43 protein-coding genes and 1 tRNA gene (1 of these 44 cut by a window edge) are annotated in these 41,993 nt (G+C 64.9%); 26 read left to right on the top strand and 18 right to left on the bottom strand.

Annotated elements, in window-relative coordinates; genetic code table 11:
- Positions 1-98: 98 nt before the first annotated feature.
- Genes arsH through ILT46_RS10060 form a run of 5 tightly spaced genes read right to left on the bottom strand, consistent with a single transcriptional unit; the run spans position 99 to position 3,276 of the window.
- The gene (arsH, locus tag ILT46_RS10080) at positions 99-839 is read right to left on the bottom strand and encodes an arsenical resistance protein ArsH (protein ID WP_199504507.1); all 741 of its coding nucleotides are present in this window, start codon (positions 837-839) and stop codon (positions 99-101) included.
- A gap of 15 nt (positions 840-854) precedes the next feature.
- A complete protein-coding gene (gene arsB / locus ILT46_RS10075; protein WP_199504506.1) occupies positions 855-1,925 on the bottom strand; it encodes an ACR3 family arsenite efflux transporter in 1,071 nt (356 codons plus the stop codon).
- Between the two features lie 20 nt (positions 1,926-1,945).
- Complete coding sequence (gene arsC, locus ILT46_RS10070) at positions 1,946-2,374, bottom strand: arsenate reductase (glutaredoxin) (protein WP_199504505.1); 429 nt, start codon at positions 2,372-2,374, stop codon at positions 1,946-1,948.
- Entirely contained in the window at positions 2,371-2,904 is a 534-nt protein-coding gene (locus ILT46_RS10065) for an arsenate reductase ArsC (protein ID WP_199504504.1), read from the bottom strand. Before ILT46_RS10065 ends, arsC begins: the two co-directional genes overlap by 4 nt.
- Before the next feature lie 30 nt (positions 2,905-2,934).
- Positions 2,935-3,276 carry an ArsR/SmtB family transcription factor gene (locus ILT46_RS10060; RefSeq protein WP_370592411.1) on the bottom strand — a complete coding sequence of 114 codons (342 nt, stop codon included), beginning with the start codon at positions 3,274-3,276 and terminating at the stop codon, positions 2,935-2,937.
- A 174-nt stretch (positions 3,277-3,450) separates the two neighbouring features.
- Here ILT46_RS10060 and ILT46_RS10055 point away from each other — a divergent pair, with 174 nt between their 5' ends.
- The 5 genes from ILT46_RS10055 (at position 3,451) to ILT46_RS12430 (ending at position 10,078) form a co-directional block, all read left to right on the top strand.
- Positions 3,451-6,894 (top strand): response regulator, encoded by a 3,444-nt coding sequence (locus tag ILT46_RS10055; RefSeq protein ID WP_370592414.1) that lies wholly within the window; start codon positions 3,451-3,453, stop codon positions 6,892-6,894.
- Positions 6,894-7,718 carry a CheR family methyltransferase gene (locus ILT46_RS10050; RefSeq protein ID WP_370592410.1) on the top strand — a complete coding sequence of 275 codons (825 nt, stop codon included), beginning with the start codon at positions 6,894-6,896 and terminating at the stop codon, positions 7,716-7,718. The genes ILT46_RS10055 and ILT46_RS10050 overlap by 1 nt, the downstream gene beginning before the upstream one ends.
- Complete coding sequence (locus tag ILT46_RS10045; RefSeq protein WP_199504502.1) at positions 7,715-8,281, top strand: chemotaxis protein CheB; 567 nt, start codon at positions 7,715-7,717, stop codon at positions 8,279-8,281. Before ILT46_RS10050 ends, ILT46_RS10045 begins: the two co-directional genes overlap by 4 nt.
- Positions 8,278-9,414, top strand: coding sequence for a hybrid sensor histidine kinase/response regulator (locus ILT46_RS10040; RefSeq protein ID WP_199504501.1), 1,137 nt, complete (start codon positions 8,278-8,280; stop codon positions 9,412-9,414). The genes ILT46_RS10045 and ILT46_RS10040 overlap by 4 nt, the downstream gene beginning before the upstream one ends.
- Positions 9,415-9,937: 523 nt before the next feature.
- Positions 9,938-10,078, top strand: coding sequence for an excalibur calcium-binding domain-containing protein (locus tag ILT46_RS12430; protein ID WP_370592413.1), 141 nt, complete (start codon positions 9,938-9,940; stop codon positions 10,076-10,078).
- A 117-nt stretch (positions 10,079-10,195) separates the two neighbouring features.
- Here ILT46_RS12430 and ILT46_RS10035 read toward each other — a convergent pair whose 3' ends face one another.
- Positions 10,196-11,428 (bottom strand): hypothetical protein, encoded by a 1,233-nt coding sequence (locus ILT46_RS10035; RefSeq protein ID WP_199504500.1) that lies wholly within the window; start codon positions 11,426-11,428, stop codon positions 10,196-10,198.
- Between the two features lie 843 nt (positions 11,429-12,271).
- On the opposite strand from ILT46_RS10035, the gene ILT46_RS10030 reads away from it, so the two are divergent.
- The 3 genes from ILT46_RS10030 (at position 12,272) to ILT46_RS10020 (ending at position 17,178) form a co-directional block, all read left to right on the top strand.
- Positions 12,272-13,390 (top strand): metallophosphoesterase family protein, encoded by a 1,119-nt coding sequence (locus ILT46_RS10030; protein WP_199504499.1) that lies wholly within the window; start codon positions 12,272-12,274, stop codon positions 13,388-13,390.
- The gene (locus ILT46_RS10025; RefSeq protein WP_199504498.1) at positions 13,390-16,029 is read left to right on the top strand and encodes an AAA family ATPase; all 2,640 of its coding nucleotides are present in this window, start codon (positions 13,390-13,392) and stop codon (positions 16,027-16,029) included. Before ILT46_RS10030 ends, ILT46_RS10025 begins: the two co-directional genes overlap by 1 nt.
- Positions 16,030-16,128: 99 nt before the next feature.
- A complete protein-coding gene (locus ILT46_RS10020; protein WP_199504497.1) occupies positions 16,129-17,178 on the top strand; it encodes an SIR2 family protein in 1,050 nt (349 codons plus the stop codon).
- Here the strand turns inward: ILT46_RS10020 and ILT46_RS10015 are convergent.
- Positions 17,154-17,414, bottom strand: coding sequence for a hypothetical protein (locus tag ILT46_RS10015; protein ID WP_199504496.1), 261 nt, complete (start codon positions 17,412-17,414; stop codon positions 17,154-17,156). The two genes, ILT46_RS10020 and ILT46_RS10015, sit on opposite strands and share 25 nt — an antisense overlap.
- Positions 17,415-17,507: 93 nt before the next feature.
- Here ILT46_RS10015 and ILT46_RS10010 point away from each other — a divergent pair, with 93 nt between their 5' ends.
- Together ILT46_RS10010 and ILT46_RS10005 are read left to right on the top strand one after the other, a co-directional pair.
- Positions 17,508-18,911 carry an ATP-binding protein gene (locus tag ILT46_RS10010; protein ID WP_199504495.1) on the top strand — a complete coding sequence of 468 codons (1,404 nt, stop codon included), beginning with the start codon at positions 17,508-17,510 and terminating at the stop codon, positions 18,909-18,911.
- 290 nt (positions 18,912-19,201) lie between these two features.
- The gene (locus ILT46_RS10005) at positions 19,202-19,966 is read left to right on the top strand and encodes a helix-turn-helix transcriptional regulator (protein ID WP_199504494.1); all 765 of its coding nucleotides are present in this window, start codon (positions 19,202-19,204) and stop codon (positions 19,964-19,966) included.
- On the opposite strand, the gene ILT46_RS10000 is transcribed toward ILT46_RS10005, so the two are convergent.
- Complete coding sequence (locus ILT46_RS10000) at positions 19,963-21,279, bottom strand: tyrosine-type recombinase/integrase (RefSeq protein ID WP_199504493.1); 1,317 nt, start codon at positions 21,277-21,279, stop codon at positions 19,963-19,965. The two genes, ILT46_RS10005 and ILT46_RS10000, sit on opposite strands and share 4 nt — an antisense overlap.
- A gap of 160 nt (positions 21,280-21,439) precedes the next feature.
- Positions 21,440-21,530: transfer RNA gene (locus ILT46_RS09995), tRNA-Ser, on the bottom strand.
- Between the two features lie 162 nt (positions 21,531-21,692).
- On the opposite strand from ILT46_RS09995, the gene ILT46_RS09990 reads away from it, so the two are divergent.
- The 3 genes from ILT46_RS09990 to ILT46_RS09980 are packed head-to-tail and all read left to right on the top strand — an operon-like array spanning position 21,693 to position 24,230.
- Positions 21,693-22,463 carry a DUF1134 domain-containing protein gene (locus tag ILT46_RS09990; RefSeq protein WP_199504492.1) on the top strand — a complete coding sequence of 257 codons (771 nt, stop codon included), beginning with the start codon at positions 21,693-21,695 and terminating at the stop codon, positions 22,461-22,463.
- 43 nt (positions 22,464-22,506) lie between these two features.
- The gene (locus tag ILT46_RS09985; RefSeq protein ID WP_199504491.1) at positions 22,507-23,688 is read left to right on the top strand and encodes an amino acid aminotransferase; all 1,182 of its coding nucleotides are present in this window, start codon (positions 22,507-22,509) and stop codon (positions 23,686-23,688) included.
- Positions 23,688-24,230, top strand: coding sequence for a GNAT family N-acetyltransferase (locus ILT46_RS09980; protein ID WP_199504490.1), 543 nt, complete (start codon positions 23,688-23,690; stop codon positions 24,228-24,230). Before ILT46_RS09985 ends, ILT46_RS09980 begins: the two co-directional genes overlap by 1 nt.
- Here the strand turns inward: ILT46_RS09980 and feoB are convergent.
- The 4 genes from feoB to ILT46_RS09960 all read right to left on the bottom strand — a co-directional run bounded on the left by feoB (position 24,227) and on the right by ILT46_RS09960 (position 27,661).
- On the bottom strand, positions 24,227-26,083 hold the full coding sequence (gene feoB, locus ILT46_RS09975) for a ferrous iron transporter B (RefSeq protein ID WP_199504489.1): 1,857 nt from the start codon (positions 26,081-26,083) through the stop codon (positions 24,227-24,229). The two genes, ILT46_RS09980 and feoB, sit on opposite strands and share 4 nt — an antisense overlap.
- Positions 26,083-26,322, bottom strand: a complete 240-nt coding sequence (locus tag ILT46_RS09970; protein ID WP_199504488.1) for a FeoA family protein — start codon at positions 26,320-26,322, stop codon at positions 26,083-26,085. The genes feoB and ILT46_RS09970 overlap by 1 nt, the downstream gene beginning before the upstream one ends.
- Positions 26,323-26,387: 65 nt before the next feature.
- Positions 26,388-27,059: a COQ9 family protein gene (locus ILT46_RS09965; RefSeq protein ID WP_199504487.1), complete on the bottom strand. Its 672-nt coding sequence runs from the start codon at positions 27,057-27,059 to the stop codon at positions 26,388-26,390.
- Entirely contained in the window at positions 27,059-27,661 is a 603-nt protein-coding gene (locus ILT46_RS09960; RefSeq protein ID WP_199504486.1) for an ankyrin repeat domain-containing protein, read from the bottom strand. The genes ILT46_RS09965 and ILT46_RS09960 overlap by 1 nt, the downstream gene beginning before the upstream one ends.
- 76 nt (positions 27,662-27,737) lie before the next feature.
- Between ILT46_RS09960 and ILT46_RS09955 the strand changes: the two genes are divergently transcribed.
- The 8 genes from ILT46_RS09955 (at position 27,738) to ssb (ending at position 32,830) form a co-directional block, all read left to right on the top strand.
- Positions 27,738-28,367 carry an SCO family protein gene (locus tag ILT46_RS09955; RefSeq protein WP_233397171.1) on the top strand — a complete coding sequence of 210 codons (630 nt, stop codon included), beginning with the start codon at positions 27,738-27,740 and terminating at the stop codon, positions 28,365-28,367.
- The gene (locus ILT46_RS09950; RefSeq protein ID WP_199504485.1) at positions 28,355-28,804 is read left to right on the top strand and encodes a YcgN family cysteine cluster protein; all 450 of its coding nucleotides are present in this window, start codon (positions 28,355-28,357) and stop codon (positions 28,802-28,804) included. Before ILT46_RS09955 ends, ILT46_RS09950 begins: the two co-directional genes overlap by 13 nt.
- A complete protein-coding gene (locus tag ILT46_RS09945; protein ID WP_199504484.1) occupies positions 28,801-29,523 on the top strand; it encodes a M48 family metallopeptidase in 723 nt (240 codons plus the stop codon). The genes ILT46_RS09950 and ILT46_RS09945 overlap by 4 nt, the downstream gene beginning before the upstream one ends.
- A gap of 59 nt (positions 29,524-29,582) precedes the next feature.
- The gene (locus ILT46_RS09940; protein WP_199504483.1) at positions 29,583-30,143 is read left to right on the top strand and encodes a DUF4402 domain-containing protein; all 561 of its coding nucleotides are present in this window, start codon (positions 29,583-29,585) and stop codon (positions 30,141-30,143) included.
- A 58-nt stretch (positions 30,144-30,201) separates the two neighbouring features.
- A complete protein-coding gene (locus ILT46_RS09935) occupies positions 30,202-30,645 on the top strand; it encodes a hypothetical protein (RefSeq protein WP_199504482.1) in 444 nt (147 codons plus the stop codon).
- Positions 30,623-31,627, top strand: a complete 1,005-nt coding sequence (gene ribD / locus ILT46_RS09930; RefSeq protein ID WP_370592409.1) for a bifunctional diaminohydroxyphosphoribosylaminopyrimidine deaminase/5-amino-6-(5-phosphoribosylamino)uracil reductase RibD — start codon at positions 30,623-30,625, stop codon at positions 31,625-31,627. The genes ILT46_RS09935 and ribD overlap by 23 nt, the downstream gene beginning before the upstream one ends.
- Entirely contained in the window at positions 31,609-32,229 is a 621-nt protein-coding gene (locus ILT46_RS09925; protein WP_199504480.1) for a riboflavin synthase, read from the top strand. The genes ribD and ILT46_RS09925 overlap by 19 nt, the downstream gene beginning before the upstream one ends.
- A gap of 82 nt (positions 32,230-32,311) precedes the next feature.
- On the top strand, positions 32,312-32,830 hold the full coding sequence (gene ssb / locus ILT46_RS09920) for a single-stranded DNA-binding protein (RefSeq protein ID WP_199504479.1): 519 nt from the start codon (positions 32,312-32,314) through the stop codon (positions 32,828-32,830).
- 3 nt (positions 32,831-32,833) lie between these two features.
- On the opposite strand, the gene ILT46_RS09915 is transcribed toward ssb, so the two are convergent.
- Positions 32,834-33,355 (bottom strand): YceD family protein, encoded by a 522-nt coding sequence (locus ILT46_RS09915; protein WP_199504478.1) that lies wholly within the window; start codon positions 33,353-33,355, stop codon positions 32,834-32,836.
- Positions 33,352-33,870 carry a ubiquinol-cytochrome C chaperone family protein gene (locus tag ILT46_RS09910; RefSeq protein ID WP_233397170.1) on the bottom strand — a complete coding sequence of 173 codons (519 nt, stop codon included), beginning with the start codon at positions 33,868-33,870 and terminating at the stop codon, positions 33,352-33,354. The genes ILT46_RS09915 and ILT46_RS09910 overlap by 4 nt, the downstream gene beginning before the upstream one ends.
- Positions 33,871-34,060: 190 nt before the next feature.
- Between ILT46_RS09910 and ILT46_RS09905 the strand changes: the two genes are divergently transcribed.
- Genes ILT46_RS09905 through hslU form a run of 3 tightly spaced genes read left to right on the top strand, consistent with a single transcriptional unit; the run spans position 34,061 to position 36,482 of the window.
- Positions 34,061-34,534, top strand: a complete 474-nt coding sequence (locus ILT46_RS09905) for an outer membrane protein assembly factor BamE (protein WP_199504477.1) — start codon at positions 34,061-34,063, stop codon at positions 34,532-34,534.
- 51 nt (positions 34,535-34,585) lie between these two features.
- Positions 34,586-35,161: an ATP-dependent protease subunit HslV gene (gene hslV / locus ILT46_RS09900; RefSeq protein ID WP_305079922.1), complete on the top strand. Its 576-nt coding sequence runs from the start codon at positions 34,586-34,588 to the stop codon at positions 35,159-35,161.
- A 16-nt stretch (positions 35,162-35,177) separates the two neighbouring features.
- Positions 35,178-36,482 (top strand): ATP-dependent protease ATPase subunit HslU, encoded by a 1,305-nt coding sequence (gene hslU, locus ILT46_RS09895; RefSeq protein ID WP_199504476.1) that lies wholly within the window; start codon positions 35,178-35,180, stop codon positions 36,480-36,482.
- Between the two features lie 10 nt (positions 36,483-36,492).
- On the opposite strand, the gene ILT46_RS09890 is transcribed toward hslU, so the two are convergent.
- Together ILT46_RS09890 and ILT46_RS09885 are read right to left on the bottom strand one after the other, a co-directional pair.
- The gene (locus tag ILT46_RS09890) at positions 36,493-38,310 is read right to left on the bottom strand and encodes an ABCB family ABC transporter ATP-binding protein/permease (RefSeq protein WP_199504475.1); all 1,818 of its coding nucleotides are present in this window, start codon (positions 38,308-38,310) and stop codon (positions 36,493-36,495) included.
- Positions 38,311-38,365: 55 nt separating this feature from the next.
- Positions 38,366-39,286, bottom strand: a complete 921-nt coding sequence (locus ILT46_RS09885; RefSeq protein ID WP_199504474.1) for an aspartyl protease family protein — start codon at positions 39,284-39,286, stop codon at positions 38,366-38,368.
- A gap of 138 nt (positions 39,287-39,424) precedes the next feature.
- Between ILT46_RS09885 and ILT46_RS09880 the strand changes: the two genes are divergently transcribed.
- Entirely contained in the window at positions 39,425-39,979 is a 555-nt protein-coding gene (locus tag ILT46_RS09880) for a class I SAM-dependent methyltransferase (RefSeq protein ID WP_370592412.1), read from the top strand.
- A complete protein-coding gene (locus tag ILT46_RS12425) occupies positions 39,976-40,314 on the top strand; it encodes a glycosyltransferase (protein WP_370592408.1) in 339 nt (112 codons plus the stop codon). Before ILT46_RS09880 ends, ILT46_RS12425 begins: the two co-directional genes overlap by 4 nt.
- Before the next feature lie 508 nt (positions 40,315-40,822).
- Here ILT46_RS12425 and ILT46_RS12180 read toward each other — a convergent pair.
- A protein-coding gene (locus ILT46_RS12180; RefSeq protein WP_233397169.1) for an oligosaccharide flippase family protein crosses the window boundary here: on the bottom strand, positions 40,823-41,993 show its 3' portion. The gene runs 296 nt beyond the window's last position; only the last 1,171 of its 1,467 coding nucleotides appear in the window; its start codon lies beyond the right edge, outside the window; the stop codon is at positions 40,823-40,825.

Raw genomic sequence — 41,993 nt, 5'->3', positions numbered from 1 at the left:
CTCGCGGCGTCCGAAACTCTAAACGCTAGCGGAATGTCTGTTTTGAAGCGTGGATCCCTACGAAGCAGACTTTCTGCACAAGCCGCCTCCGACATTTATCAGTCTGCTGCTAGTCCGGCTTTCTCGACGTGCGTTTCTACTGGCAAACCCTTGTCCACGCGTTCGGAATACCGATCGACCAGTTGATCTGCATGCGGCCGCAGGAGGACGGTGAAGCGGACCAGTTCCTCCATCACGTCGACGATGCGGTCATAATAGGCAGACGGCTTCATCCGCCCGGCTTCGTCGAACTCATCATACGCCTTGGCGATCGAGGACTGGTTAGGGATGGTGAACATGCGCATCCAGCGACCAAGCACGCGCAATGTATTGATCGTGTTGAAGCTTTGCGAGCCGGCGCAGACCTGCATCACGGCCAGCGTGCGTCCCTGTGTTGGGCGCAGGCCTTTGTAGGCCAGTGGCAGGTGGTCGATCTGCGCCTTCATGATCCCGGTCATCTGGCCGTGCCGCTCGGGACTGCACCACACCTGCGCTTCCGACCACAGCGAATGCTCGCGCAGCTCATGAACGGCGGGATGATCGTCGTCTTTCACCTGATCCGGTAGCGGCAGGTCGGATGGGTCGAAGATCCGCGTTTCGCAACCGAAGAACTGCAACAGGCGGGCAGCGTCCTCCACCGCCAGCCGCGAGTAGGATCGCTCCCGCAGCGAGCCGTAAAGCAGCAGGATGCGCGGCGGTGGGTCCATGGCGCCGAGCCCCATTGTTGGGTTGCGATGGAGATACTCGGCACGCAGCGAGGGCAGGTGATCGGGATCGGAGAGGGTGCGAAGGCGGGACATAAGGCTCGCTTTGTCTCAGGACTGGGGGAAGCGATCGCGCGTGCGGTTGGCGAAGGCCACTAGCGACAGCATCACCGGGACTTCCACCAGCACTCCGACGACGGTCGCCAGTGCTGCGCCACTGGTCAGGCCGAACAATCCGATGGCAACGGCCACCGCCAGCTCGAAGAAGTTGGATGTGCCGATTAGCGCGCAGGGCGCGGCTATGTCGTGAGGCACTTTCCACGCCTTGGCCGCAGCATAGGCGATGGCGAAAATCCCGTAGGACTGGATGATGATCGGAATGGCGATCAGCACGATCAGCAGCGGATTAGCGATGATGGTTCCGGCCTGAAAGGCGAACAGCAGAACCACGGTCGCCAGCAGGCCGATGATCGACCAGGGCTTGAGCCGCGCAGTGAAGGCATCGACCGCCGCCTCGTCCCCATCGTGCGAGCGAATGACCTGCCGTCTGGCGATCGCCCCTGCCACCAGCGGAATGACGACATAGAGCACGACCGAGAGGAGCAGCGTCTCCCACGGCACAACGATATCGGTCACGCCCAGCAGCAGCGCCACGATGGGCGCAAAGGCGAAGATCATGACGAGGTCGTTCACCGACACTTGCACCAGCGTGTAGGCCGGATCGCCCCGCGTCAGCTGCGACCAGACGAACACCATGGCGGTGCAAGGTGCTGCGCCCAGGATGATGAGCCCGGCGATATACTGGTCCGCGTCACCTTCCGACATCAGCCCGGCGTAGAGATAATCAAAGAACAGCACCGCCAGCGCCGCCATTGTGAATGGCTTGACCAGCCAGTTGACGACCAGCGTGATGACCAGCCCCTTGGGCTTGCGACCTACGTCCTTGATGCTCGAAAAGTCGACGCCCACCATCATCGGGAAGATCATCGCCCAGATCAGCACCGCGACCACCAGATTGACCGAGGCGTATTCCAGCCCTGCCATGACGCCGACTACGCCCGGTGCGACCATGCCAAGCGCCAGGCCGACGAGGATGGCTCCCAGCACCCAAAGTGAAAGGAAGCGCTCGAACGTGCCGAGTGGCGAGACCGCCGGAGCGGGTTCTGCAATGGTCCGGGTCATTTGCGTTTCCTGTCATTCGCTCAGCGCACGCGCATGCCTGCTGCGCCCACCACCTGTTCGCCATCTTCCTTGGTGAATGCAGTTTGTTGGTCAGCCGGAACGAGATCGAGCACCTCTTCCGACGGGCGGCAAAGCTTCACGCCGAGCGGCGAGACCACCAGCGGGCGATTGATAAGCACGGGATGCTCCGTCATCGCGTCGATAAGCTGCACGTCCGGCAGGGTAGGGTTGTCGAGCCCGAGTTCGGCGAACGGCGTGCCCTTTTCACGCAATAGCTCGCGAGGGGTGATACCGGCCCGCTCGATCAGGCTTTCGAGCATTGCGCGCGAAGGTGGCGTCTTGAGATATTCGACCACGTGCGGTTCGATCCCGGCATTGCGTATCATGGCGAGCGCGTTGCGCGAGGTCCCGCATTCGGGATTGTGATAGATGACGATGTCGCAAGTCACTGGGCGTTCCCGTCTTTGACCTGTGCCTTGGCGCTAGCGCCATCCTCTCGCCCGATCTCGGCAAGCTTGCTGCGCATTGACATCTCGTCGATGGTCTTGATCGGCAGCATCAGGAACAGTTCGATCCGGCGCTTGAGATAGCTCAAGGCGTCGAGGAAGGCCTCACGCTGTTCCTCTCCTTCGACGGCGGCAGGGTCCTCGACGCCCCAGTGGGCGGTGATCGGTTTGCCGGGGAAGACGGGGCAGCTCTCGCCAGCGGCATTGTCACACACCGTGAAGATGAAATCGAACTGGGGCGCGCCGGGCTTCGTGAATTCGTCCCAGCTTTTCGAATGCAGGCCTTCGGTCGGATAGCCAAAGTCGCCCAGCACTTCGATCGCCATCGGGTGCACATCACCTTTCGGCTGGCTGCCAGCGCTGTAAGCAGCGAACCGGCCTTCGCCCATCTTGTTCATCAGCGCTTCGCCTAGGATCGAGCGCGCCGAATTCCCGGTGCAAAGAAACAGGGCGTTGTAGACCCTGTCAGACATTGAAACCTCGAAATGAGCGGTGGTTGATGATCAGGGCTTGCAGGCCGCGATCTCGGAAAAATCGGCGCAAAGCAGCGGATCCCCCTGGCAGCAATCTTCCATCAGGAAGGCGAGCAGCTGCCGCATGCCGGCGTAATCCGCACGATAGCGGATCACTCGGCTCTCGCGCTGCGATGTCGCGAGGCCTGCCCGCTCGAGATCGGCAAGGTGATGCGACATCGTGGAGGCGGGAACGCCGCAACCCTGCGCTATCTCGCCCGCCATCAGCCCGTCGGGCCCAGCCTTTACGAGCATGCGGAAAACTGACAGCCGCGTTTCGTGCCCGAGCGCCTGCAGGGCATCGACGGCCCAGATCTGATCGCCCTGCATCATACGAATCCGTTTGCTTTGGACATATTATAAAGCGGTTCCGCACCAGCTCAAACCATAATTCGAGAAGAATCGAAATTACGGATTTAGGCTCGATATGCTGCCCGGCAGAAAACCAGTTGCTTGCCAGAATTTGCGTGCAATTAGGGCGGCAGGCTCTTCCCTTGAGGTTTGTAGATTTTGCAGGAACTGAAAACGAAGCAGGGCATCCGTCTCTCCTCCACGGGGTGGTCGATCATCGGCCTGCTGGTGGGCGTCGGATTTTTCCTCGTCACGGCATATGCCGCCTACGGCAACGTGGCCGGAATGCGGGACAACGAGGCGCGGATCCGCAACACGCACGAAGTGCTCACGGCGCTCGACGAGCTGATGATCGCGACCCTGGATGTGGAAAGCGGCCAGCGTGGTTTCGTCATTACCGGTGAAGACAAGTATCTCGAGCCCTATCGAATGGGGGTTGAGGATGCCCGTCGAAGCCTGTCCTCGCTTGAAACGCTGATGCAAGCCAATCCGGTCGGGGGCGAGAGCCTCGATGTGCTTCGGTCCAAAGTCGAAACCAGGCTCAGACTTTCCGAAGATGCGATCCAAACGCGGCAGGAGGAGGGGTTTGCAGCAGCTGTAGAAGTGATCGACAGCGATCAGGGCAAGGTCGCCATGGACGCAATCCGGCAGCAAATCGCGCAGATGAATGTCGAAGAGGCCCGGCAGCGCCAGCAGCGTATCGCTGAGCTGGCGGCGGCTTCGCGTGCTGCGATCATCGGCGCTGTGATTACGAGCCTGATCGGTATTGGCCTGACCATCGCCATCTTCATCCTCATGGCAAGAAGCAGTCGCAACCGCGAGCGGCAGAGCTGGCTACAGGCTGCACAGGTGGAATTGAGCGAAACCATGCGGGGCGAGAAGACGGTGCCCCAGGTGGCTGGCGCCGTGCTGTCGTTTCTTGCCGAAAGAACCGGCGCGAATGCCGGGGCACTCTTCAAGGGCGAGAGCGGCACGTTCAATCGTGTAGCCATGCTCGGCGTTGCGGACAGCGCGTCTGTGCCGGAGACGTTCGGCCTGAACGAAGGCCTTCTAGGCAAGGTGGCAGCGGATGCGCGCGCAACCACGCTGTCGGACCTACCCGCCGGCTATCTGAAGATCGGATCGGCGCTGGGGAGTGACACGCCGAGACATCTCATCGTGGCCCCTATCTTCAACGAAGGATCGGTTAACGCGGTCGTCGAGCTCGGATATTTCGATGCCGTGGATGATCGCGTGCTCGAACTGCTCGACAACGTCTCGGGCTCGATTGGCGTCGCGCTCCGCTCGGCGCGCTTCCGCGAGCGATTGCAGGAAGCACTGGAGGAAACCCAGCGGCAGGCAGCCGAATTGCAGGCCCAGAGCGAAGAACTGCGGGTCTCCAACGAGGAGCTGGAGGAGCAGGGCAATGCGCTGAAGGAATCCCAGGCGCGCCTTGAACTCCAACAAGTGGAGCTGGAACAGACCAACAGCCAGCTCGAAGAGCAGGCGCAGACCCTTGAAGGACAGCGCGACGAACTCAAGCGCTCTACGGCCGCCCTGCAGCTCAAGGCGCGTGAGCTGAAACAGGCGAGCCAATACAAGTCGGATTTCCTCGCCAACATGAGCCACGAGTTGCGCACACCGCTCAATTCGTTGCTGATCCTGTCCAAGCTGCTCGGAGACAACAGCGACGGCAATCTCACCGCCGACCAGGTCAAGTTCGCCCGCACGATAGAATCGTCCGGCAACGATCTGCTGAACCTCATCAACGACATCCTCGACCTGTCGAAGATCGAGGCCGGCCATGTCGAAATCGAGGCTGGCACGGTTTCGACCGACCGGCTGACCTCCGATCTGCGCAAGGTTTTCGAGCCGCTTGCACAGCAGCGCGGCCTGGAGCTCAGCATCGCACTGGAATCCGGTGCGCCGCGTTCGATCGAGACCGACCGGATGCGGCTGGAGCAGGTGCTGAAAAACCTGCTGTCCAACGCGATCAAGTTTACCGAGGACGGAAGCGTCACCCTGACCATATCGCCAGGGGAGAACGATATGGTCGACTTCGCCGTGGCCGACACCGGCATTGGCATCGACGAAGCACAGCGCGAGGCGATCTTCGAAGCCTTCCGCCAGGCGGACGGCACGATCAGCCGCAAGTTCGGCGGAACGGGACTGGGGCTGTCCATTTCGCGCGAGCTGGTCCGCCTGCTTGGCGGCAGCATCCGTCTCGAAAGCGAAAAGGGCAAGGGCAGCACCTTTATCGTCAGTGTGCCCGCCACATATGACCCCGCAATGGTTGCACCGAGGCAGCTTCCCTCTGCTGGCGAGGTAGCGACGGAGACGGCGCTCGCCCCCTCGCCCGCACCCGCCAGGCCAAAATCCTCAAAAGCGAGTGCGCCCGTGCTGGACGACGACCGCAAGGACCTTTCGGAAGACAAGCGGCTCCTGCTGGTGATCGAGGACGACACGACCTTTGCCGGTATCGTGTGCGACCTGTCGCGCGAGCTGGGCTTCCAGTGCATCATTGCCGGAACGGCGACCGAAGCCATCGAGCTTGCCCGCGAATATCGCCCGAGCGCGATCGTGCTCGATATCGGATTGCCCGATCAGTCCGGCCTGACCGTGCTCGACCGGCTCAAGCACGAGGAAGAAACGCGCCATATCCCGATCCACGTGATATCCGGGACGGAACAGAGCCAGACCGCGCTGGCGCTCGGCGCGATCGGCTTTCTCGAAAAGCCAGCCCCGCGCGAACGTTTGGCCGAAGTGCTCTCGGGCTTGCAGGAGAAACTGGCTTCGCGCGTGCGGCGCGTGCTGATCGTGGAGGATGACAAGGTCCAGCGCGAAGCGGTGGCCAGCCTGCTCGGTTCGCAGGATGTCGAGACCGTGGGTGTCGGCACCGCAGCCGAATGCCTCGAGGAATTGCGCGAGGGGCAATACGACTGCATGGTTCTCGACCTCGCACTGCCCGATGCGTCGGGGTTCTCGCTGCTCGAAACCTTGAGTGAGGAACAGGACGGGCCCCTTCCGCCGGTCATCGTCTATACCGGCCGCGACCTGTCGGCCGACGAGGAGCAGCGCCTGCGCCGCTATTCCAGTTCGATCATCATCAAGGGTGCCAAGTCGCCCGAGCGGCTGCTGGACGAGGTATCGCTGTTCCTCCATCGGGTCGTATCGGACCTTCCACCCGAACAGCGCCAGATGATCGAGAAGGCGCGCCATCGCGACGCCGCGCTGGAAGGACGGCGCATACTGATTGTCGAGGACGACGTGCGCAATGTCTACTCTCTCACCAGCATCCTCGAGCCGCGCGGTGCGCTGACGCAGATCGCGCGCAACGGGCAGGAGGCGCTCGACGCGCTCGGCGAGGCTGCGGACGATCCCGATAAGGCCATCGACCTTGTGCTGATGGACGTGATGATGCCGGTGATGGACGGCCTTACCGCCGCCCGCGCGATCCGCGCCGATGCGCGCTGGAAGAAGCTGCCGATCGTTATGCTTACTGCCAAGGCGATGCCCGACGATCAGCAAAAATGCATTGATGCCGGCGCCAATGATTACATGGCCAAGCCGATCGATGTGGACAGACTGCTGTCGCTGGTGCGCGTATGGATGCCCCGGTAATGGGCGAGAGTATCGAGGATATCGAAATCCAGTTGCTGCTGGATGCCGTCTATCGCCATTATCACTACGATTTCCGGCACTATGCCCGAGCGTCGATCAAACGGCGGCTGCTGCAGGCCCGCAGCCAGTGGGGATACGACAGCATCTCCGCTATCCAGTCGGCCGTTCTCCACGACGAGAGCATCCTCCCGCAGCTGCTGAATTTCCTCACCGTGCAGGTGAGCGAGATGTTCCGCGATCCATCCTATTTTCGCGCTCTGCGCGAAAAGGTCGTGCCCCATCTGCGCACCTATCCCTCGCTCAAGGTATGGGTTGCAGGTTGCAGTCACGGCGAGGAGCTGTATTCCTTGGCCATTCTCTTCGCAGAAGAGGGGCTGTTCGAACGAACGATCTTCTATGCTACCGATATCAATCCGGCTGCCCTCCGTGCGGCACAGGCAGGCGTGTTTCCGCTCGAACGCATGCGCCTGTTCACCGAGAATCACCGCCTGTCCGGCGGCCATACCTCGCTCTCCGACCATTACACCGCAGACTACGACCGGGCGGCGTTCAGCAAATCGCTGCGAGAGCGCACTGTCTTTTCGGACCACAGCCTGGTGACCGACGCAGCCTTTGGCGAGATGCACCTGATCTCCTGCCGCAACGTCCTCATCTACTTTGATCGCGAGTTGCAGGACCGGGTTGTGGGCTTGTTCGGGGAGTCGCTCGTGAGAGGCGGTTTTCTCGGCATTGGATCGAAGGAAAGCCTGCGCTTCTCGGAACACGCGGACTTGTTTGCGGAATTCGTGCGAGAGGAAAGAATCTATCGGAGGAGTTCGCAATGACCCTCCAGGCCGTCGTGATCGGCACTTCGGCTGGCGGCGTCCAGGCGCTGTCGCAGGTGCTCCCCAGGCTGCCGGCGGATTTTCCCGCCCCGGTTCTCGTGGTCGTCCATGTCCCGCCGAGGCAAAGCAATTCGCTCGTCGACCTGTTCGCCGCGAAGTGTCGACTCCCGGTCAAAGAAGCGGAGGACAAGGAACCTCTAGCGCCCGGCACGATCTATTTCGCTCCGCCGGATTATCACCTGCTCGTCGAAGCCTGTGGAACCATCGCCCTGTCCTCGGACGAGCCTGTCAATCATTCGCGTCCGGCGATCGATGTGCTGTTCGAAAGCGCAGCCGATGCCTTTGGTCCGGATTTGGCCGGCATCGTAATGACCGGGGCAAACAGCGATGGGGCGCAGGGCCTGCGGGCCGTATACGCCGCCGATGGACAGGCCATCGTGCAAATCCCCGCCACGGCAGAAGTCGCGACCATGCCTGAGGCCGCACTGACCGCCTGTCCCGACGCGCGGACGATGGCACTGGAAAGAATTGTACCCGCTCTGGAGGCGATGATCGCGCGATGACCGATACTGTCAAATTCCTGCTGGTAGACGATCTGGAGGAGAACCTCCTTGCGCTGGAGGCGCTGCTGGCGTGTGAAGATCTTGAACTGCACAAGGCTCACAGCGGGGAGGAAGCTCTCGAACTGATGCTGGGCAACGAATATGCGCTTGCCCTGCTCGACGTGCAGATGCCTGGCATGGATGGCTTCGAATTGGCCGAAATCATGCGCGCAAACGAGCGTTCGCGGCATATTCCAATCATTTTCCTCACCGCAGGCAGCGGGGACGCGGCGCGCAAGTTCCGCGGATACGAGGCAGGCGCGGTCGACTTCATCCAGAAGCCGATCGAAGCCGACATCCTGCGATCCAAGTCGAGCGTCTTCTTCGATATGTTCATCCAGCGTCAGCAGATTATTTTGCAGCGGGACGAGTTGGCAAACTTGACCAAAGCGCTGCAAGCCGCCGACCAGCAAAAGAACCGTTTCCTGGGGGTGCTCGCCCACGAACTGCGCAACCCGCTGGCGGTGCTGGCGGCCGGGCTCAATTTCCTAGAACGTCCGAGAGAGGGTCTGGACCGCGAGACCGTCCACAAATCGATCAGGCAACACCTCGGTCACATGACCCGGCTTGTCGACGATCTGCTCGATATCAACCGTATCGAGCACGGCAAGATATCGCTGCGCAAGGAGACCCTCTTGCTCGGCGACCTCATGCCGCAAGCACTGGAAATCGCAGGGCCGTCAATCGAGGCGGGAGGTCATGAACTTCTGGTGGATCTTCCCGAAGACCCGATCATGCTCGATGTAGATCCAGCTCGCTTTATCCAGATTGTTGGCAACATCGTCGGCAACGCGGCTCGGTATACACCCAATGGTGGCCGGATCGCTGTCACTGCTGCGAAGTTGAATGATCGCGCGACCCTGACAGTGTCGGATAACGGCGTAGGCATCCCGACCGAACGGCAAACGCTGATTTTCGAAATGTTCGAACAATCGGATAATGGTCTCGGGATCGTCAGTGATGGACTGGGGATCGGTCTCGCACTGGTGAAACAACTCGTCGAACTGCACGGCGGGGAAATACGCCTTGTCAAGAGCGTTCCGGGAGAAGGCAGCACGTTTGAGGTATGGCTGCCACTAGCTCAGCTAGAGTGAACTCGAATGCAGCCGCTTGCGAGCGATTGAGCTCCTTTCTCCGATCATCCAGGACGAAATGCTCCCGGAATAAGAGACGCCCGCGGCAGGTAGTCTAATGCATCCGGACGAAGCTCTTTGAGCGCTCGGCGCTAAGGGCGCGAACTCAAAGGATCCGGGTTGAGAACGGCAGCTTTCAGGACAAAAACCCAAACACTCGAATGACTGGGATTGGGGCGCGTTGCTGCCCGGCAGCTTTCGCCAAGAGCAGCCTGACGGCTATTGGGCCGTTTGCAGAACGTCCGCTCATGGCAAGCAAACGTGGTAAGCGGCCCTTTACGCTCTTATGGCAGCTATCGCGGATGTCTTGGCATGGTCGCACCCGGCACGCCAGGCTACAGCGGCAACGGCGCCTAATAAGGACAGAGACGACTTTGGAGACCGCTAATCGATACGGTTTTGTTGCCGTCGCTTCAGGCCTCGGCATAACGTTCGGCGTGAATGCCTCGGATAACGCGCAGAAGCGCGAGGCCATCCTCGCGGCATTACCGCAAGGCTAGCCTATTCTGGTTGCGACGAAGTCCGTGCCGCTGGTGGCGCGCCGATCTACAGCTTCGAGATCGGCTTTTCCAATCGCTTGGAGGGCGAGGGCGATGGCGATGGAATTGGCTCCTATGGAGGCTAGTAACTGGGCCGATTGCTGGCCTTCCAGATGCCCGTGGGCGAACAGAGGAAGTCGACTCTTGGTGAGTCGTCGACCACCATGCCTACTGAGGTTCGCAGTTTGTGCGACCCCCGCTCCTCAAGGCGAGGTTAGCAAGGTCAGTCCCATGCCGCGATCCTGTAGCGTGGCCAATTCGGAATAAAGCATGTTGGTCGGACCCCACTGCGCGTGGACGATGCCAACACCGTCGGTATAGGTAAAGCCCGACCAAACCGGCCCGCCGCTGTCGCCCTTGTCAACCATCAAGCTTACGCCCGCATCCGCTTTGATCCAGCTCATATATCCGTAGCCATTACTCCAGATCAGGTCGTCTTGCAGAACGCCACACGTCTGGCGAGTCACCTGTCCGAATTTGCATAAGTAGGAACCAGTGACCGGAGTGTATTGATACCTCACCGGCCGATACGACGATCCATCCCAGATGTAAGGCTCATAGGTGTCCGAAGAATTTCGGTGATAGGAGATGTCGACGCCATAGCGCGCGACGGTGCTGCTATCAACGCGACCTCTGTACTCCTTCACATACGACTGCAGCGTGCCGGACCGACAATCGGTTATGTTGGTTGCTGTGGTGAACACCAAGGGCTGGAGGTTGTTTTCGATGGACGTGTGTGCAGCGGTTAGTACCCCCCTTCGTGAAGGAGCGGCCGTCTCGTAGACGACATATCCCCATGTCCCTCCCGCGCACGACGATCCTTTCACGTAAGGGGCTGGTCTACCTCCGCGCACCGCAGCAGTGAGGACGATCGGGTCGCTCTGCTCAACGGAAATGAAGTCAGGCAAATCATTAAGCGCAGCGTCCAGCGCCTGACGCGTCGCTGCTACGTCGGTAGTCAAGACTGTCGCGAGGCCCTCTTTTCGCTTGAGCCGAAAACCTTGGAAGCCGGGAAGTGACTGCAGAACAGGCTCTATAAGCGCGACGGCGTCTTTGAGTTGTCGGGGGGTTCGAGCCAGCTCCCTCTCAGACACTTCCGATCGCAGATCGCTCTCTATCTCCGTGGCGATAACGTTGGCCATCGATGCGTCACCACCGCGATAGACCACAATCTTGTCGCCCTCCAAGGCCACTACCACCTCATCGGCCTTGCCCTGCTGCCTCACTTTAGCCGCCAGCCTCGCGGCGTTCCGCTCCAGGCGCAGCCTCTTGGTCGCCTGACCGACGGAAATATTCAGACGAGCAGATAGGGCTTTGGCCTCTTGGTTGCCTGGATCGCTGAATGGCCTGCTTTCCGCGTTTCCGCCAGTTTGAGACGCCGCTCCAGTCGGCCATACCGCAACTGCTGCGAGCAACACCAAAGATGAAAGCGACATTCCCTTATGCATTAGGATCGACCTTATTGAGGATGAACGCTGGCCCGGAGCACGTCGTCGGATTGCTGATGTGACGGGCGCTCTCGTTGAGTACGTCGAAGCCACCCTGCCCGCTAAACGGTTCACCAAACCTGATGATTGCGCCACCGTTACGAGCAGGCAGAACAACAGTGTCATCGGTCACACGGGTACCGCGCGGCAACACCAAGACGACATCCCTCCCTGGGGGACTGGTAGTCGCCACTCGAAGGCACGAACCGTCGCGACGAACCGAGCCTTCAATCGGCGCAAGCAGGTCAATGCCTTGATACTCATATGTGGGGAAAGACTCGTGCACGCTCGTCACGCAGCCAGCACCCAATAGAACCAGAAACGGCACGGCGCGGCAGCGAGCAGGAATCATGTCGAGGTTCCTAGTAAGATCAGAAAGAGTAATGGTTTAACAGTGAGATCGTTCCGCCACCGACACGAGTGCTATGTTCAGGCCTACATGCGTGCGTCGCCGCACCCGCGATCTCCTGATGGCATCAATGAGTCCTCAGCTCGTCGCCAGGGAGCGGGCGCGTTCGGGGCTAAACGCCTTTGGCTGGGCCGTTTGCAGACCGTCCGCTACCGGCCGAAAATTCAAGCGAGCGGACGGCGCTTTCACACCCAGGATCGCCCACGTTCGTGACGCCTTGCCTGGCGCCAGCGAACTTTGGTGCCTTATAGTCCTGATGTCCAGCTCCGCCCTAAACCTCTAGACACGAAACAAGAACTATGACGCGGAGAAAGATCAGAACGGCGACATCTCGTGCTTTCCGCTGGACCAGTCATGACTTATGGGTCAGCTAGGGGGAGTTGATGCGCTTCATACACACATCCGATTGGCAGCTCGGCAAGCCGTTCGGGCGCGCGCCGGAACAGGCGCGCGCCGCGCTGCTCGAAGCGCGGCTCGACGCGATCGACGCGCTGGCAGCGGCGGCGCGGCGCGAAGGTGCCGGCTTCGTGCTGGTGGCCGGCGACGTGTTCGACAGCCCCGAGCCCGGCGATCGTATCTATCGCCAGGCGCTTACGCGCATGAAGGCCGCCAGTGACATCCGCTGGGTGCTGTTGCCCGGCAACCACGATCCGGCGCGCGCCGACGGCCTGTGGAGCCGCCTCGCGAGCGAGGCGCCGGACACCGTAATCGTCTGCCTCGAACCGCTGCCGATCGAACTCGCCGAAGGATATTGGCTGCTGCCCGCGCCGCTCCAATATAAGCGGACGCAGGATGATCCCACCGCTTGGTTCGACCATGCCGAGACGCCGGACGGTGCCAAACGGATCGGTCTCGCTCACGGCCCGATCCGCGATTTCGGATCGAGCACGGCCGCGGCGAACCTGATCGCACCCGACCGTGCCCGGCGCGCCGCCCTCGGCTATCTCGCGCTCGGCGACTGGCACGGCCGCCGAGAGATTGATGCTCTGACCCATTATTCCGGCACGCCCGAACCCGACGATTTCGATCGCGAGGTGAGCGGCGTCGCGCTGCGCGTCGACCTTGCGGGTGAAACGCCGGACGTCGTGCAGGTGGGGATCGGCCGCTATCACTGGATGTCGGAAAGCTGGTCGGTGGCCAGCGGCGGCGAACTCGACGGACTCCTTGCCAATCTCGCGCCCGGCATCGAACGGCAGCATCTCGTGCTCCGGCTCAGGCTGTCAGGCCTGCTCACGCTCGCCGAGCGCGTAGCGCTTCGTGACCGTCTCGAAAGCGAGCTGGCCCATGAGGTCCGCTGGCTCGATCTCAATCTCGACGATCTCTACGCACGTCCGACCGACGCCGATCTTGCCGACATCGACGCCAGTGGCGTGCTGCGCGTCGCCGCCGAGCGGTTGCAAGCGCTGTCGGCGACAGAGGATGCCGCCGGCAGGCGCGCGGTGGCCGCGCTCGAACGCCTCTATGTCGAGCAGCGCCGCGCCGACCGGCTGGAGGCGCGTTGATGAGGATCCGCGAGCTTCGCATCGAGAATTTCCGTAAATTCCGGCAACCGCTGCACCTGACCGGCTTCGAGGATGGGTTGAACCTCGTATGTGAGCAGAACGAGGCCGGAAAATCGACGGTCCTCGAAGCACTGCGCGCCGTCCTGTTCGAGCGGCACGGTTCGCGGAGTGACCGCATCCGTTCGTTTAGACCGCATGGCGATGAGGTCGCGCCGACTATAGAGGTCGGCTTTGATCTCGGCGACGCGAACTGGCGGCTGCGCAAGCGCTTCCTCCAGAACCCTTCGGTCGAACTGGAAGGTCCGACCGGGCGGGCGACCGGCGATGAAGCCGAGGAGCGCTTGCAGACCTTGCTCGGCTTTGCGCGCGCCGGGAATCGCGGCGCCGACGACGACAGCCGCGGCGCCTTGGGTCTGCTCTGGGTCGAACAAGGCCAATCCTTCGTGCTCGGCACGCCCGGTCAGGGCGCCCGCCGAACGCTGGAAGAAGTGCTCGCCGGCGAAGTGGGTGCCGTGACCGGCGGCCAGCGCACCACCACCGTTCTTCAGGCCATCGAGCGTAGTCTCGCCGACTATCAGACCCCGACAGGTCGACCCACCCGTCGCCTGCTTGAAGCGCAGGAGGCTGCGGCGTCGGCTGCCGAGGACGCCCGCGCCGCGCAGGCCGAGCTGGAGCAATTCGACAGCGTGCTGGAGCGGCTAGAAGCGAAACGCAACGAACAACGGCGGCTCGTCGCCGAACTGGACGATCGGGAGCAACAACAAAAACTGACTCAGCTCGAGGCCGACCTCGATCGTGCCAGGACTGCGGGCCAGGCGCTGCGCACTGCCGAAGCCTTGCTCCGCGAAGCGACCGGCGAACGCGGCCGACTGGAGTCGCGCGAAAGCAGCCGCCGCGAACTGCGCACCCAAGTCGCGCAGGCAGACCAGGGCGCGACGACGGCGCGCTCCGCCGCCGCGGATCATGACCCGGTTCTGGAAGCCGCGCGCCAGAGCGAAAAGGATGCGACCGCTGCTCTCGAATCGGCGCGCACCGCCCTTCGGACGGCCGAAGAACGGCGCCTGGTAGTGCAGCGCGGCCAAGCCGCCCAAGCGCGGCAGCGCGCGCTTGCGGCCGCCTTTCTCCGGCTCGATGCGGCGGAGAATATTGCCACCACATTGCAGGCGCGCCGCGACGAATTAACTGCCAATCGGATGACGGCTGACGCGCATAGCGAATTGCTAAACCTTGAACAGACCGTCGCCGAGGCTCAGGCCGCCGCTTCCGCCGGCGCGGCGGTCCTTTCGGTGGAGCTATTGCCATCCGCGCCGGCCGCGCGACTCAACGGCGCGGCGGTCGAAGGCGGCCTGCGTGTCCTCGTCAGCGAGCCACAGAGTCTCGAATTGGACGGATTCGGAACCGTGTCGGTCACGCCGCCGGCTTCGGGAGAACCGGCGCAGGCTAGGCTGCGCGCAGCCGAACAGGACCTCGCCGCCTTCCTCGCCGACGTCGGCTGCGCCACGCCGCTCGCCGCCAAGGAAGCGGCGCAGGCGCATCGCGACGCCACGCAGGCTTCTGCGCTGCTTGCAGCCCAGCTAAAGGCCGCCTGTCCCGAGGACGCGGCGCTCGGCATCGGCGCCGGCCTAGAATCCTTGCGCGGGGCGCTCGCGTCCGAAACGCGGCCGGGCGCGAGCGCGACACCTAAGGACGGTGCCGCCGGTGCCGAGGATGTCGACGATGCGTGGCAGATGGCGCGCACGGCCGAACGCGAGGCCGAAGGGCGCCGCCAAGCCGCGCTCGACACGTTGCAGGATGCTCAGATCACCAACGTCAAGCTGACCAACCAAGTCGAGCGCACAGCGGCCGAAGTGTCGCGGCTCGGCGAGCAACTGACCGCCGACCTCGAAGCGATGGACGATGACGCGCTCGCCGCCGCGCTGGACGCGGCCAAGACGGACGAAGCCCGCGCGATCCTGGCCCGCGACGAGGCGAAGCGCGCCGTCGAAGGTCTAGACGAGGCCGCCCTGCTCCAGCGCCGGGACGCCCTTCGCAAGCGCCGCGAGCGGCTGGTCAACGACCGGCTCGGGCTCGTCGGGGAAATCGCCCAACTCGAGGAACGCGCCAAGGCACTCGGCGGCGCCGGCCCCGCCACCCGTGCTGCCGCGGCCGCCGAGCTCGCGGAAGCCGCCGCCGCTACCCATGATCGGCTCAAGGAAGAAGCCGAAGTGCTCTCCCTTCTCGCCGAGACAATCCGCGACGCCCAACGCGAGACCGCCCGCCGGTTCCTCGCACCGATAACCCAGCGCGTGGCGCCCTTCATCGGACGGCTGCTACCCAACGCCAGTATTGTGTTCGGCGAGGATCTGCGGCCCACCCTGCTCACGCGGGGCGGCCGCAAGGAGGCCACGGACGATCTCAGCAAGGGGACACAGGAGCAACTCGCGGTCCTGACGCGCATCGCCTTTGCCGACCTGCTGATCGAAAAGGGCAAGCCCGCGTCGCTCATGCTCGACGACGCGCTCGTGTTCGCGGACGACGACCGCTTCGAGGTCATGCTCGAAATTCTGGCCGAAGCCGCGCAGCGTATGCAGATCATCATTCTGAGTTGCCGCACCAGTGCCTATCGCGGCCTCGAAGCCAAGCGGCTTCTGCTCGCATGAGAGGCGGCGGCGCCTTTCCACCTCCGCGCGGCGCAACGGCCATGTCGCGGACCATACCGACGGCGTGTCGGTTCGCTTAGATCGATCGGGGGGACAGATATGGCGGCCAAGAGCGCGGCCGGAATCGCGCAGGAATTTGCCCAGGGCGCGCTGAGCGCGACCCCGGTGATCATTCTCGGGAGCGGCGCATCGGCCGCCCACGGCGTGCCCGGCATGGACGCGCTCGCGACCCATCTGAAGGGCGCCGCGCCGCCCGCCGCGTGGACGGCCGAGGAGAATAAGGAATGGGACGCCTTCCTCGCTCATCTCACGGCCGGAACCGATCTTGAAAGCGCCTTGCAGGCGGTCCGTCCGACCGAGCGCCAGACCCATTTCATTGCCGGCGCGACGCGGGACTTTCTGCTGCCGTCCGACCTGGCCGTGCTGTCGGCGCTGCTGGCGGACCGGCATCACCTGCCGCTGTCGAGGCTCTATCGGCACCTCTTCGACAGCACCCACACGACCATTCACGTCGTCACGCCCAATTACGATCGCCTCGCCGAATATGCCGCCGACGCCGCGGACGTCAGCACCTTCACCGGGTTCAATTACGGCTATCTTCAGTCGCGCGCGCGCGATCCCAGGACGCGGATCACGATCAGGGGTCGCGAGACGCGCACGGTCGCGGTGTGGAAGGTTCACGGCTCGCTCGACTGGTTCCAGGACGCTGCCAAGCAGATCACCGGGATACGCAGTGCGCTTGCCATCCCGCCCGACTACGCGCCACTCATGATCACGCCCGGAATCGACAAATATCGCCTGACCCACGGCGAGCCTTTCCGGACGATCCTCGCGTGCAGCGACAACGCGCTGGAGAATGCCCGCGCCTATTTTTGCGTGGGCTATGGCTTCAGTGACGAGCATGTCCAGACCAAGCTTATCGAGCGCTGCGACCGCGATTCCACGCCGCTCGTCGTCATCACCAAGGAGCTGACGCCGACGGCCAAAACCTTTCTGACAAGTGGACGGTGTCGGCGCTATCTCGCCATCGAAAATGGCCCGGCCGGCGCGCGGGGCTACATGCACGATGCGCCAGCGGGCTTCGATTTCGACCGGCCGCTGTGGCGGCTCGACCAATTCCTTGATCACATAACAGGGACACCGGCATGAGCATCCTCGATTTCGCCGACGAAGAGGCGCTCGGACGCGTCCAATCGGTTGACACGGCCACGGTTATCGTTCGGATCGCCGACGTAGAGGCGCTGCGCGCGCTCCAAGTCAATCGGCTGGTCGCCCTTCAGAGCAGCCTCGCCGGCCACAAGCTGATCGGCGTCATTCACAAGATCACTCGCACCGCGATCGAGGAGGCGAAAGTGGCCGAGGTAGAACGAGGCGAGGAAGCCCATCCCGAGGTCAATCTGGTTCGCATCACGCTAATCGGCACCTTGCTCGACCGGGACGGAACACGCGCGAACATTTTCCGCCGCACCCTCGAAACCGTGCCGGAGATCGACGCCTGCTGCTTCGCTCTCGAAGGCGAGCGGCTGACCCGCTTCATGGGCGTGATCTCGGAAGTGACTGGGGGCGCGCAGCGTCTTTCGCTCGGCGCTTATACGCTCGATCCCAACGCAGAAGCCTATGTCAACGGCAACAAGCTCTTCCAGCGCCATGCGCTGGTCGTCGGCAGCACGGGTTCTGGCAAATCCTGGACGACTGCCCGGCTGCTCGAACAGGTCGCTGAGTTGGAGAGTGCCAATGCGATCGTCTTCGATATGCACGGTGAATATGCGTCGATGGCGGGCGACGGCTTCGTGCATCTCCGCGTCGCGGGGCCGGGCGACATTGAGGCGGACAAGGGGCTCGCCGACGGCGTGCTTCATCTGCCCTACTGGCTGATGAGCTACGAGGCGCTGGTGTCGATGTTCGTCGATCGCAGCGACCAGAACGCACCCAATCAGGCGATGGTCATGTCCCGCGCCATCGTCGAGGCCAAGACCGGCTTCCTGACGGCTGGCGGGCATACCGATGTTCTCGCCAATTTCACGATCGACAGTCCGGTGCCTTTCGCGATCGCATCCGTGCTCGCCGAGTTGGAGCGGCTGAACACCGAAATGGTGCCCGGCGCTCGAACCGAAAAGCAGGGCGATTTTCACGGGAAGCTCAGCCGCCTGATCCAGCGCCTCGAAGGCAAGCGCACCGATCGCCGGCTCGGTTTCCTGTTTCCGGCACCTGGCGTCGCCGACAGCTACAAGTGGCTGGACGAAGCCGTCACGCTGCTGCTCGGCGGCCGCGCGGCGAAGGGCGGTCAGGGCGGCGTGAAGGTCATTGATTTCTCCGAGGTGCCTTCGGACATTCTGCCGCTGATCGTCGGCATGGTTGCGCGCATGGTGTTCCACGTCCAGCAGTGGAGTGCCCAGGGCGCCCGACATCCGGTCGCGTTGTTTTGCGACGAAGCGCATCTCTACATTCCGCAGGACGCGACATCCGGGGCGGCGGAGAATGCGATTGCGACCTTCGAGCGCATCGCCAAGGAGGGCCGCAAATATGGTGTCGGCCTGGTGGTGATCAGCCAGCGCCCGGCGGAAGTAAACCGCACCGTCGTCAGCCAGTGTAACAATCTGATCGCCATGCGGCTGACCAACGGCGACGATCAGACCGTCGTGCGCCGCTTGCTGCCGGACAGCTTAGGCGGGTTCGGCGACTTGCTGCCGGTGCTCGACACCGGCGAGGCGCTGGTTGTCGGCGACGCCATTCTGCTGCCGACGCGCATCCGCATCGCAAAGCCGGTCAATGAACCGCTCAGCGGGACGATCGAGTTCTGGGATCGCTGGGCCGACGCTGGGGCCGCTTCGGCGCTCGACAAGGCCGTCGAGAGCTGGCGCCGGCAAACGCTTATAAAATGACCGCAGTTGCAGCTATCGCTGTACGCAGATCTATCCCGATCCAAGAGTCCGCCGGTGCACGCCGCCCGCAAAGAGCTTTCCGCGCACCGATCATGCGGCGGATTGGCGACACTGTAGTCGCGGTCCGGCGCGGCTTCACGTCTCAAGTGCCGAGACTTCGGCAGCTTACGGGAAGGGTGACAAGGTCGGCAAATGGCAAGGATTGGGCGCAAAGCTGCCATCCCACTCGGCCCCGTCAGGCAGTCGAGAAACCCGATGGCCAAGCCCGCCGGCTCTGATAATTGTTCGCCATGAGCCATAACCTCCACCCTTGGTCGCCCTACGAGGAGCGCTCGAACGCTCATTCGGTCGGCCGCGTCACGCTCATCTGGGCGTTTGGTCAGCTCGTGGAAGCGATGCTCGGGTTCATGCCCTACGAGCTGCCGACGATCTTCGCGCGACCGGAAGACGAAGGTCAGAACGACGCAGCACGTGATCTAATCAGGCTGCAATCCGAGGACATGACCAGGGCGTTTGTGCATGCTCGATTGGCGAGCTTTATGCGGCCGCTGGGCGGCGGCGAAGTCCAGCCTATCCCGAGCGAATGGTGGGAGATTGACGAACCGCTCCCACGCTTTGCGATCGGCGCGTTCGATCCCGAACGCTGGGCGGAACCTGATGCTGTCCCCACTCATCGCATTCTAGTGGGCGCCGAAAGCTTTGACCGATGGCTGGCTGCGCTGCCCGAATTGGGTCCGCTGACCGCCAGACAGATCGAGATGGTAACCGAACCGAAGCTGCGGGCCGCACGAGCGGTCTCCCGCCAAGCTCAACCGGCGGTGGAACCAGCTGACAAGCAAGCGCCATCGGACAGGAGCGATCTGGCCGGGGTTGGTCCTCCGCTCATCTCGATCGAAGCGGTGTGCGAGATGACCGGAATGGCCAACTCGACCGTCTACAAGCGCATCGATGATGACGGCTTTCCGCAGCAGATCAAGCTCGGCTCGCGCTCGCTGTGGTACAAGGACGAGGTCGCCGCATGGCTTCGTGAAAAGGCAGCTCTGCGCAGCAACTAGGTCCGCCGTTTGCGACGGGGACTATGGACGATCTCGTCAACCGGCAACGCGTCGACCATGATCATCGACGCCCAGTGCTCCGCCAGTTCCCGGCGCCGCGGCATGAAGGCCGCCCGGTTGTAGCGTAGCTCGCTGGCGCTGAGGCCCTTGGGCGAATGCGCCAGCATCAGGTCGATGATCATCCGGTCGGCGAACAACCTGATGTCATCGCCAAGTTCGCGCTCCGTCAGCTCGTTCATGATGGTCGAGAAGCTCGAGCGCCAGCCATGCGGGACGTGCCGGCCCTTGTAGCCCTCGCGGTTGTAGAGGTATCCGATCGCGTTCTCGCTGATCGGTGTCAGCCCCGATAGCGAACTCGGGAACACGTAGGGCGAGCGACCGGTGAGCCAGCGCACACCGCGCAAGGTGGCGACCGCCTCGGGCGCAAGCGGTACGCAGTGCTCGAACGCTTCGTCCTCACGCAGATGCAGTTCCAGCTTCATCTCGTCGGCGGGGATGGTCCACAGCGCTTCGGGTGAGGGAGCCGAGGCGTCCTTCCAGTCGATCCCACTCAACTGCTTCCAGGTCATGCGACGCACCATGCCAGGCCGCTGCGCGGTAAGGGCAAGGAAGCGCGCAGCTAGTCTCGTGACCGGCGAGGCGCCTGCCCGGTCGACATCGTGGATCAACTGGCGGATACTCTTCACCTTGATCAAGGCAGGGTAACGCTTTGCCGGCGGAACCGGCTTGAGCGCAGCGCCGACGGCCACCGCCGGGTTGTCGGCCTTGATCCCCAAGCCCCGCGCGTAGACGAACACCGACCCGACCCGCTGCTTCAAGCGACGGGCGGTCTCGATGGCGCCGCGCGCCTCGACCTTGCGCAGCACGGCAAGCAGCACTGGCTCGTCGATCTCGCCCAGTTCGAGCGCGCCGATGTGCGGAAACACGTCTCGCTCCAAACTTGTGATGACGTCGTTCGCGTGGACCGGCTTCCAGCGAGGCAGCTGCTGCTCATACCAGTCGCGCGCGATGGCTTCGAACGTCTGTCGCTCGTCCCGTCCTCCGATCAGCTTGCGTCGCGCCTTGTCCATTCGAGGATCGCGACCCGAGCGAAGGATCTTGCGCGCATCGTCCCGTGCCTCGCGAGCGGCGGCGAGAGATACATCGGGATAAGTGCCGAGACCGAGCGCCTGCTCCTTGCCGTCGAATCGGTATTTGTAGCGCCAGGTCTTGTGGGCCTTGGGTGAAACATGGAGGAACAGCCCCTGTCGGTCGGCGATCTTGTAGGCCTTTTCTCGCGCCGCAGCCGCTTTGACCGCCTTGTCCGTCAACATGTGCTTTACCCCCAAACCACCTCGAAGCTTACCCCCATTTTACCCCGACTTGATCGGAGCAAGGGGTAAATGAGGAGACATGAAGATGGACGCCAAACGGCGCAAAACGCAAGGTTTCTGGCGCTTTATGGCTGTTCACAGATCTGTGGAAATCGGGTGGTGGCGGAGACGGAGGGATTCGAACCCTCGGTACCCGGATAGGGTACGGTTCCTTAGCAGGGAACTGGTTTCAGCCACTCACCCACGTCTCCGGAAAGAGCGGGCCGTATAACCACGCCGGCATGGGGCGGCAAGGTGCTTGTGCCGCAACGTCCGAACGCGTTTTCGATTCGCTTGGTCGCGCGTTCATTGCCGCTTCACCGCGCCTGCGGTCTGCTACGCGCGGGTGCCATGCGCAGGGACGGGACGGGATAATGACACGCTTTTTTCGCACGATGCTCGCGGCGCTGGCGGGGGCGGGCCTGATTGCCGCCCCGGTTTCGGTGGCCGCACAAACTTTCGAAACAATCGACCCCAATGCCGCGATTGCCGCAAACCCGGTCGAGCAGCCGGGATCGGCGCCCGTCTATGCCGATCCGGCGCCGGCCGCGCAGGCCGATGTTTCCGCCGCGCCGGATTGGGCCGATCCCGCGTCGCCGGCAGCCGAGGTGACCCCGGCGGCCACCGCGGCGGCGCCTGTAGCCAGCCAGGCTGACCCTGCAACCACCTATCGCGAAGACGACCTGATCGGCGCTGCCGAGGGGGTGTTCGGCAAGGGTGCCGAAGGGGTGGCGCGGATGATCCAGCGGATCCTCGCCGAGCAGGGCGAGCCTAACGCGTATATCGTCGGGCGCGAGGCGGGCGGCGCCTTTGTCCTTGGCGTGCGCTATGGTTCGGGGACGCTATTCCACAAGATCGAAGGCCAGCGGCCGGTCTATTGGACAGGGCCGTCGATCGGGTTCGATGCCGGCGCCAATGCCGGGAGCACCTTTGTCCTCGTCTATAACCTGCATGACAGCGAACAATTGTACGAACGCTTCCCCGCTGGCGAAGGGCAGGCCTATCTGGTCGGCGGCCTCACCGCGAGTTATCTGCGCAGGGGCGACATCGTGCTGATCCCGATCCGCGTCGGGGCCGGCCTGCGGCTCGGCGTGAATGCCGGATATATGCGCTTTTCGAAACGGCAGCGCTGGTTGCCGTTCTGATTGCCCGTTGCGGGCGGCGGACGGACACGGCAAGGGGGCGGCCATGCTGAGCCAACTGGAAGCCCAACCCGCCGATGCGCTGCTGGCGCTGATCAAGCTCCATCGCGACGATCCGCGCGAGGACAAGATCGACCTCGGCGTCGGCGTCTATCGCACCGATGACGGCGCGACGCCGGTATTCGGCGCGATCAAGGCGGCCGAGCGGCGCCTGCTCGAACAGCAGGACAGCAAGGCCTATCTCGGGCCCGATGGCGATCTGGGCTTCGTCGCCGCGCTGATGCCCTATGTCTTCGGCGCAAGCGATCCCGATCGCGGCGGGAGGATCGCCGGAGTGCAGACACCGGGCGGCACGGGGGCGGTCCGGCTGGCGCTGGCATTGGCGAAGAAGGCTGGGGTCCGGCGGGTCTTGCTGGGTAAGCCGAGCTGGCCCAATCACGCGCAGATCATCGCGGATCTTGGGCTGGAGACGGTGACCTTCGATCACGCGCAGGCCGATGGAACCGCCAATCTGGCCGCGCTGGAACAGGCGATGGCGGGCGCCGGCGGGGAAACCGCGCTGCTGCTGCATGGCTGCTGTCACAACCCGACCGGAATCGATTACAGCCCCGATCAGTGGCGTTCTATCGCGGCGGCGCTGGTAAGCAGCGGCGCGCTGCCGATCGTCGATGTTGCCTATCAGGGGCTGGGCGAGGGGATGGCAGAGGATGCCGCCGGGCTGGCGATCGTGCTCGACGCCGTGCCCGAGGCACTGGTGGCCTATAGCTGCGACAAGAATTTCGGCCTCTACCGTGACCGGGTCGGCGCGCTGTATGTCATGACGCAGGCTGCGAGCAATCTGCCGGCGATCCTGTCCAATATCGTCGCTTTTGCTCGCGCCAGCTGGTCGATGCCGCCCGATCACGGGGCGGCGGCGGTGCGGCTGGTGCTGGAAGACCCGGCACTGACCCGGCAATGGCAGAACGAATTGACCGCCATGCGCGCAAGGATGCGGGCCATGCGCGAGCGGCTGGCGGCAGGCGATAACGAGGTCGCCGGAATGAACCTGGCGCCGCTGGCCCGGCAACACGGCCTGTTCGCCATGCTGCCACTCAGCCCTGCGCAGGTCGAGCGGCTGCGGGCGGATCACGCGGTCTACATGGCTGGCTCGGGGCGGATCAACGTGGCGGGCCTCACCAGCCACAATATCGACCGCTTCATCGCCGCTCTGGCGGCGGTCGCTGCGTGATGGACCGCCAGCCGCATCTGGCTGGCCCCACTCTGCTGCTGCGCCCCTTGGCCGAGGCAGATCGCGAGCCGCTCTACGCGGTGGCATCCGATCCGCAGCTCTGGGCGCTCCACCCGGCGCATGATCGCTGGCAGCGGCCGGTGTTCGACGCGTTCTTCGACGATGCTCTGGCGCGAGGCGGGGCGCTGGCGATTGTCGAGCCATCGACCGGGGCCATCATCGGTTCTTCGCGTTTCCAGAACTACGATCCGCAGGCGGGCGGCAGCGTGGAGATTGGCTGGACGTTCCTCGCGCGCAGCCATTGGGGCGGGGGCACCAATCGCGAGCTGAAGCGACTGATGCTCGGTCATGCGCTGGCGCAGGTGGAGCGCGCGTTCTTCATGGTCGGCGCGGACAATCTGCGTTCCCGCCGGGCGCTGGAGAAAATCGGCGCGGAACTGACGGACATTGCCGAGGTTCGCCGGATGGGCGGGCGCGATGTGAACCATCTCCGCTATCAGATAACGCGCGACAGCTTCGCCGCGGGGCCGCTGGCCGGCTAGCCCAGCCCCGCCGCCACCGCGATCCAGTAGGTCAGTCCGGCAAAGACATAGGCCAGCGCGAACAGATAGAAGAGCATGAACAGCGGCCATTTCCACCCGTTCGTCTCGCGGCGGGTGACGGCGATGGTTGACAGGCATTGCGGCGCGAAGACGAACCAGGCGAGGAAGGCGAGCGCGGTCGCCAGGCTCCAGCGCGAGGAGAGTTGGCTCGCGAGGCCCGCGGCCTCCGCCTCCTCGTCGGGCGCGTCGACCGCGTAGGTGGTGGCGAGCGAGGAAACCGCCACCTCGCGCGCGGCCATCGCCGGGACCAGCGCCAGCGCGATCTCGCGGTTGAAACCGATCGGCTTCACCAGCACCTCGAGCCCGCCGGCGATCTGCCCGGCGATCGAGGCATCGACCTGGCTTTCGCCCGGCTCGGCCCGCGGAAAGCTCAGCAGCAGCCACAGGATAACGGTCGCGGCAAAGATGATCGTGCCGGCGCGGCGCAGGAACACCCAGGCGCGCTGCCACAAGCCGATCAGGAGATCGCCAAGGAGGGGCAATTGGTAGCGCGGCAATTCCATGATGAAGCCGCCCGCACTCCCTTTGGTCACCGAACGGCGCAGCACCAGCGCGACCGCCATCGCGCCGACAATGCCGGCAACGTAGAGCGCGAACAGGACCAAGCCTTGCAGTCCGATGCCCGCGCCGACGCTTGTATTGGGGATGAAGGCAGCGATAATTACCGCATAGACCGGCAACCGCGCCGAGCAGGTCATCAGTGGGGCCACGAGGATCGTTGTCAGCCGATCCTTGTCATCGGCGATCGAGCGGGTCGCCATGATGCCGGGGATGGCACAGGCGAAGCTCGACAGCAGCGGAATGAAGCTGCGGCCCGACAGCCCCACGCCCTGCATCATCCGGTCCATCAGATAGGCCGCGCGGGCCATATAGCCGCTCGCTTCCATCAAGAGGATAAAGGCGAACAGGATGACGATCTGCGGCAGAAAGACAATCACCGAGCCGACACCGTTGAGCACCGCGTCGGTCAGGAAATCGCGGATCAGACCGGCCGGCAGGGCGCTTTTGACCGCTTCGGCCATCGCCCCGATTGCGCTTTCCAGGGCGTCGGCAAAGGGGGTTGCCCAGGCGAACACAGCCTGGAAAACGACGAACAGCAGCGCGAACAGGATGATCGGCCCGATCCACGGGTGGAGCAGCACCTTGTCGAGTCCAGCATGAAGCCGGTGCGTGCCGCTCTCGGACAGAATCGCGCCCTTGGCCATGTTGGCGGCGTTGAGGCGCCTCTCGGGAAGGGTGATGTGCTGCTGCGGCGCGGGGGCGAGGCCCGCCGCCTCGCCGGCGCCGGCCTCATCCAGCGCGGCGAGCAATTCGTCGAGGCCGCGCCGGCGGACCGCGACGGTGGGAATGACGGGCACGCCCAGCGCGCTCGACAACGCGGCGGGATCGATCACCAAACCGTCGCGCTCCGCAAGATCGACCATGTTGAGCGCAACAACGGTCGGCCGGCCAAGTTCGAGCACCTCCTGCGCGAACACCAGATGCTGTTCGAGATTGGCCGCGTCGAGCACCAGCACGATGAAATCGGGTGTCGCTTCGCCCGGCAATTCCCCATGCACCACCCGGCGGGTGACATCCTCGTCGGGGCTGGTGGCATCGAAGCTGTAGGCGCCCGGCAGGTCGATCAGTTCGACCGGCTCGCCCGAAGGCAGCGTCAGCCGGCCCGCCTTGCGCTCCACCGTGACGCCGGGATAATTGGCGATCTTCTGCCGCGCGCCGGTCAGCGCGTTGAACAGGGCGCTTTTGCCGGCATTGGGATTGCCGACGAGGGCAGCTGTGCGCAGTCGGCTCATCAGATGGGGGTGATCCGCATCGCCAGCGCGTGCGCGCGGCGGACCGCGACCGTCATCCGCCCGACCATCACCGCCAGCGGATCGCGCCCGCCGAACACTCCGCGATGCGCGACGGCCACCCGCGCGCCTTCGTCCATGCCCAGGGCGCGCAACCGCTTGCCTTCGGACGGGTCGAACCGGCTCCAGTCAATCGCGATGATGGTGGCGCGCTTGCCCTGCGGCAATTGATCGAGGGTCATGCACGCGAATTAATCCAGCGCAGGGCTAATTGCAACTGATTTGCAATAAGCCCGCCTGGATCAAATTATGCCGCCGGATAGCGCAGCCGGCCGAGGAAGCGGGTGAGGCTGAAATGCTCGCGCTCGGATTTGAGCAGCTGCGCCTTTGCCTTTTCGAACCGCATCACCCCCTCGATCCGCCGGTCGAGAAAGGCGCGTGTTGCGGCCTTGTCTTCGCTGGTATCGCCGGCATGGACGGAGAGCGTCGCGGCGTAGATCGAGGCGAGCATCGCCCGCTTGGTATAATGGTTGTAATCGGTGGCGGTGTCGCCGGCGAGCCGCCACATCCGGTCGGCACTGAGCCACCCGCGCTTGAGCGCGAAGCCGGCATTCTGCGGCAGCGCCATGATCGACAGCGCCCGCGACAGCGCCTCTTCCTTGCCGGTGGCTTGATCGAGCCGGAACTGCACCAGCCGGCGGATGCGCTCGCGGATCGGTGCGCCGGCCAGGCTTTCGGCCGGCAGCGCGGCCTCCATCGCCTGGTCAATCGCGTCGATCCACGCGCCGATCATCGCCTGCTGCCCGCCCTTGAAAGCATAGCGGACCACGTCGCGGTCAACCCCGTGCTCGTCGGCCGCCATGTCGAGCGCGGCTGTGCTCCACCCGTCGAACACCGCCGCATCGGCAATCGCCGGCGCGATCGCGACGCGCAATTCGTCGAGCGGCAGATCGGCCAGCGATGTCGGGGCGGCCACCATCAGCGCGGCCCGTAGCCGGCGCCATTGGCCGCGCCGGCGCGGGCGGCGGCGTCGAATTCGGCCAGAATCGCGCCGCCCTGTGCCTCGGCAATTTCGCGCGCCGAGCGGCCCGATGCATCGGTTTGCTGCGGATCGGCCCCTTTGGACAACAGCAACCGCACCATCGCCGTATCGCGCCGGTGGGTGGCGATCATCAGCGGGGTTTCCCCCGCGCCACCGCGCTCGTCAGGGCGCGCGCCGGCGTTAAGCAGCGCCTCGGCCCCTTCGACATGGCCCAGACTGACCGCGATGGTCAGCGGCGTCACCCCGTTGCGATCGCGCACATTGGGATTGGCGCCGCGCTGGGCGAGGAAGCGGATCCACACCGCATCGCGCCGCTGGGCCACAATATGCAGCGCGGTTTCGCCGGTCGCCAGATCGCGCGCATTGATTACCGTGGAGCCCGGCTTGTCGAGTGCGTCGGTCACCTCGGTCCCGTCACGGTCCTTGACCGCTTTCAGGAACTGGAACCCTTCGGAGAAATTCTGCGCCGCCGCGGGCGTGCCGGCAGCCATTGCCGCCAGCGCAATTGCCGCCATCGCTGCCTGCCACACCCGTGTCATCTTAACTGCCCCTGCCATTTCGGCTTCACGTTCAAAAGCTGTGCAAGCGACCTTGCGAAACGGGGGTTAGCAGAGCATGAACCGCCGCGCCATGCCTTCGCCCATCACCCGCTTGCCATATCGTGTTGCTACTGTCTGCGCGGCTGCCTTGGCGCTTGCCGCCTGCAATCCGGCGGGCGGGGGCGGCGCGGGTGAGCCGCCGCTGGCAGGCGCAGCGATTGGCGGGCCGTTCACGCTGACCGCCAGCGACGGGCGCACGGTGCAGTGGGAGGATTTCGCCGGAAAATATCGCATGGTCTATTTCGGCTATGCCTATTGCCCCGACATCTGCCCGGTCGATGTCCAGCGGATGATGCAGGGCTATAACGCCTTCGCCAAGGTGCAGCCCGCGCTTGCGGCGCGCATCCAGCCGATCTTCATCACCGTCGATCCCGAACGCGACACGCCCGAGGTGGTCGGCGAGTTCACCCGCGCCTTTTCCCCCCGATTGCTCGGCTTGACGGGCACCAGCGAACAGGTGGCGGCGGCGGCCAAGACCTTCGGCGTCTATGCCGCGCGCGGCACCGAGCAGCCGGGCGGCGGCTATCTGATGGACCATTCGCGCGTGACTTATCTGTTTGGCCCGGAAGGGCAGCCGCTGACCACGCTGCCGGTCGATCAGGGCGGCGATGCGGTGGCCGCCGAGCTGGCCAAATGGGTGCGCTGAGGGCGCGTTTCTGGCGGCTCCCGCTCGATCAGCTGACCCGCGCTGAGTGGGAGGCGCTGTGCGATGGCTGCGGCCGCTGCTGCCTGCACAAGATCGAGGATGCCGATACCGGCGACATTCAGGATACCAATGTCGCCTGCCGGCTGCTCGACCCGGCGACCGCGCGCTGCCGCAATTATCCCAATCGCCGCGCCCATGTGCCCGATTGCCTGCAACTGACGCCCGAGCTGCTGCTCGAGATCGGCTGGCTGCCATCGACCTGCGCCTATCGCCTGCGGGCGGCTGGGCGGCCGCTTTATCCGTGGCATCCGCTGCTGTCGGGCGACCCGGAGGGACCGATTGCCGCCGGCGTGTCGGCTGCCGGGCGCATCATCAGCGAGGACGAGGCGGGCCCGCTCGAACATCATCTGGTTGATTGGGACGAGACCGACGGATGATCGACTGGCTGCGCCATAGCGGCGATCCGGTGGTCGAACTGCCCAGCGGCGAGCTGCTGCCGCTGGCGCTGCGCCGGCACCCCACGGCGCGCCGGATGGTGCTGCGCCTCGCCGCCGATGGCAGCGAGGCGCGGCTAACCATGCCGCGTTGGGGCCGCACAGCGGAGGCGCTGGCATTCGCGCAAGCTCGCAGTGAATGGCTGGGGCAGCAACGCGCGCGCATCCCGCGTCGGCTGACAATCGACCACGGTATCGAATTGCCGTGGCGCGGCAGGCCGCTGATCATCGACTGGCAGGCCGGTGCACCGCGCGCTCCGCAAGTGGCCGACGGCCGGCTGGTGCTGGGCGGCGAGCGGGCGGCCATTGCGCGCCGGGTGCAACGCTGGATGGATCATGAGGCCCGCCTGCTGCTGGCGGCCGATCTGGCGGAGTATGCGCCCCGCGCGGGCTGCGCGGTGCCCCCGCTCGGCCTGTCGCGCGCGACGCGGCGCTGGGGCAGCTGCTCGGCGCGCGGGATGGTACGGATCAACTGGCGGCTGGCGATGGCGCCCGATTTCGTCCGCCGCTCGGTCGCCGCGCACGAGGTCGCGCATCTGGTGCATTTTGACCATTCCGCGGCGTTTCACGCGCTGCTGGCCGACCTTTATGAAGGCGATCTGACAGCCGCCAATCGCTGGCTGCGCGATCATGGGCGGACGCTTTACGCACCTTTCGGTTAACGCGCCACTCCTGGTGGCGCCCTAGGCATTCATTAACCATACTGCGCCATGATGGGCTGATGATCGCCCGTCTGACTGGCCTGCTGGTACTGCTCGGTGTTGTTGCCGGCACGCCGATGTCCGCCCTCGCACAAGGGCAGTGCGTCAATTGCGTGCTTCCGCCAGGCTGCCGCGGGGTCGGTAATGGCAAGAAGAACGATCCCCGCTGCGTGCCCCTCCCGGCGCTCGACCTGACGGTCGAAAGCAATATCGATTTTGGCCGGTTGCTGCTGGTCGGATCGGGCAATGGCTATGCGGTGATTGATCTTACCACCGGCAGCCGCACGCTGTTTGGCGAGCTGGACGATCTGGGCGGGATGCCGGTTGCTGGGCAAGCGACCATCACCGGCGGGCCGCGCGCCTCGGTGCGGGTCGACTTGCCGGCCAGCGTGACGCTGGTCGATGCGACGGGTGCGTCCGCCGAATTGCGCGATTTTCGCACCAGCCTGCCGTTGATCGCGACGCTGGGGGCCGACGGGCGGTTGACCTTCCGCTTTACGGGCACGCTCTACACCACCGCGCGCGCGGCAGGTGCGGGTCGCTTGCGCGGGCGGGTGCCGCTGCGCGTCGCTTACGAATAGCGCCTTTGCGCAGCGCGGGGGCTGGCGCGCAGCGGCTGCGCGCCCTATCTTCGGCGTGATGGGCAAGCTCAGCAAATATAATCCCGGCACCGGCATCGCCGATTTCTGGAGCGAGTTCCGGCGGCCGAACAAATGGCGCTGGCCGATCCTCGGCGCCGCGGCGCTGATGACCTTCGGCCTGCTCTACACATTGATTCCCGGCACGACCTATGGCGACCCGGTGCGCCCGCCGGTGACCTATATCACCACGCTGGCGCCTGATCGGAGCGATGCGGAAATCCGCGCGCGCAACCTCGCGCACCAGCAGGAAAAGGAGCGGCTCGCCGCCGAACAGGCCAAGCGCGACGAAGAGGTGCGCAACCTCTACCGCACGCTCGGCAGGATGTCGGGCATGGATGTCGAGCGGATCGAACGCGAAGCGGCTGCCGAGCGCGCGCGGGCAGAAGCCGCCGCTGCGGCCGCTGCCGCTGCTGCGCAGAGTGGGGGCGCCGATCGCAACTGATCGCGATTGGCTGGATGCGGCGGCGCGGCTGGCTTTGCGCGCGCGCCCGCTGGCCCGGCCGAATCCTGGCGTCGGCGCGCTGGTGGTCGCTGGCGGCAGGGTCGTCGGACGCGGCTGGACAGCGGCGGGCGGGCGGCCCCATGCCGAGGCCGTTGCGCTGGCGCAGGCGGGCAGCGCAGCGCGCGGCGCGACGCTTTATGTCACGCTCGAACCTTGCGCGCATGACAGCGCGCGGGGGCCCGCTTGCGCCGAACTGATTGTCGCCGCCCGGCTCGCGCGGGTGGTGGTCGGCGTTATCGACCCCGATCCGCGAACGGCCGGCGCCGGCATCGCCCGTATGCGCGCTGCGGGCATCGTGGTGGACTTGCTGGCGTCTGATGAAGCGGTTGAGAGCCTTGCTGGCTATCTTGTGCGCGCCGCGCATGGCCGCCCACACGTCACCCTCAAACTGGCTGTCTCGCTCGATGGCGCCATCGCCACTGCGGCCGGGGAAAGCCGCTGGATCACCGGGCCCGAGGCGCGCGCCCATGTCCACGCCCGGCGCGCGCTGGCCGATGCGATTTTGGTGGGCGGCGCGACCTTGCGGGCCGATTCCCCGCGGCTCGATGTGCGCCTGCCCGGCCTCGAGGGCCGCTCGCCCGCGCCCGTGGTGCTGAGCCGCCAGCCGCTCGCCGAGGTGCGGACCATCGCCGCGCCCGCCGATATTGCCGGGCTGGACGGGGTGTCGTGGCTCTATCTCGAGGGTGGAGCGGGCGCCGCCGCAGCGTTTCTCGCGGCCGATCTGGTTGACCGGCTGGACCTTTACCGCGCCCCCATCCTGCTTGGCGCTGGGCGGCGGGCGCTGGGCGATATCGGCCTGGGGGCGCTGGCTGACGCGCATGGCCGCTGGCAAGCGGTCGAACGGCGCGTGCTTGGCAAGGACGACTACGCCGCCTATCGCCGCCTCTCCACCAAGGAGCAGCCATGTTCACCGGCATCGTAAGCGCCATCGGCACCATCCGCGCCAGCGAACAGCGCGGCGATCTGCGGCTGACGATCGCCTGCCCCTACGACCCGCATACGATGGCGCTGGGCGCGTCGATCGCCTGTTCGGGGGTCTGCCTGACGGTGGTGGACAAGGGCGGCACAGAAGGCGACAGCTGGTTTGCCGTCGACGTCTCGAACGAGACGGTATCGCGCACGGCGGCGACCATGTGGGACACCGGGCGCGCGCTCAACCTCGAACAGGCGTTGAGGCTGGGCGACGAGCTCGGCGGCCATCTGGTGACCGGCCATGTCGACGCGGTGGGCGAAGTGGTTGGCCGGCGGGAGGAGGGCGGCTCGATCCGGCTCGACATCGCCGCGCCCGCCGCCATTGCTCCGTTTATCGCCGAAAAGGGTTCCGTGACGGTCGATGGCGTGTCGCTCACGGTCAACGGCGTTGCCGACCGGGCCGATGGCAGCACCATGTTCGCGCTCAACATCATCCCGCATACCGCCGAGGTGACCACGCTGGGCGCCTTGCGCGAAGGGGATGCGGTCAATCTCGAGATCGATACTATCGCCCGCTATCTCCAGCGGATGATGGCGCTGCGCGCGGCCTGAGCGCGGGAAAACTTGCTGGCCGCGCTTGGCTTTGCCGGCCGGGCATGGCTAACCGGCCAGCGAACAGACAAGGAATGATTCCATGGCAGGCAGCCTCAACAAGGTCATGCTGATCGGCAATCTCGGTGCCGATCCCGAGGTCAAGAGCTTCCAGAACGGCGGCCGGATAGCCAATCTGCGTATCGCGACCAGCGAGAACTGGAAGGACAAGCAGACCGGCGAGCGCAAGGAGCGCACCGAGTGGCACACGGTTGTCCTGCAATCGGACGGGCTGGTGGGTGTCGCGGAGCGCTATCTGCGCAAGGGCAGCAAGGTCTACATCGAGGGCCAGCTGCGCACCCGCAAATGGCAGGACCAGTCCGGCAATGACCGCTACACGACCGAAGTGTCGGTCGGCGGGATCGGCGGCGTGATGACCATGCTCGATGGCGCACCCGGTGGTGGCGGCGCCGGTGGTGGGGGCCAGCGCGGCGGCGGTAGCTCCGGCTATGGCGGCGGCAACGATAGCGGCAGCTGGGGCCAAGGTGGCGGCGGTGGCGGTGGCGGCGCGAGTGGCGGCGGGTCGAATTACGACGACCTCGACGACGATATCCCGTTCTGAGGTTTACTCGCGCGGGCGCAGCGCGCGCAGCGCATCGGCCAGCGTGCCGCCCGCCTGATCATCTGCAACGATTCCGGCGGCGCGGCGCACCTCGTCGGCGGCTGGTCCCTCGGCATAAGGGTCGATTGCCAGCCCGAGGCTTTGCGCAATCGCTTCACCCAGATCGAACGCGTCGCCGGTATAGGGGATTTCGTCCAGATCGCCGGCGGCCAGTTCGATTTCCTCGTCGAACCCTGTGCTGGGCGCCGCTGGCACGAACAGCAGTTCGACCCGCTCCTCGATCGATACCTCAAGCGGCTCGCCCGAGACTGCGCAGGGCTGCACCAGCGCCGCCTTGAGCCAGCCCGATGCGCGGGTGGCATCGCCATCATCGGTCAGCGTAACCTGCGCGTTCAACGCATCGAGCCGGACCAGCGCGAACCGTTCCGCCAGCGCCGCGCGCTCGGCTGCGCTGGCGGACAGGTCAATCGGCGCCGCGGACAGCGGGCGGGCCTTGACCAGTCGGGAAAATTCGGGGTCGTTCACAGCGCAATCCTCCCCTGTAGCAGACCGGCCGCGTCGGTCCGCGCGAGCCGCTGTGCCAGATCGGTAAGCCCCGCCACCACGCACGCAGCCGAACCATTTTCGCCCAGGGTCACATTGCGCAGCACGGCCCCTTCGAGCAGCGCCGGATCGCCGCCCGCATCGCGCAGCGCGCCGATCCGCCCGCCCAGCGTCGCCATCAGCCGGCCGACATGCTTGCCCACCACCACGTCGCCGACACCCTGCTCGCGCAATTGCCCGTCCATCTCCTCGACGAACCATTCGGTGAGCAAGGCCGAAGGGATCTTGAGCATGGGCTCGTGTTCCATCCGCAGCAATATCTGCGCCAGCACCAGCGTCACCATATCGAACCGCCCAGCCAGCGTGTCAGCCACACCGCACTGCGCATACCAGCGCACCGCGCGCGCCTCGGCCACAGTGGTACGCCACAAGGGGGCAAGCTCAGCCCGCGGATCGCGGCTAACGCGCATCATCTGCTGGAGGAATTTGACGATCATGCGTTCACCACGGGAGGTCAGGCCTTTCGGCGTCAGGATTGTTCAGCGGCAATTCAATCCCGCGCCGGCAGGGGCCGGCGGAGCGAAGTTGCATGGGCAGGTCGTTCGCCGTAAGGCGGGCCGGATATAGGCATCCGTGCCGCGCTCGGGAAGGGCTGCGCGGGCGCTGCTGGACAAGATTGGACGATTGATGCGGGCAGGCAAGGTTTTGGGCGTGGCGCTGGTACTTGCGGCGGGCGCTTCTACGGGCGGTTGCAGCTCGATCCGCGAGAACCGCGGCTATATCGTTGACGACGCGCTGCTGAGCGCGGTGCAGCCCGGGATCGACAATCGTCAGTCGGTGCAGGCAACGCTTGGCCGCCCGACCTTCACCAGCCAGTTCGGCGAACCCGTGTGGTATTACGTCTCGAGCGTAACCGGCCGCGCACCGTTCTCGCGTCCCCGTACGATTGGCCATCAGGTGCTGGCGGTGCGGTTCGATCAGGCAGGCAATGTCATCGCCGCCGATCGCAGCGGGATAGACCAGGTGGTCCGCCTGTCGCCCGACGGCGCCTCGACCCCCACCGTCGGGCGCGAGCGTGGCTTCTTGGAAGACCTGTTCGGCAATATCGGCCAGGTCGGCGCGCCCGGTGCGCGGCCTCCAGCGGGCGGTCCGGGCGTCTGACCCCTCTTCGCGCAGCTTGAAGCGCGCAGCGGCCATCCCATATCGCCGCGCATGACTGCTTCCGACATGAGCGCCCATGGGCTGATCCCGTGGCACGGCACCACCATCATCGGCGTGCGCCGCGACGGCCGCACAATCATCGCAGGCGACGGGCAGGTGTCGATGGGCAACACGGTGATGAAGCCCAATGCCCGCAAGGTTCGCCGGATCGGGGAAGGGGGCAAGGTGGTGGCCGGGTTCGCCGGGGCGACCGCCGATGCCTTCACCCTGTTCGAGCGGCTGGAAAAGAAGCTCGAACAGCATGGCGGGCAATTGCTGCGCGCGGCGGTCGAACTGACCAAGGACTGGCGGACCGACAAATATCTCCGCAATCTCGAAGCATTGATGATCGTCGCCGATGCCGACAATCTGCTGGTGCTGACTGGCAATGGCGACGTGCTCGAACCCGAAGAACGCGGCGGTACCGTGATCGCGGCAATCGGTTCAGGCGGTAATTACGCGCTCGCCGCCGCGCGCGCGATCAGCGACTATGAAACCGATCCCGAACTGATCGCGACCAAGGCGATGCAGGTCGCCGCCGATGTCTGCGTGTTCACCAACGACCGGGTCACGGTCGAAACCGTCTGACGGATACCAACGCTTTATGATTGACAACCTGACCCCGCGCGCGATCGTCGCTGCGCTTGACGAACATATTGTCGGCCAGGCCGAGGCCAAGCGCGCAGTCGCCGTCGCGCTTCGCAACCGCTGGCGGCGCCAGCGCCTGAGCCCCGAATTGCGCGACGAGGTGACGCCGAAAAACATCCTGATGATCGGGCCGACTGGCTGCGGCAAGACCGAAATCAGCCGGCGGCTGGCGAAGCTGGCCGAAGCGCCTTTCGTCAAGGTCGAGGCGACCAAGTTCACCGAAGTCGGTTATGTCGGGCGCGATGTCGAACAGATCGCCCGTGACCTCGTTGAAGAAGCGATCCGGCTGGAAAAGGAACGTCGGCGCGAAGCGGTGCGCGAGGCGGCGAGCAAGGCGGCGATGGACCGGCTGCTGACCGCGCTGGTCGGCGACAGCGCCAGCGAGGCCACCCGCGAAAGCTTCCGCCAGCGGATCGTCCAGAACGCGATGAACGACACCGAGGTCGAGATCGAGCTGGCCGAAAGCCCGGCCAATCCGATGCTCGACATGCCGGGGATGGGCGGCAATGTCGGGATGATCGACCTGGGCGAAATGATGGGCAAGGCGTTCGGCCGCCAGCAGACCAAGCGACGCAAGCTGAAAGTGCCCGATGCGTGGGACAAGCTGGTCGATGAAGAGGCCGACAAGCGGCTCGACCAGGACGATGTTGCCCGCGTGGCGCTGGCGAATGCCGAGACGAACGGGATCGTCTTCCTCGACGAGATCGACAAGATCGCGGTCAGCGATGTGCGCGGCGGCTCGGTCAGCCGCGAAGGCGTGCAGCGCGACCTGCTGCCGTTGATCGAAGGGACCACGGTGGCGACCAAATACGGTCCGATGAAGACCGACCACGTGCTGTTCATCGCCAGCGGCGCGTTCCATGTGGCGAAGCCGAGCGATATGCTGCCCGAATTGCAGGGCCGCCTGCCGATCCGGGTCGAGCTGAAGGCGCTCACCGAAGATGATTTCGTCCGCATCCTCAGTGAAACGCGGGCCAATCTGGTCGAGCAATATCGTGCGCTGATCGGCACCGAAGACGTGCAGGTGGAGATCACCGAGGATGCGGTGCACGCGATCGCCAGCATCGCCGCCGAGGTCAATCGCAGCGTCGAGAATATCGGCGCGCGGCGGCTGCAGACGGTGATGGAAAAGCTGCTCGAGGAGATCAGCTTTGCCGCCGAGGATCATCGCGGCGAGACGATCACCATCGACGCCGCCTATGTCCGCGAGCGTCTGGCCGATCTTGCCGGCAATAGCGACCTGTCGCGCTACATCCTGTAGGCGCGGCGGATTATTCAGCGGCGAGAGACGCGTCCTCGACGCTCTCGGCCTGACGCGCCCACATCTCTGCATAAAGGCCGCCATCGCGCAGCAGGTCGCGGTGGCGGCCTTGTTCGGCCAGGCGGCCATGTTCGAGAACCAGGATGCGGTCGGCATCGGCCACGGTCGACAGGCGGTGCGCAATCGACAGCGTGGTGCGATTTTCGCTCACCCGGTGCAGCGTTTCGAGAATGTCCTGCTCGGTCCGCGTGTCGAGCGCGCTGGTCGCTTCGTCGAGGAGCAGGATCGGTGGGTTCTTCACCAGCGTCCGGGCAATGGCGACGCGCTGCTTTTCCCCGCCGGACAGCTTGAGCCCGCGCTCTCCCACCTCGGTATCGAAGCCATCGGGCAGGGCTTCGATGAAGGGCAGGATCGCGGCACCTTGCGCGGCGCGCAGGACGTCCTCCGCGCTTGCCCCCGCGCGGCCATAGGCGATGTTGTAGCCGATCGTGTCGTTGAACAGCACGCTGTCCTGCGGAACGATGCCGATCGCCGCGCGCAGCGAATCCTGCGAGACGGTAGCGATATCCTGCCCGTCGATCAGGATGCGCCCCGACCACGGATCGTAGAAACGGAACAGCAGCCGGGCGATGGTACTCTTGCCGGCGCCCGAGGGGCCGACCAGCGCAATATGCTGCCCCGCCTCGACCGCAAAGCTCAATCCGTGAAGGATGGTCCGTTCGCGTTCATAACCGAACACGACATCGTCGAACACCACGGTCGGCCGGCGGATGACCAGCGCCGGGGCACCCGGCCGGTCGGCGATCTCCACCTCGGTATCCATCAGGGCAAACATCGCCGCCATGTCGATCAGGCCCTGCCGGATCGAGCGATAGACCATGCCGAGCATGTCGAGCGGGCGGAACAACTGGGTAAGGTAGGTCTGCACCGCCACCAGGTCACCTACCGACAGCCGCCCACGGCTCCATTCCCAGACGGTGAAGCCCAGCGCGAAGGCCATCAGGAGGTTCATTACCAGCGCCTGCGCGATATTCAGCAGCCCGAGCGAGTTCTCGCTCTTGGTCGCTGCTGCCGCATAGGCGCGGGCGGAAGCGGCATAGCGTGCGTTCTCGCGCTCCTCGGCGTTGAAATATTTGACCGTCTCGTAATTGAGCAGCGAATCGACCGCGCGACTAAGCGCCTGCCCGTCGAGCGCGTTCATCTCGGCCCTGAGCTTGGTCCGCCATTCGGTGATCAGGCGGGTGAGAAAGATGTAGATCACCACCGTCACCGCCGTCGCCAGCACCAGTGGCGCCCCGAACAGCGTGTAGAAAATGATCCCGACCGCGATCAGTTCGATGATGGTCGGGGCGATGTTGAAAAGCAGGAAATAGAGCATCGTGTCGATGCTCTTGGTGCCGCGCTCGATCAAGTTGGTAACCTCGCCTGTCCGCCGCGAGAGGTGGAAGCGCAGGCTCAGCCGGTGGAGCCGGCGGAACACGTCCTCGGCAAGATGGCGCGCGGCATCCTGGCCGACCCGCTCGAAAATCATGTTGCGGACGTTATCGAAAGCTGTTGCCAGAAAGCGCCCGGCGGTGAAGGCAAAGGCCATGCCCAGCGCCAGCCACAACAGCGGGTCGCCGCCTTGGGCCATGGTATCAACCAGGCGCTTCATCGCCAGCGGGGTGGCAAGCGTGACGCCTTTGGCCAGCAGGACCAGCACCATCGCCCGGACGATCCGTGCCCGCAGGTCTGCGCGCCCGGCGGGCCACAGATAGGGGATGAACCGCCTGAGCGTGCCCCAGCCATCGTCGACGGCTGGGGGGGAGGTGGCGGCGTCGGGCGGCATCGTGGGCAAGATGGGGCGGCGAACCGCTCACTGCAACCGGCCCGATCCCGGTCGGTCAGTTCAGGCGGCTGGCATCGCGGTGATCGAGATGGATCTGGCTGTCGGGCACATCGAACAGCACGCGCGCCCGGCGAAAGTCGATCGCCACCCGTTCGAACGTCCGCAAGTCGCGCATCCCCAGTATCAGCGCGGGCTTGTCCGAGAGGCCGAGTTCGCGGAACGCCGGGCTGTCGGTAAAGGACATCGGCATGTCGGCCAGTTGCAGCCGGTCGATGGTGATGTTGCGCACAAGTGCCAGCGTTCGGGTCGCCTCGACCCCGTTGACGTCGCGCGAAGTCACGGTCGCCCCGGGCCGCGTACGCAGCCGCGCCTGCAGCGCCAGATTGCCGATTGAGGTGTTGGCGCCGGTATCGACGATTACCGCCGTCCGGACCCCGGCGACGCGCGCATCGGCAATAATCATCCGGCCCAGCCGCCGCCGCGCGCGCACGACAATCTCGTAACCCTTGTCGCCACCGAGGTCGTGGGCGTCGGCAACCCGCAACTCCCGCGCCCGGAAATCGAGCAGCACGCGCAGATCCTGCAACGCGTCGAGGCCGAGGATCCCGTCAGCGCCAATATTGCGCGCCTCGAGCTGCGGCACGACAAGATTGCTGAACGATCGGTCGGCAAATTCGAGATCGTCCATCGTGAACACGGGCACCAGCACGCGGCTGTCGGTGCCGACCACCCACGCCATCCCTGCTGCCGGTAAGCCCAGCCGCGCAACCAGCGCGGGCGTCACCACGGTCGCCTGCGCGCCGGTGTCGACCAGAAAGCGGAACGGACCATGCCCGGCGATCATCACGGGTACGGTCACGCGCTCCGATGCATCATGCGCTGCATCGACAATCGTTTCGGCGGGCGCATTCACCGTCTCCGCTCGCTCGGCCGGCGTGACTTGTGCGAGAAGCAGGGCGAGCGTGGTACCGATCACGAAAAGCACCTCCGCGAGGGGCTTTACCACGCCGAGGTTTGTGAAAACATCGCTTGTGAAGCGGTCAGCGGCTAAGGTCGGGCATCAAGGCGGACCGACCGTTCGCGCGTTTGCCAAACGAGCCGCCATGCTGGCGGGATATGGCACCACCCACATCACGCGCACAGTCGCCTACCGCGCGGTCGCGCGGTCGAACAGTGCCTCGATGCGCTCGGCGCCGAGAGGCTCGATGCGCTGGAAAACGCCGCCGGCTGGAAGTGGCGCCAGCGCCGATGGGCCAGCTATACCGAGATGAACTGGTCGCAATACGACATCTGCGAGCACGTGCTGGACCGGCAGTTCGACGTGATTATCGCCGATAATGTCTGGGAACACCTGCCATATCCGGCGCGCGCCACGCGGCACGTGCTGCAAATGCTGCGCACTGGCGGCATGTTCATCAATATCACCCCGTTTCTCATCCGCCGCCATCTGGTGCCGACTGACTGCACCCGCTGGACCGAAATGGGGATGCGCTATTTCCTCGAAGATTGTGGGTTCGACCCGACGGCGATCCATACTGGAAGCTGGGGCAACCGGGCGGCCGTGCGGGCCAATTTCAACCGATGGGCCCGCACTGGCTGGAGGCGCCGGCTGCCGAATGCGCGGGACTTTCCGGTCACCGTCTGGGCCTTCGCGCGCAAGCCGGAATGAGCGGGTTGGAACGCATCGCGATCATCGTCCTCGTGCATAATGAGGAGCGTCGTATCGTCCGGTGCCTGGCGAGCCTGCCGCTCGGCGCCGAAGGGGTGGCGGTGCACGTGGTGGTCAATGGCAGCAGCGCCAGGACGGCCGAAATCGCGCGCGGCTTTGCCGGGGTCGGCGTGCACGACTGGCCAGAAGGCGGCAAATCACGCAGCTGGAACCGGATCATGCTCGACACGCCGGCGGTCGATGCCAGCACGGCCTATGTACTGGTCGACGGCGATGGCGAACTGATAGCCGGCGCGGTCGATGCGCTGGCCGATGTTCTTTCCGGCGCGCCTTGAGCCAATGCTGCCGCCGGGATGCCGCGCAACGGCCGCCGTGCGGCCCATTATCGCGGCGAAATGGCGCGCGAACGTGGCCTGTTCGGTGATCTTTATGCCCTGTCCGCCAGTTTTGTCAGCCGCTGGCGGCAGAGCGGGCTGCGGCTGCTCGACGACCTGATCGGCGATGACGGGTTGGTCGGAGCCCTTGCGAAAACGGACCTGGGGCATGAAGCGATGTGGGACGATACGCGGGCTGTGCCGCGCGTCGATGCCGGTTTCGTGTGCGAACCGGTGTCGCTTGCCGCTCCGTCGAGCTGGCCGCTGCAATATCTCCGGATGATCAATTATTCGTTGCGACATTTCCAGGACCGGATCATCAGCGCGATCCTGCGCAGCCAATTCCCGACCGGCCTGCCGCCGAAATTGGCGGTGCTCTATCCTGCCTATCTGCCCGGCTTCGCGCCCCGCCCCGACCCGCGCGTCTGCCAGTTCGATCGGCTCGCACTCGCCCGGAGGCTGCTGACATCTAGCGCGTTGGCACCCGGCGCAGCCGCCAGCCGCGCAGTTTGCCGAGCGCGACATCGGCGAGGTCGGCCGCACTGGGATGGCGCACCGCCAGCAATGTCGTGTACCACAAGGCAACCCCCGCACCCGCAAGCAGGGCTAGGGCCGCCAGTGGTGTCTCGATTGCGGGGCGCCACAGGGTGTAGCTCACGAGCAGCGGGACCACAGCGGCGAAGGCGGCAAGCGCGGTCTTGGCATAGAGTGTCAGCAATTCGCGCCAGGAAAAGCCGACCAGCCCCTGCACGAAGGCCGCATGGATAACCCACCAGATCAGGCCATGAACCACGCGCGACATCGCGACCCAGATCAGCCCATAAGGTGCGGTGAGCAGCATCAGTCCGACCGAGATCACCGCATCGGCCATGGTCAGCCCGATAACCCGGCGCCAGCGCCCCAGCAGATACCCAACCTCGATCTGCATCGGCAGCGCGATGAAGAAGACCTGCGCCAGCGCGACCCAGCTCAGCACCGGGGCAGCGCCTAGCCAGCGCGGGCCGTACAGCGTGTTGATCAGCGGCTCGGCCGCAACCGCCAGCCCGGCCATCGCCGCCCAGGTGATGGCGCACAATGCTGCAGTGAGGCGCAGATAGAGCGGCCCCAGTGACTCCCCGCGATCCTTGGCACGGGCCAGTGAAGGATAAAGGACCGAGGCAACCGGCCCGCCGACCAGCATCCGGAATTGCAGCGCCAGCCCCGTCGCCCGACTATAGAGACCCAGCGCCGCCTCGCCGATCAGCTTGCCGATGACCAGATCAGGCGCGCGCGACCCGATGGAGCCGGTGAGCGAGAGGGCGCTGGCGGACAGTCCGTAGCGGAACAGCCCGGCCGTGCCCCGCCAGCTTGGCGGGAGAACGCGCCAGATCGGGCGGACGAATTGCGCAAACAGCGCCCGGCTCGACTGATATGCTAGGATGCCGAACGCCAGCGAGAGCGAGGAGAAGCCCAACCACGCGGTTAGCAGCGTAGCCCCCACGGTGACGATGTTGGCACCGATATCGACCAGCGCATAGGCCCGAAAGTCCATGTCCCGCTGTGCCAAAGCCAGCGGGACCACCGTGAACGGGATAAAGACGAAGGAAACACCGATCAACGCCGTGATCGCGAACAGGTCGGGATTGCCATATAGGCGCGCG

The sequence above is a fragment of the Qipengyuania sp. YIM B01966 genome (genome assembly GCF_016461955.1).
In the GTDB taxonomy this organism is placed as follows: Bacteria; Pseudomonadota; Alphaproteobacteria; order Sphingomonadales; family Sphingomonadaceae; genus QFOP01.
Note: the sequence above shows the minus strand (reverse complement) of the source record. Positions and strands in the feature narration are given on the sequence as shown.

Bases quoted from the DNA above. Each gene is read 5' to 3' on its own strand.
- ILT46_RS10050 (WP_370592410.1), top strand. From the start codon at position 6,894: ATGGGCGAGAGTATCGAGGATATCGAAATCCAGTTGCTGCTGGATGCC.
- ILT46_RS10015 (WP_199504496.1), bottom strand. From the start codon at position 17,414: ATGGGCTTCCTCGCCTCGTTCTACCTCGGCCACTTTCGCCTCCTCGAT.
- ILT46_RS10035 (WP_199504500.1), bottom strand. From the start codon at position 11,428: ATGTCGCTTTCATCTTTGGTGTTGCTCGCAGCAGTTGCGGTATGGCCG.
- ILT46_RS10005 (WP_199504494.1), top strand. From the start codon at position 19,202: ATGAGCCATAACCTCCACCCTTGGTCGCCCTACGAGGAGCGCTCGAAC.
- ILT46_RS09945 (WP_199504484.1), top strand. From the start codon at position 28,801: ATGATCGACTGGCTGCGCCATAGCGGCGATCCGGTGGTCGAACTGCCC.
- ILT46_RS09970 (WP_199504488.1), bottom strand. From the start codon at position 26,322: ATGACCCTCGATCAATTGCCGCAGGGCAAGCGCGCCACCATCATCGCG.
- ILT46_RS10060 (WP_370592411.1), bottom strand. From the start codon at position 3,276: ATGATGCAGGGCGATCAGATCTGGGCCGTCGATGCCCTGCAGGCGCTC.
- ILT46_RS09985 (WP_199504491.1), top strand. From the start codon at position 22,507: ATGCTGAGCCAACTGGAAGCCCAACCCGCCGATGCGCTGCTGGCGCTG.
- feoB (WP_199504489.1), bottom strand. From the start codon at position 26,083: ATGAGCCGACTGCGCACAGCTGCCCTCGTCGGCAATCCCAATGCCGGC.
- ILT46_RS09955 (WP_233397171.1), top strand. From the start codon at position 27,738: ATGAACCGCCGCGCCATGCCTTCGCCCATCACCCGCTTGCCATATCGT.
- arsB (WP_199504506.1), bottom strand. From the start codon at position 1,925: ATGACCCGGACCATTGCAGAACCCGCTCCGGCGGTCTCGCCACTCGGC.
- ILT46_RS10065 (WP_199504504.1), bottom strand. From the start codon at position 2,904: ATGTCTGACAGGGTCTACAACGCCCTGTTTCTTTGCACCGGGAATTCG.
- ILT46_RS09965 (WP_199504487.1), bottom strand. From the start codon at position 27,059: ATGGTGGCCGCCCCGACATCGCTGGCCGATCTGCCGCTCGACGAATTG.
- ILT46_RS09940 (WP_199504483.1), top strand. From the start codon at position 29,583: ATGATCGCCCGTCTGACTGGCCTGCTGGTACTGCTCGGTGTTGTTGCC.
- arsH (WP_199504507.1), bottom strand. From the start codon at position 839: ATGTCCCGCCTTCGCACCCTCTCCGATCCCGATCACCTGCCCTCGCTG.
- ILT46_RS09905 (WP_199504477.1), top strand. From the start codon at position 34,061: ATGCGGGCAGGCAAGGTTTTGGGCGTGGCGCTGGTACTTGCGGCGGGC.
- ILT46_RS10030 (WP_199504499.1), top strand. From the start codon at position 12,272: ATGCGCTTCATACACACATCCGATTGGCAGCTCGGCAAGCCGTTCGGG.
- ILT46_RS10045 (WP_199504502.1), top strand. From the start codon at position 7,715: ATGACCCTCCAGGCCGTCGTGATCGGCACTTCGGCTGGCGGCGTCCAG.
- hslU (WP_199504476.1), top strand. From the start codon at position 35,178: ATGATTGACAACCTGACCCCGCGCGCGATCGTCGCTGCGCTTGACGAA.
- ILT46_RS09980 (WP_199504490.1), top strand. From the start codon at position 23,688: ATGGACCGCCAGCCGCATCTGGCTGGCCCCACTCTGCTGCTGCGCCCC.
- ssb (WP_199504479.1), top strand. From the start codon at position 32,312: ATGGCAGGCAGCCTCAACAAGGTCATGCTGATCGGCAATCTCGGTGCC.
- ILT46_RS10025 (WP_199504498.1), top strand. From the start codon at position 13,390: ATGAGGATCCGCGAGCTTCGCATCGAGAATTTCCGTAAATTCCGGCAA.
- ILT46_RS09890 (WP_199504475.1), bottom strand. From the start codon at position 38,310: ATGCCGCCCGACGCCGCCACCTCCCCCCCAGCCGTCGACGATGGCTGG.
- hslV (WP_305079922.1), top strand. From the start codon at position 34,586: ATGACTGCTTCCGACATGAGCGCCCATGGGCTGATCCCGTGGCACGGC.
- ILT46_RS09925 (WP_199504480.1), top strand. From the start codon at position 31,609: ATGTTCACCGGCATCGTAAGCGCCATCGGCACCATCCGCGCCAGCGAA.
- ILT46_RS09990 (WP_199504492.1), top strand. From the start codon at position 21,693: ATGACACGCTTTTTTCGCACGATGCTCGCGGCGCTGGCGGGGGCGGGC.
- ILT46_RS09910 (WP_233397170.1), bottom strand. From the start codon at position 33,870: ATGATCGTCAAATTCCTCCAGCAGATGATGCGCGTTAGCCGCGATCCG.
- ILT46_RS10040 (WP_199504501.1), top strand. From the start codon at position 8,278: ATGACCGATACTGTCAAATTCCTGCTGGTAGACGATCTGGAGGAGAAC.
- ILT46_RS09935 (WP_199504482.1), top strand. From the start codon at position 30,202: ATGGGCAAGCTCAGCAAATATAATCCCGGCACCGGCATCGCCGATTTC.
- ILT46_RS10000 (WP_199504493.1), bottom strand. From the start codon at position 21,279: ATGTTGACGGACAAGGCGGTCAAAGCGGCTGCGGCGCGAGAAAAGGCC.
- ILT46_RS09950 (WP_199504485.1), top strand. From the start codon at position 28,355: ATGGGTGCGCTGAGGGCGCGTTTCTGGCGGCTCCCGCTCGATCAGCTG.
- ILT46_RS12425 (WP_370592408.1), top strand. From the start codon at position 39,976: ATGAGCGGGTTGGAACGCATCGCGATCATCGTCCTCGTGCATAATGAG.
- ILT46_RS09960 (WP_199504486.1), bottom strand. From the start codon at position 27,661: ATGACACGGGTGTGGCAGGCAGCGATGGCGGCAATTGCGCTGGCGGCA.
- ILT46_RS10020 (WP_199504497.1), top strand. From the start codon at position 16,129: ATGGCGGCCAAGAGCGCGGCCGGAATCGCGCAGGAATTTGCCCAGGGC.